The organism is Saccharothrix sp. CCNWYY140, assembly GCF_037401995.1.
Lineage (GTDB): Bacteria > Actinomycetota > Actinomycetes > Mycobacteriales > Pseudonocardiaceae > Actinosynnema.
This window is the reverse complement of sequence record NZ_JBBEGC010000004.1, coordinates 57,672-115,342: the sequence shown is the minus strand read 5'-3', so window position 1 is coordinate 115,342 and position 57,671 is coordinate 57,672. Positions and strand designations below refer to the sequence as shown.

Sequence of the window (57,671 nt, the reverse complement as noted above, 5' to 3'; positions counted from 1 at the left end):
TCGACGAGAACGTGGGCACGCCCGCGCGGTGCGGCACCGCCACCGGGACCACGTTGAACTGGAGCACGCGCATGCCGGCCGACAACGCGGCGTCCACGCCGACCGCGCTGTCCTCCACCACCACGCACCGCTCGACCGCCACGCCCTGGTCACGCGCGGCCCACAGGAACAGCTCCGGGTCCGGCTTCCACGACCCGACCTCGTAGGCGGAGTACAGCCGGTCGCCGAAGAAACCGAGGATGCCGCACGCGCGCAGCCGGTCCTCGATGATCTCGCGCGGGCTGTTGGACGCCACGCACGTCGTCACCCCGACCCGCCCCAGCGCCTCCTCGACGCCGGGCACCGCCTCCAGCGTCGAGCCGATCAGCTCCCGGCACTTCGCCCGCACGATGGCCACCGCGTCGGGCGGCGGCGGGCGGTCGGCCATCCCGGCCATCAGGTCGATGCACTCCTGCACCCGCTTGCCGGAGAACAAAGCCGTCGCCTGCTCCGGGGTCAGGTGCACGCCCATCAGCCTGCCCAGGTGGGCGAGCGCGCCGTCCTCGGCGTCCTGGGTGTCCACCAGCACGCCGTCCAGGTCCAGGATCAGCAGCTCGACGCCCTCACTCGTAGTCAATCCAGTCCACCTCCTCGATCGCGGCGACGGCCGCCGCCAGCTCGTCGTGGGTGTCGACCAGGCCTTGGAGGGCCGCCACGTGGCTCTGCGTGCCGATCCGCCAGTCGGCCGACGCGCCGGGCGCGGACAGCACGGTCACCCGGTCCACGTGCGGTGCGCGGCGCAGCTTCGGCACCCCGTGGATCGCCTTCACGCGCCGCGCCGACGCCGGCGGCAGGACCAGGTAGTTGAACGCGATCGGCCCGTCGTACCGCGGGTCGAGCTCGACGTCGGCGCCCACGGCGGACCGGACCGCGACCGCCGCCGGGTCCGAAGTGGACGATCGCACCGCCAGGTCGTCCACCCACGCGCCCAACCGCCCGTTGACCTCGATCACCCGCGGACCGTCGGCGGTCAGCTTGATCTCCACGTCCGCGACGCCGCGCCGGATGCCCAGCGCGTGCACCGCCCGGCACGCCAGGTCCTCGACCTCGCGCACCTCGTCGTCGGGCACGACGGACCGCCCGCCGTAGCCGCCGCGTTCCCGGAACGGTTCGGCCAGCGAGAACTTGCTCGTCACGAACACCGGTCGCACCAGGTCGTCGTCGGCCACGCAGTCCACGGCGATGTAGTCGCCCCACGGGTGCGGCGTCGGCCGCCCGACCAGGAACTCCTCCAGCATCACCGACTCCTCGGCGGCCAGCGCCCGCGCCGCCCACTCCCGGCACTCCTCCTCGGTGCGCACGAGGGTGGTGTTGCGGCTGCCCGCCCCGAGCACCGGCTTGATCACCGCGGGCAGGCCGACGTGCGCCACCGCTTCGTCCACGTCGTCCACGGAAGTCACGGTGTGGAACCGGACCCCCGGCACACCCCGTTCCGCGAACCGCGCCCGCTGCCGGTCCTTGCGGGTGATCGCGTCGATGTCGGCAGGAGCGTGATAGGGCAGGCCCAACGCCTCGGCCAGGACCGTGGTCGGCCGCAGCTGCGGCTCGCTGAACGTCACGATCCCGTCCGGCCGGTGCGCCTTGAGGCTGACGGCGTCCGCGGGCACGACCGCGCCCAGCAGCTCCAGCGTGGGCAGCATGTCCCGTGCGTGCGGGCTGTCGGCGACGGCGAACACCAGCTCGCAGTCGATCTCGGCGGCGGCCTTCGCGATCCGGGTCGGCGCGAGGCTGCCGGTGTCGTACACGACGGCGAGCTTCACCGCAGCACCTCCGTGAGCTTGGCCCGGTCGGTCTTGCCGTTGTCGTTGAGCGGCAGGGAGTCCAGGTGCCGCACGCGTTCGGGCACCATGTGCAGCGGGACGCGCCCGCGCAGCCACAGCTCCAGGTCCGCAGGCGGCACGGGTTTGCCGGTGTAGCCCGCCCACAGCCGGGTCTGCCCGTCGACCACCACCGCGACGGCGGCGGCGGAGACGATGTCGGGGTGGCGGTGCAGCGCGGCGTCCACCTCGCCCAGCTCCACCCGGTGGCCCATGACCTTCACCTGGTGGTCGAGCCGCCCCCGGTGGACCAGGTCGTCGCCCTCCCACCGGACGCGGTCGCCGGTGCGGTACCAGAGATCGCGGGTCACCGGCCCGGACTCGTGCACGACGGCGGGGGAGCCGGGCTCGTAGCGGACGAACCGGCCCGCGTTCTCGCGCGGGTCCAGGTAGCCGTCGAACCGCTGCGGCCCGCGCAGCACCAGCTCGCCGTCCCGCGCGGGCAGACCGTCCTCGCCGAGCACCACACCCTCCGTCGTCGGGTAGAACCGTCCGATGGGGACGGTCGCGCCGCCCGCCCACGCCGAGCGGTCGTCGGGCACCTCGTAGGCGGTGCAGGTGATGGTGACCTCGGTGGGGCCGTAGAGGTTGTGGAACCTGCTGCCGGGCGCGACCTCCAGCCAGGTGTCGGCGTCGCGCACGGTCACCGGTTCCGCGCCGAACAGGCCGTGCCGCACGGTCTTCACCCGGCCGCGCGGCAGGTTGCCCACCTGCTCGGCCACGCGCAGCACGGACGGCACGGAGAACCAGTGCGTGAGCCGGTTGCCGACGATGAAGTCCACCGGCCGGTACAGGTCTTCCTTGTCCGGCACGACGAGTGTGGCCCCCGCGCCCCAGGTGACGAACATGTCGTAGGTGGAGGCGTCGAAGGTCAGGCCGAACACCTGCGAGTGCCGCGCGTCCTCGTCCACCTCGTAGCGCTCGATGTTGTAGCCGACGTAGGGCGCGATGCCGCGGTGCAGGATCGGCACACCCTTGGGCTGCCCGGTCGAGCCGGAGGTGAACAGCAGGTAGGCCTCGCGCTCCGGGTCGTCCGGGAGGTCGGGCAACGTCCCGTCGCCGTGGCCGTCCAACCCGACCACGGCGGGCCGGAACCGCTGGGGCAGCGCGGAGAACAGGTCCGCGCCGGGCTCCACGAGCGCCACGCGGACCCCCGCGCGCTGCACGATGTCGAGGTTGCGGTCGCGCGGGTACTCGGGGTTGATCGGCACCACACACGCGCCCAGCCGCTGGATCGCCAGGTACCCCGCGTATCCCAGGAAGCTCTTCGACGTCACCAGCGCGATCCGCGACGGCACCTCGCCGGGCAGCGCCGCCACCGCCCGCGCCAGACCGAGCGCACGCTGCTCCAGCTCGGCGTAGGTCCACGAGCGTGCGCCGATGACGAGCGCGGTGCGGTCCGCGAACTTCCGCGCGGACCGCTCGAACCACTGGTAGAGGGTGTCGGTCACCGTTTGCCTCCGGGGTGGCGGGAGATCCACGTGCGTTCGAGGTTCGCGACGAGGTCGGGACCGTGCAGCAGGCGGGCTTGCTCCAGCGCGTACCAGGACAGGTACCGGCGGAACTCGGCCTCGGGTTCCTCGTGGCGGCGCAGCATCCGCCGGTTGGCCCGCACCGCCGGGTCGGCCAGCGCGGCGGCGGCGGACGCGACCGCGTCGGGCAGCCGATCCGCGTCCACCACCTCGTCGCACAGCAGCGCGCCCTCCGGTGTCCCGGCGTCCACGCGGCGGTCCCGGAAGATCATCTGACGGGCCAGGCGGGCGCCGACGGCACGTGGCAGCCGCAGGTTCGCCGCGCCGGGGATGATGCCCTCGCGCAGCGCGGGCAGCGTGAAGTACGCGTCCCGCTCGGCCACCACGTGGTCGAACACCAGCAGCAGTTGCGCGCCGCCGCCGATGGCGAAGGTGTCCACCACGGCGATCCACGGCTTCTCCACCGGATCGCCCGCCCAGCCGGCGTCGTCGACCACCAGGCCGCGCAGGATCTTGTTGATGTAGCCCAGTTCCCGGCTGAGGAAGAAGTCCAGCAGGGAGATCTCGCCCTGGTACAGGCGGGTCAGGTTGATGCCCGCGCCGAACACGCGCCGCCCGGCGTAGCGGGGGTGCCGCATCGGCCCGCCGCGCAGCACGCCGACCTCGGTGGCCTCGTCCAGCAGCACCAGGTCCACCGCGACCTCCAGCGCCGCGACCACCAGGTCGTCCTCGGCGTTGAGGAACGGCAGGTTCAGCAGCGTCACCTCGGACACCCCGGCCTCGCGGCGCACGGTGACCACGCCGAGGTCGGCGAACCCCGTGGCGCGGAACGCGGGCAGCGCCACCAGCGCCCGCGGGGTCGGCCGGCGCATCGACTCCACCAGGTGGTCGCCAGCGGCGGCGTCGCCCAGCAGGCCCCAGAAGAAGATGCCCAGGTCGACCTCCCGGCCCTCCTTGTCCGCCTGGGGCAGCCCGCGTTCGCGTTCCTGCTGCGCCTTGGTGGGCACCAGGCCCGGCCACAGCTCGGTGGCCTGGTCCACCAGGTCGTGCAGGCGCAGCGGGGCACGCCCGCCGTCGGTCAGCTCGGCGTGCACCTGCCCGGCGTGCCGGGCCATGAACCGCTTGCGCACGCCCCGCGCGGCGTCGGTCACCGCCTCGGCCGCGCTCCGCTGGGCCTGGTCGCGCTCGCCCTTGGGCGGCAGGGCCGCCAGGTCGTCCTCCACGCGCGCCAGGAACGCGGTCAGGTCCGCGCTGTCCTCGTCGAAGCCGCGGCCGAGCGCGGGCGCTTGTCCGGTCACCACTGTCCGTTCCCCCAAGGCCGATTCCCCCCGCGACTCACCCGCGCTGCTTGGCCTTCTCGCGCAGCGCGTGCCGGCGGGCTTGGCCGCGCGCGGCGGCCTCCTCCGGCGCGGGTTGCGCGCCGCCTCCGGTCAGGTGCTCCGCCATCGCCTGCACCGTCGGGTGGCGGAACAGGTCGATCACGTCGATGTGCCGGTCGAACACCGTCCGCAGCCTTTCGGTGAGCCGCACCAGCAGCAGCGAGTCGCCGCCCGCGTCGAAGAAGTTCTGCCGCCGGCCCACCACCCGGCCGAGCACCGCCGTCCACGCCTCGCTCACCGCGCGCTCGGCGTCGGTCAGCGGTAGGTCGGAGGCGTCCTCCTCGACGGTCTCGGCGAGCAGGCGCAGCACGGCGTCCCGGTCGGGCCGGCCACCGGGCAGGGTGGGCAGCGCTTCCACCGCGAGCACGCGGGTGGGCACGGTGTAGTGCGGCAACCGTTCGGCCAGCCAGTCCCGCAGGCCGCGCACCGCCGACACGGCGACGGCTTGGCCCTGCTCGGCCGTCACGGCGACGGCGACCGTCTGGCCCTGCTCGGCCGTCACGGCGACGGAGAGCGCTTGGCCTTGCTCGGCCGTCACGGCGACGGCGACCGCGCGGCCGTTCTCGTCGGCCAGAGCGACCGCGCGCCGCACGCCGGGGTGGGTGGTCAGAGTCGACTCGACGGCGTCGAGGTCCACCCGTCCCACCCGCCGCACCAGGCGCACCGCGCCGTCGGGGGTGAGCCGGGCGCGGTCGCCGGTGTCGAAGAGTCGGACGCCTTGGTAGGTGCGGAAGCGGCGCTCGGTCAGGTCGGGCTCGTCCAGGTAGCCGCGGGCCAGGCCGTGGCCGCCGATCCACAGGTCGCCGGTCATGCCCGGGGGCAGCGGACGACCCCGCTCGTCCAGCACGAGGGCGGCCACTCCGGGCAGTGGGCGGCCGTCGACCAGGGCCACGCCCGTCTCCGGCGTGACATACCGCATCGCCGCCGGAGTGTCGGTCCCGCCGGCCGCGAGTGGGGCGAGCAACCCGAACACGTCCCGCGGCGAGGGGACGGGCAGGCGCAGGGAGTTGGCGAACGCCCGGTGCTCCACGACCACCGCGTGCTCGCCGTCTGCGGTGTGCAGCACGAAAGCCGGGTCGCCCGGTGCGACGGCGGCGGCCGGCGCGCTGGCGGTGGCGCTTGGCGCGGGAGCAGCGGCGGTGGCACCCGGCGTGGCGGGCCACCGTTCCAGCCGCACTGCCGAGGTGAACACCGGTTCGGCGTTCTCGTCGGCCAGCACCACGTCGACACCGCACTGCTCGGCCATCGCGCGCAGCAGGTAGGGCGGCAGCGCCGGGTCCAGCGGCACGGCGACCGCGCCCGCCTTGAGTACGCCCAGCAGCGCAGCGGGCAGCATCGCGGACGTCGCCGCGCACACCGCCACCCGCGCGCCGGGCACCACGCCCAGCTCCGCCAGCTTCCCGGCGACACCGGAGGCCACGTCGTCCAGCTCGCGGTAGGTCCAGCGCACGTCGGCGTCCACGGCCACCGCGTCGGGCCGGTCCACCGCCCACCGCGCCACCAAGTCGTGCACGCACCGCTCCACCGGCTCGGCCAGGGGCGCGGGCGGGGCGACCCCGATCGTCCGCAGCTCCGACACCCGCGCGTCCGGGTGGTCGCCGACGTGCCGCAGCACGACCTCCAGCCGCTCCAGCATGGAGTCCACAGTGGACTCGTCCAGCAGGTCGCGCCGGTAGTCGAACACCGCTTCCAGGCCGCGCGGGCTCTCCAGCAGCCCGATGTTCAGCTCCACCTTCATGGTGTCCAGCCGCATGAACCGCAGCGTGAACGTCGTCTCGCCGACCGCGCGCGGTGTGGGCTCGACATCGTGGTTGAACATCACCTGGAACAGTGGGTGGTAGCCGGGGTCGCGGGTCACGCCCAGGTCGGCCAGCACGTCCTCCAGCGGCAGGTCCGGGTGGTCGACGGCGTCCAGCACGTCGTCGCGCACCCGGCGCACCACCTCGGCGAACGTCGGGTCGTCACCCAGGTGCGTGCGCAGCACCACGGGCTTGATCAGGTTCGCCACCAGGGCGGCCTGCGCGGACGTGTCCCGCCCGGCCAGCGCCATGCCCATCAGCACGTCGTCGTTGCCGTAGTGCGCCAACAGGACGTCACACGCGGCCTTGAGCGCCATGTACGGCGTCGCCCGCCCGACCCGCGCCACCTGCCGCACCCGCTCCAGCACCGACAGCGGCATCAGGCGGGTCCGGCGCGCGCCCCGATGGTCGGTGACCAGCGGACGCGGCCCCACGTAGGGGAGTTCGACCGCGACGGGCGCGCCGGCCAGCCGCCGCACCCAGTACTCGCGGTCGTCGCCGACCGGCGGCAGGTCGCCGAACCGCGTCGGCAGCTCGGGCAGCTCCTCGCCCGCGTAGAGCGCGACCAGCTCGGTCATGAACACGTCCAGCGACAAGCCGTCGATGACGATGTGGTGGGCGTTGACCACCAGGCGGTGCCGGTCCGGTCCCAAGCGCAGCAGCAGCACCCGGAACGGCGGCGCGGCGGCCAGGTCGAACGGCTCCTGCCCGAACCGGTGAGCATCCTCCTCGTCACCGTCCACAGCGGACAGCTCAACCAGAGAAGCAGGCTGCACCACGTAGTGCCCGTCCTCGACGCGGGAGCGCAGCGGCTCGTGCCGCCGCACGATCTCCCCGACGCAGCCACCCAGCAGCGCCACGTCCAGCGGACCGGCGACGTCCACCGCGAACGGGTGGTTGAAGAACGGGTCGCCCGGCCTGATCCGGGACAGCGTCCACAGCCGGCGCGCGGCCGGCGGCAGCGGGATGCGGTCGGCGGTCACGGTGTCACCTCCTCCACCTGGCGCGCCCGCCGGGACGGGAGCGCGGCGAGCAGCGCGCACGCCAGCAGCGCCACGCCCGCGTACACGATCGACCCGGCGATGCCCAGCCAGGACCCGGTCACCGCGCCCAGCGCCACACCGACGACGAGCCCGGTGGTCATCAGCGAGTTGAGCAGGCCCACCCCGCGCCCGCGCAGCGATTCCGGCAGGTCCCGCAGCACGGTGTTCGCGATCGGCACCTGGAACAGGCTCGACCCGAGCCCCGCCACCAGGCACCACGCCACCACGGCGGTCAAGCCGAGCCGGTCGTGCAGCCAGCCGGTCGGGGCCAGCGCCAGCAGGGACACGCCGAACAACGCGATCGCGCCCGCCAGCAGCCCCCGCACCGGGAACCGGCGCACCAGCACCGGCCCCACCAGCGCGCCCAGCACCGCGCCGCCGCCGAAGAACGCGTGCGACAGGCCGTACTCGGCGGGCGGCAGGCCGAACACGGTCAGCAGCTGGGCGTTGAAGTTCGTGGTGAACAGGCCCAGTACCACCATCATCGGCACCAGGAACGCGAACAGGAACCGCAGCGACGGCACCCGCAGCGTCTCGCGCAGGCCCTCGCGCAGCGACGCCCAGTACCGCTGCGGCACGCCGGTCGCCACCGGCACGGTCTTCAGCACGCCCATGCTGCCCAGCAGCACCGCCGACACCACGAACGTGGCCGCGTTGATCACCAGCACGGAGGGCACGCTGCCGATCGCGATCAGCACCCCGCCCAGCGCGGGTCCGAGCAGGTTGAGCGTGTGGTTGGTGCTCTGGAACAGCGCGACCGCGGGCGGGATGGCGTGGTCGCCGACGATGGCCGGGATCGCGGCGATGCGGGCGGTCTCGAAGAACGTCTTGGCCAGGCCCTCCAGCAGGATCAGCGCCAGCAGCAGCCACGCCGAGCCCAGCGCCGGGATCATCGCCAGCACGATCACCACCCGCACCAGGTCCGAGCCGACCAGCAGCACCCGCTTGGGCAGCCGGTCGGTCAGCGGCCCGGCGAACACGCCGAGCACCCCGGTGGGCAGCAGCTGGGCGATGATGACCAGCGCGATCAGGGCGGTGGGCGCGTCGGTGAGGGTGGCGGCGACGTAGATCAGGGTGACCCGGGCCATCGCGTCGCCCAGGAACGACGCCACGACGGCCAGCCAGTACCGGATGTAGGTGCCGTCCTTGAGCAGCTCAAGCACCGGAGGTCACCTCGCGCAGCACGGCGGCCAGCGTCTCCACCAGCGGCGGCCGGATCACCGTGTAGTGGTTGCCGGGCACTTCGCGCACCTCCAGGTCGGTCGCCAGGTGGCGCCACGGTTCGTACTGCTCGGGTGGTTCGTCGGCGGCGCGCAGCAGGGTGACGCGGCCGGCCAGCGGTTCGGGGCGGTAGGGCCACAGCAGCCGCAGGTTGGCCACCCACAGCTCCAGCACGGTGCGCATCTGCCCGCGGCCCGCGTCCGGCGGCAGGTAGTCGCCCGCGCGGGCGACCTTCAGCAGGTGGTCGACCTGCTCTTCGTCGGTCATCGCGCGCAGGTCGTCGAGGGTGTCGGTGTGGTCCCACTGGAGGTTCGCCGCCACCGCCTGCACGATCTGCGCCCGCTCGGGTTCGGGGCCGTCCTCCAGCGCGGGCGGGTGCGACTCGATCAGCACCACGGACACCTGTTCGCCCCGCCGTTCCAGCTCCTGCGCCACGGCGTAGGCGTTCGAGCCGCCGTAGCACCAGCCCGCCAGCGTGTACGGGCCTTGCGGTTGCACCTCGCGGACCAGGTCGGCGTAGGCGGCGGCGCGTTCCTCGAAGGACGCGAACGGGGCGAGCCCGTCGACCGGGGGCGGCGAGGCCAGCGCGTACAGCGGTCGTTCCACCGGTTCCAGCAGCTTGGCGAACGGCATGTAGCAGACCACCTCGCTGCCCGCCGGGTGCGCGAAGAACAGCGGCGGCACGTCCGGCGCGCCCGCGCGCAGCTCCACCAGGTGCGGCCGGTCGGCTTCGCGGTAGCCCTCGCGCAGCATCCGCGCGAACCGCTCGACCGTCGCGCCCTGGAAGATCGCCGCCATCGGCAGGGTGCGGCCGAACCGCCGCTCGATCTCGGCGATCAGCCGCAGCACGAGCAGGGAGTGGCCGCCCAGGTCGAAGAACCGGTCGTGCAGGCCGACGGGACCGGAGCCCAGCACGTCCTGCCAGACCTGGGCCACTTCCAGCTCCACGGGGTCGCGCGGGGCCACGTAGTCGTCGCCGCGCTCGACCGATGGCGCGGGCAGCGCCTTGCGGTCCACCTTGCCGCTGGTGGTCAACGGGAACCGGGCCAGGTTCACCACCGCGGCGGGCACCATGTAGTCCGGCAGCGACTCGCGCACCAGGGCGCGCAGGTCGGCGGCGCGCAGCTCGGCGTCGGTCTCGACGTAGCCGACCAGCCGCCGGTCGCCGGGCCGGTCCTCGCGCACCACGGCCACCGCCCGCTTCACGTCGGGGTGGTCGGCCAGCCGCGCCTCCACCTCGCCGAGCTCGATGCGGTACCCGCGCAGCTTCACCTGGCCGTCGTCGCGGCCGAGGAACACCAGGCTGCCGTCGGCCCGCTGCCGCACCCGGTCGCCGGTGCGGTAGAGCCGGGCGCCGGGCGTGCCGCCGAGGTGGTCGGGGACGAACCGCTCCGCCGTGGTCGAGGGCCGCCCCCGGTAGCCGCGCGCTACGCCCGCGCCGCCCAGGAACAGCTCGCCGGGCAGGCCCACCGGCACCGGCCGGAAGTGGTCGTCCAGCACGTAGACCTGGGTGTTGGCCAGGGGAGTGCCGATCGAGATCACGCCCTCGACCAGCCGCCAGGTGGTGGACCAGATGGTGGTTTCGGTGGGGCCGTACACGTTCCACGTGCGGCCGGGGGCGAGCCGGTCGGCCAGGGCCCGCGGCAGCGCCTCGCCGCCGACGATCGCGCGCAGCCCTTCGCCGTGCTGCCATCCCGCTTCCAGCAGCAGGTGCCAGGTGGTCGGGGTGGCTTGCAGGACGGTCGCGCCGACGTCGGCCAGCAGTGCGGCCAGCGCGCGGCCGTCCTGGGCGACCTCCCGGGGCACGACCTCGCACCGGCCGCCGGTCGCCGGCGGGCCGAACAGCTCCAGGCCCGCGATGTCGAACGACACCGACGTGACGGCCGCGAGCACGTCGTCGGGGCCGAACCCGACCTCCTCGGCCATCGCCGCCAGCAGGTTCACCACGGCCCGGTGCGGCACCTCGACGCCCTTGGGCCGCCCGGTCGAGCCGGACGTGTAGATGACGTAGGCCAGCCGTTCGCCGAACGGCTCGGGCCGCTGGTACTCGGCGACCCCGACGGGCAGCTCGGTCAGCACCATCAGCGCGCCGGCGTCGGCGACCATCTCCTCCCGCCGCCGCGGCGGGTGGTCGGGGTCCAGCGGCAGGTAGGCGGCACCGGACAGCAGCACGCCCAGCAGCGCCACGACCAGGTCGCACGACCGGGGCAAGCACACCGCGACGACCTGTTCCGGACCCGCGCCGCGCTGCTGGAGCACGCCCGCGACCCGTTCGGCCTCGGCCAGCAATTCGCGGTAGGTCAGGCTCCGGCCCCCGGAGGACACGGCGACGGCGTCGGGCGTGCGCTCCGCCTGCCGCCGCACCATCTCGTCCACGGTCAGGTCGGTCTCGCGCTCGACCGCGGTGCGGTTCCACTCCACGACCTGCCGGCGGGTCTCTTCCTCGTCCACAAGGGACAGTTCACTGATCGGGCGCTCCGGGTCGGCGACGGCCCCTTCCAGCACGCGCGTGAGCTGGTCGGCCATCCGCGCGATGGTCGTCTCGTCGAACAGGTCGGAGTTGTACTCCAGCAGGCCCAGGAAACCCGGCCCGGCCAGCGTCTGGTCGTCGAAGAAGCCCAGGGTGACGTCGTCCTTGGCGGTGCGGTTGTCCAGCAGCAGCGATTCCTGGGTCAGGCCCGGCAGCTCGCGGCGGCGCTCGTGGTGGAAGTCCACGAAGATGAACGTGGTCTGGTAGACGGGGTTGCGGCTGGGGTCGCGGTCCACCTCCAGCTCGTCCAGCAGCACCCCGAACGGGGTGTCGGCGTGGTCGAACGCGCCGACCATCGTGGTGCGCGCGGCCTGCACCAGCGCGCGGAACGGCATGTCCGGCTCCACCCGCACGCGCAGCGGCAGCATGGTCAGGAAGTAGCCGATCAGCGGCTCCGTCTCCGGCCGCGACCGGGTGGACGACGTGGTCGCCACGACGATGTCCCGCTGCCCGGTCAGCCGGTGCAGCAGCAGTTGCCAGGCCGCCAGCAGGGCCACGTTCACCGTGACCGACTCGCGCCGGGCGAAGTCGCGGACGGCGGCGGTGAGCTCGTCGGTGAGCCGGAACCGGTAGCGCGCCCCGTTGAACGTCTGCACCGGCGGTCGGGGCCGGTCGGCGGGCAGCTCCAGCGCCGGCTCCGCGCCCGCCAGGTGCCGCCGCCAGTACGGCAGGTGCCGGGTGGCCACCTCCTCCTCGATCCACCGGGGCTGCCACTCGGCGTAGTCGCCGTACTGGATGGGCAGTTCCGGCAGGTCGGGGTCCCGGCCCTCGGTGAACGCGGTGTAGTACTCGGCCAGCTCGTCGGCGAAGATGCCCAGCGACGCCCGGTCCCACACCAGGTGGTCGATCACGCCGAGCAGCAGGTGCCGCCGGGGCGCGACGCGGTAGAGGATGACGCGCATCAGCGGCCCGGTGGCGATGTCGAAGGGCACCCTGGTCTCGTCCTCGGCCCGCCGCAGGGCTTCGGCGTCGTCGGGCGCGTCGACGTGCCGCACCACGACGTCGGGTTCGTCGTGCACGACCGCGACCGGGCGGTGGCCTTCGACCTGGAACGTGGTGCGCAGCGACTCGTGGCGGCGCACGAACGCGGTGATCGCCCGTTGGAAGGCGTCGGCGTCGAGGTCGCCGTCCAGCCAGGTGGCGAAGAAGATGTTGTAGGCCGGGTCGGTGGGGTCGAACTGGTGCAGCAGCCAGATCCGCTCCTGGTCGAGGGTCAGCCGGTGCCGGTCGCCGGTGGTGCGGCGGGGGATGCCCGCCGGCGTCGTCGGAGTGCGTTTGAGGCGCTGGTCGAGCAGGGCGCGTTGCGCCGGGGTGAGCCGGGCCAGCCGGTCGGTCAGGTCCGTCACGATCGGGCTCCTCGGTAGCGGTCCTTCAGCTCCGCCAGGTGGCGCAGGCCGTCCAGCACCACCTCGGGTTCCAGGCCGAAGTCGACCAGGCACGCGACCTCGTCCACGCCGAGGTCCACCAGGTCCTCCACCAGCGACTCGGCCTTGTCGGGCGTGCCGAGCAGGGCCAGGCTCTCGAAGTAGCGGTCGAAGCTCGCGGCGAGCATGGCCTCGCGGCCCTCGTCGTCCAGGAGGTTGAACTCGCTGTCGAAACTGCCCTGCTGGGCCAGGAACGTGCGCAGGTAGCCGATCAGCGGGTCCCGGACCAGCTCGCGCACCTCGTCCTCGTCGGCGCCGAGGAAGGTGTGCACCATCGCGGTGACCACGCCGTCGGTGTGCCCGGCCTCGGCCAGCGCCTCCCGGTAGGCGTCGATCTTGTCCTTCAGGTCGGCGGGCCGCATCGCGACCAGGCCGGTGAGCACGTTCGCGCCGATCCGCCCGGCCCGCACGAAGGTGTCCACGCTGCCCTGCGAGGAGATCCACAGCGGCAGGCGCGGTTGCCGGGGGCGGGGGAGGGTGCGCACGGCCACGCCGTCGACGTCCACGGTCTCGCCCGCCCACAGCCGCTGGACCAGGTCGATGGCGTCGAACATGTCGTCCTTGCGGGACTTGTGGCCCGCCCGGCCGTTCGGGGCGATGACGAAGTCGTCGGGGTGCCACCCGGAGGCGCAGGCGATCGCCACCCGCCCGCCGGACAGGTTGTCCACCACCGACCACTCCTCGGCGATGCGCACCGGGTGGTGCAGCGGCACGGCGACGCTGCCCGCGCGGATCTGCACCCGCTCGGTGGTCACGGCCAGCGCGGCGGCCAGCACCGACGGGTTCGGGTACAGGCCGCCGAAGTCCACGAAGTGCCGTTCGGGCACCCATATCGCGGAGAACCCCTCGCGGTCGGCGACCTGCGCGCTGTCCAGCAGCAGCCGGTAGTTGTCCGCGCCGGCCTTGGAGCCGTCGCCGGAGAAGAAGAACAGGCTGAACTCCATCGTGCTGGTCGCGCGGCGGGTCCGGCGCTTCGGAGCGGGGCGCGCGGTGGGCACGGGTGGCTTGGCGTCCCGCTGCCGCAGGGCCTGTTCCAGCGCGGCGCGCTGGGGTGGCGACAGCGACTCCATGCGTTCCCGGAGTTGCCGCAGGCGGTCGTCAGGCATCGCCGTCACCCCTCAGCCGCGCCTCGACCTCGTCCGGCGAGAGGTCCTCGATCTCCTTGAGCAGGGCTTCGAACTCGTCCACGCCCATCGCGTCGGCCTGGTGCGCGCGGATCGCGGCGGCGAGCCCGGACACGGTGGGCGCCTCGAAGATCGCGCTCATCGGCAGGTCGCCGTGCAGCTGCCGCAGCCGGGACACGATCTGGATGGCGAACAGGGAGTTGCCGCCCAGTTCGTAGAAGTCGTCGTCCGGGTCGATGCGCGCGACGCCGAGGGTCTCCCGCCAGATGGTGGCCACGCCGCGGGCGACCTCGTCGTCGGGCCACACCAGGGCGGGGTCCCAGTCGGCGTCCGCGCCGCCGTCGTGCAGCGAGTCGACGAACGCCGTCGCGGTCAGCCCGTCCTGCGCGGCCAGCACCTCGTGGAAGTCCACTGTGGACACCACCAGCCGGTGGTGGCCGGCGGCAAGGGCGGATCGGGCGATCCGCACGCCCTCCTCCGCCGTGACGCCCTCGGCCGCGCGCTGCCTGCGGAACCGCTCGCGCACGTCCGGCAGGTCGGCCATCTGCCGCTCCAGCCAGTCGTCCCACGCCCACTGGGCCCAGTCGAGCACGAGCCGGCCGCGCGCCGGGGCGAAGGCGTCCAGGAACGCGGCGGCGGCGCAGTTGTCGACCTGGCCGAAGCCGCCCAGCACACCGGTGGTGGAGGAGCAGAGCAGCAGGAACTCGGCGTCGGGCAGTAGTTCGTCGAGGTGGAGTAACGACTGGACGTGGGCGGTGAGGACTTCTTCGGCCTGCTCGCGGGTCTTCAGCGCGATCAGGCCCGCGCCGCGCACGTCGACGGCGTGGACGGCACCGCGGATGTCGTGTCCGCGCACGGCGTCCGCGATGGTGTCGGGTTCGGCGGTGACGACCTTCGCGCCCGCGCGCCTCATGTCCTCGGCGAACGCGCGACCCACCTCGCCGTCCGCGCCGACCACCAGGTAGGTCGCGCCTTCCTGCCACGCGGTGGGTTCCGGCAGGTCCACGGGGGCGTAGGAGGGGGCGAACCGCCGTCCGTGGCGGTAGGCGACCCGGCCGTCACCGGGCTCGGCGGCCAGTTCGGCCAGCAGCACGTCGACCAGGCCGTTGTCGGACAGGGACACGTCCACGCAGTGGGTGGTGACGTTCGCGTACTCCTGCGCCAGCACGGTCGCCGCGCCGAGCACGGTGGCCCGTTCGGGCAGCAGCACGGGGGTGATGTCCTGGAGGTCGTTGGTCACCACGTCGATGCGCACCGGGTCGGGACCCAGCGACCGGACCAGGTCCAGCAGGGCGTGGAACCCTTCGTCCTGGGCGCGGCGGTAGCGGGTCGCGGCGTCGGCGTCGGATCGCACGCTCCACGCGTGCACGACCCGGTCGGGGCGCACGTCGGGCAGCGTGCCGCCGCGCGGCACCACCGTGACCTCGCCGGGCAGCCGCCGTGCCAGGTCTTCGGCGACACCTCCGTCGTCGGCCAGCACGAGCCAGCGGGCGGGTGCGAGGTCGGTGCTCGCGGCCGGCTTCGGCAGCCACACCGGGGCCGAGGCCCAGCGTTCCGGCGCGCGCCGCCCGGTGGACGCCACGGGGTCCACGAGGTGTTCGCGGCGTTCGAACGGGTAGGTCGGCAGCGGTGTGCGGACTCGGCGCTCGTCGCCGCGCAGGGCCGCCCAGTCGACGGTCCCGCCGCGTTCCCACACCGACGCGACCGCCTCCAGGACCGTGCGGCCCTCGGGTTCGCCGCGGCGCAGCGTGGCGGCGGCCCGGGGTGCGCCGCACGCGGCGGCCAGTCCACCGAGGACGGTACCGGGGCCGACTTCGACCAGTGCGGCCTCGCCCGGGTCGAGCACCGCGGCCAGTCCGTCGGCGAACCGGACCGCCTGCCGGCTGTGGGCGACCCAGTAGGCGGGGTCGGTGGCCTGGGCGTCGGTGATCCACGTCCCGGTCACGTTCGAGGCGAACGGCACGGTCGGCGCGGACAGGGTCGCCGCGCGCACGGCCTGCTCCAGACCGGGCAGCGCGGGGTCGATGAGAGCGGTGTGGAAGGCGTGTGAGGTGGGCACGTCCTTGACCACCAAGCCCTTGGCCTCCAGCAGCCGCCGGGCCTCGGCGACCGCGTCCGGGGTGCCGGCGACCACGCACGAGCCGGGGGCGTTGACGGCGGCGACGGTGACCAGGCCCGCGAGTTCGGCGGTGGCGGCGTCCTCGGTCAGCGGCACGGCCAGCATCCGGCCGGGCGGAGACTCCTGCATCAGGCGTGCCCGCGTCGCGACCACGCGCAGCGCGTCGGGCAGGGTGAACACGCCGGCCAGGCAGGCGGCGACGAGTTCGCCGAGGCTGTGGCCGATCATGGCGTCGGGTCGGACGCCCCAGGAGTCCAGGAGCTTCGCCGTGGCGTAGGCGACGCTGAACACGGTCGGCTGGGTGCGCAGGGTGGCGCGGAGGTCGTCGGCGTGGAAGGCGGCTTCGCGCACGTCCCAGCCCAGGTGGGGGAGCAGCAGGTCGGCGCACTCGTCCAGCGCGGCGCGGAACACGGGTTCCTCGCGGTGCAGTTCGGAGCCCATCCCGGTGTACTGGCTGCCTTGGCCGGGCAGCAGGAACACGGTCCGGGAAGCGGTCGCTTTGGTGCCACCAGGACCACGCAAGGCCGCGGCGGCGGTGGAGGCGTCGGCGACCACGGCCCGCCGCCACTCGAACGCGGCCCGGCCGACCTGGAGGGTGTGCGCCGCGTCCGCGAACGCCTTGTCACTGCTTTCGAAGTGGTCGGCCAACTGCTTCGAGGCCTCGCCCACAGCGGTCTCGGTGCGGGCCGACACGGGCAGCACCTCCCACCGCCGGCGCGGCGCGTCACCGCCTGCCACGGGCGGTTGCTGCACGATCACGTGCGCGTTGGTGCCGCCGATCCCGAACGAGCTCACCCCGGCCCGTCGCGGGCCGTCCCCCGGCCACGGTTCGGGCGAGGAGTTGACCCGGAACGGGATCTCGGCGAGCTTCGGGTTGGGCGCGCGGAAGTGCGCGGTCGGCGGCACGACACCGTGCTCCACCGCCAGCGCGGCTTTGATCAGGCCCGTCACGCCCGCCGCCGCGTCGAGGTGGCCGACGTTGCCCTTCACCGACCCGAGCAGGCCGGGCGTGGCGCGCCTGCCGAACACCTCGGCCAGGGCGCTCGCCTCGATCGGGTCGCCCAGCGGGGTCGCGGTGCCGTGCGCCTCCACGTACCCGACGGTGTCGCGGTGCACGCCGGACACCGCCAGCGCCTCCGCGATCGCCGCCACCTGGCCCGCGGCGGACGGCGCGGTGAAGCCGATCTTGTCCGAGCCGTCGTTGTTCACCGCCGAGCCCAGGATGACGGCGTGCACGTGGTCGCCGTCCGCCACCGCGTCGGCCAGGCGCTTGAGCACCACGACGCCCACGCCGTCCCCGTCTGCCGTGCCGGTGGCGTCGGCGTCGAACGGGCGGCAGCGGCCATCGGTGGAGTGGATGCCGCCCTCCTCGTGGAGGTGGCCGCGCGGCCCGAGCAGCCGGATCGCCGCGCCGCCCGCGACGGCGAGGTCGCAGTCGAGGGTGAGCAGGCTCTGGCACGCCAGGTGCACCGCGACCAGCGACGACGAGCAGGCCGTCTGCACGGTCAGGCTCGGCCCGGCCAGGTCGAGCTTGTAGGACACGCGCAGCGCAGCCATCGCAGGGTCGTTGCCGATGCGGACCTGCATCGGGTGCGCGAAACCGTTGTCCGCCAGGCGTTCGGCGAGGTAGGTGCTGGTGGCCACGCCCGCGAACACCCCGGTCCGCGCGGTCGGGGTGGCGTGCCCGGCGCGTTCCAGCGCTTTGTGGGCGCACTCCAGCAGCAGCCGGTGCTGCGGATCGGTCACGTCGGCCTCGGCGCGGGTGAACCCGAAGAAGTCGGCGTCGAACAACCCGAAACCGTCGAGCGTGTGCGCGCTGCGCACGAACCGCGGGTCGTCCACGAGGTCCCGCTTGACACCCGCGGCGACCAGCTCGTCGGCGGTGTAGTGGCTGATGCCCTCTTCGCCGGCCAGCAGCATGGACCAGAACCGGTCGACGTCGGGCGCGCCGGGGAACCGGCCGCTCATGCCGATGATGGCGATGCCGTCGAGCTCGTCGTTGTCGTCGTTCACGATCGGCGCTCCAAGGCTTTGGCGCACAGGCGGATCGTGGGTTCGTCCAGCAGCAGCCGCAGCGACGCCGGGACGTCCAGCCGCTCGCGCATGGTGGCGGCGACCTGGGTGGCCAGCAGGGACTGGCCGCCGAGGTCGAAGAAGTCGTCGTCCAGGCCGATCCGGTCCACCCACAGCGCTTCGGCCCAGATCTCGGCGATCGCCTTCTCCAGCGGCGTGCTCGGCTCGGCGAACGGCTCGGCCAGGTCGGGGCGCGCGCCGTCCGGGTCGGGGAGGGCGGCGCGGTCGACTTTGCCGTTGGCGGTCAAAGGGAAGGCGTCCAAGCGCACGAACGCGGCGGGCACCATGTAGTCGGGCAGGGTCCGCTTGAGCGGGCCGCGCGGGTCCGCGTCGGGCTCGCCGAGCCAGTGCGCGACCAGGCGCCGGTCGCCGGAGGGGTCGGGGCCGGCGATCACCACGGCGTCGCGCACGCCGGGCACGGCGCGCAGCGCGGCCTCGACCTCGCCGAGTTCGATGCGGTGGCCCCGGACCTTCACCTGGTGGTCGAGCCGCCCGGTGTACTGGAGGTCGTCGCCGACGGCGCGGGCGGTGTCGCCGGAGCGGTACACCCGGTCGCCGGGGCGGTCCGGGTCGGGCAGGAAGCGCTCGGCGGTCAGGCCGGGCCGGTGGAGGTAGCCGCGCGCGACGCCACCGCCGCCGACGTGGATCTCACCGTCCACCAGGGTGATCGACTGGCCGGGCAGGGCGGTGCCGATCATGCTGCCGGGTGCCCGGTCGAGGTCGGCTTCGGTGACCACGCGGTAGGTGGAGTGCACGGTGGTCTCGGTGATGCCGTACATGTTGACCAGCAACGGTTTCCGGTCGCCGTGCCGGGCGAACCAGGGCCTGAGTGACGCGAACTTCAGCTCTTCGCCGGCGAACACGACCACCCGCAGGTCGTCGATGCCGGTGGTGTCGGTGGCGGCGAGCTGCGCGAACGCGGCGGGGGTCTGGTTGAGCACGGTGACCCGTTCGGCGCGCAGCAGGTCGCGGAAGTCCTCCGGCGAGCGCTTCACGTCGTCGGGGACGACGACCAGCGTGCCGCCGTGCAGCAGCGCGCCCCACATTTCCCACACCGACACGTCGAAGGCGGCGGAGGCGAACATCGTCCAGACGTCGTCGGGGCCGAAGCGGAACAGGTCGCGGGTGGCGGTGAGCAGGTCGAGGACGTTGCGGTGCTCCACCATCACGCCCTTCGGCGTGCCCGTGGAACCGCTGGTGTACATGACGTAGGCGAGGTTGTCGTCCCCCAGTCCGGGCACCCCGGGCGGCTCTTGCTCTACTTCCTCGGACGTTTCCACGACATGGTCGGCGGCGAGGCCGGTCGAACCGTCGCTGACCAGGACCGCCGCGCCCGCGTCGGCGATCATCCCGGCGAGCCGGTCGGCCGGGTGCGAGGGGTCCAGCGGCAGGTAGCACCCGCCCGCCTTGAGCACCGCGAGCAACGCCGTGACCAGCCCGGTGGAGCGACGCAAGCACACCGCGACCGGCACTTCGGGACCGACACCGAGCCCGCGCAGCCGGTGGGCGAGCCGGTTGGCCCGCAGGTCGAGTTCCCGGTAGGTGAGCCGGTCCGCGCCGCACACGACGGCGATCGCGTCCCCCCGAGCCGCCGCCTGCCGCTCGAACCACCCGTGGATGCTGTCGACGGACAAGGTGCGTCCTCTCTGCGCCGCCAGACGCGTTGGAAAATGCCACGCGAATACGGCACCGACCCCGGTGGGCCGTTGCCCTCGCGCATTGGTTCAGGCACGCGTGAACCACCCCGGAACGCGCCCGAAAATGATCGCCCTGCTCGGATCACGGCACTGCGGACTGCCGAATTGAAATTCCCGCGGCTGTCAGCCGCCTAGCCGCTCGCGCACCGCCGCAGGACGCATGTCGGTCCAGACCCCATCTACCCGGGCGAGGCACTCCGCCTTCGTCCCGGTACCCCCGCCATCGCTCCAACCAGCGGGAAGATCGGCCGACGCGAGCTGGATGGCGTACTGACCGACGTCGTTCACGACCACACGGTGAACAGACTCCCCCATTGTTCCCCCTTTCGCGACCGCTCACCTGATGAGGGCACAAGCCACCCCGGCCCGCCCCCTCGTGATTGTCGCCACGTCGGACTGTGCCGCACCCAGGACCGGACGTCAACCACCGAGCCGGTGGCGATCCAAAGATTCCGACACAATGCATTAACCTTCAATTACTTCACCCCGCCCACCCCACGCCACGACCGCGCCCGACGAACCGCCACCAGCGACCAGTCACGGCTCAGGCGGTTGGTCACCTGTCGCCCGGATCCATCGGAGACCGCGTTACTGGCAGATCACACGATCGGGGTCATGTCCGGCCCGCCCGGCCACCCAGCCGTAACCGGGCACCGCCACCGCCGCAACATCGCGTTCCTAGCGTCACCGCCACTGGATACAGGCCTGTATCCAGCAGCTCAGAGGCGGCACGAGTCCGGCGAGCGGGGTCATCGGGTGTGAACCTGTGGTGTCTCCGCCTTCGTGAAAGGCGCATGCGGATGGACATCTCACGGTCCCGGCTACGGGTTGCTGTGGCGGCGGTTGCGGTGATGGGGTTGCTTGTCGGGTGCGGGGCTCGGGTGTCGGATGGTGGGGGGACGGGGGATGCGGGGGCTGCCTGTGTCGACACCTCCGGGACCAGTGTCAAGGTCGGGTTCCTCAACTCGCGGTCGGGCACGATGGCGATCAGTGAGAACACCGTCTTCAACGCGCTGAAGTTGGCCGCCGACCAGATCAACGGCGCGGGTGGCGTGCTGGGCAAGCAGCTCACGGTCGTCGCCGAGGACGGGGCGTCGGAGCCGACCGTGTTCGCGGAGAAGGCCGAGAAGTTGATCCGGGCCGACTGCGTCGCCGCGGTGTTCGGTGGGTGGACCTCCTCGTCGCGCAAGGCGATGTTGCCGGTGTTCGAGTCCAACAACGCGCTGCTGTTCTACCCGGTGCAGTACGAAGGTCTGGAGTCGTCGAAGAACATCTTCTACACCGGGGCCACCACCAACCAGCAGATCGTCCCGGCGCTGGACTACCTGAAGGAGAAGGGCGCCAAGAGCCTCTTCCTGGTGGGCAGCGACTACGTGTTCCCGCAGACCGCCAACAAGATCATCAAGGCGTACGCGAAGGCGAACGGCATCGAGGTCAAGGGTGAGGAGTACGCGCCGCTGGGCCACACCGACTTCTCGACGATCGTCTCCAAGGTCAAGGCCGCCGACGCCGACGCGGTCTTCAACACCCTCAACGGCGACTCGAACGTGGCGTTCTTCAAGGAGTACAAGAACGCCGGCCTGACGGCGGAGGCGATGCCGGTGCTGTCGGTGTCGATCGCCGAGGAGGAGGTCGGCGGCATCGGGGTGGGCAACATCGTCGGCCAGCCGGTGGCCTGGAACTACTACCAGACCATCGACAGCCCGCAGAACAAGAAGTTCGTCGCGGACTTCAAGAACGCCTACGGGGCCTCGAAGGTCACCTCCGACCCGATGGAGGCCGCCTACACGTCGCTGTTCCTGTGGAAGGGCATGGTGGAGAAGGCGAAGTCGTTCGCGGTGCCGGAGATCCAGAAGGCCGCGGGCGGGGTCGGCTTCGACGCCCCTGAGGGAACCGTGACGGTCAACGGCGACAACCACCACATCGCCAAGACCGCGCTGATCGGCAAGATCGCCCCGGACGGGCTGATCTACACCGACTGGACCTCGGGCAAGCCGATCGAGCCGGACCCGTACCTCAAGTCCTACCCCTGGGCCGCCGGGCTGTCCGGCTGAGCTGAGCACCTCGCACGGGCCGCCGGCCGGGGAGAAGACCCGGCCGGCGACCCGTCGCCGTCGACTCACGAAAGGCATGTCGTGGAAATCCTGCTGAGCCAGCTGTTCAACGGCCTGTCGGGAGGGTCGATACTCCTGCTCGCCGCGCTCGGCCTCGCCCTGACGTTCGGGCAGATGGGTGTCATCAACATGGCGCACGGCGAGTTCATCATGGCCGGGGCCTACACCGCCTTCGTGGTGCAGGGCGTGCTCGGCGACGCCGGACTGTCGTTGCTGGTGTCGTTGCCCACGGCGTTCGTCGTGGGCGGTCTGCTCGGCCTCGCCCTGGAGGCACTCCTGCTGCGGCGCATGTACCACCGTCCACTCGACACACTGCTGGTCACGTTCGGTGTTTCCCTGGTGCTGCAACAACTCGCCCGTGACGTGTTCGGCACCGCCGGGGTCGACGTGGCCGCGCCGGGCTGGCTGTCGGGGCCGGTTGAGGTGCTCGGGTTCACGTTCCCGAAGACCCGGTTGTTCATCCTCGTGATCGCGGTCGCGGCCGTGGTCCTGTTGTCGGCGTTGCTCGCGTTCACCTCGTTGGGGCGCCGGATCCGCGCCACGGTGCAGAACCGCGCGCTGGCGGAGAGCTCCGGCATCTCCACGCGGCGCACCGACCGCACCACCTTCTTCGTCGGGTCCGGCCTGGCCGGTGTCGCCGGGGTCGCGCTCACGCTGATGGGCTCCATCTCGTCCAACCTCGGCACCGCCTACATCGTCGACGCCTTCCTGGTGGTCGTGGTCGGCGGGATCGGCCAGATCAAGGGCGCGGTGATCGCGGCGTTCGTGCTCGGCGTCGCCCAGTCGTGGATCGAGTACTCCACCACCGCGTCGATCGCGAAGGTGGCCGTGCTGGCGCTGATCGTGGTGTTCCTCCAGGCCCGCCCCCAGGGCATCTTCGTCGTGCGGACCCGGAGCCTGGTATGAACCTCAAGGTGTTCACCGGCAGGTGGGCGGTGGTCGGCGGGTTCGTGCTCGCCGCGGTGCTCCTGCTCGTCGTCGCCCCCGCGCTGCTCTCGTCGTTCCGGCTGGGTCTGCTGGGCAAGTACCTCTGCTACGCGATGGTCGCCGTGGGCATCGGCCTGGCGTGGGGTCGTGGTGGCATGCTCGTGCTGGGGCAGGGCGTGTTCTTCGGGCTCGGCGCCTACATCATGGCGATGCACCTGAAGCTGGCCGACGCGCCGGCGAGCACCGGCGTGCCCGACTTCATGGCGCTGATCTCCTCGGACGGCGTGCCGGTCTGGTGGGAGCCGTTCCGGTCCGGTGTGGTGACCATCATCGCGGTCCTCCTCGTGCCCCCGGCGGTGGCCGTCCTGTTGGGACTGGCCACGTTCCGGAGGCGGGTGCGCGGCGCGTACTTCGCCATCCTGTCGCAGGCGCTCGCGGCGGCGTTCGCGATCCTGCTGATCGGCAACCCGCGCAGCACCGGCGGGTCCACCGGGCTCAACAACTTCAAGGGTTTCTTCGGGTTCTCCCTGCGCGACCCGGCGAACCGGCTGATGCTCTACATCATCGCTGCGGTCTCGTTGCTGGCGATGGTCGCGCTGGCACGGCAGCTGATGGTCAGTCGCTACGGCGAACTGCTCGTGGCGTGCCGTGACGCCGAGGAGCGTGTGCGGTTCCTCGGCTACGACCCGGCGGTGGTCAAGACCGTCGCCTACGCCGTCGCCGCGGTGATGGCCGGTGTCGCCGGCGCGTTGTTCGTGCCGATCGTGGGCATCATCTCGCCCAACGACGTCGGCATCATCCCGTCGATCGGGCTGCTGGTCGGTGTCGCCGTGGGCGGGCGCACCACGCTGCTCGGACCGGTGCTCGGCGCGATCGCCGTCGCGTGGGCGGAGACCTCGCTCTCGGAACGGTTCCCCTCGGGTTGGACCTACGCGCAGGGGTTGTTGTTCGTGCTGGTCGTGGCGTTCCTTCCGGGAGGACTTGCCTCGTTGCGGTCGGTGCTGCGGGGATGGCGTGAACGGCGCCGGCCACCGCGGGCCGCGGAAGAGCCGCCCGTCCCGTCGCTCTCGGGGAGCTCACGATGAACGCCGACTACCTGGAGTTGACCGACCTGACCGTGAGCTTCGACGGGTTCGTGGCCGTGGACCGCGTGAACCTCTCGGTGCTGCCGGGCGACCTCCGCTTCCTCATCGGCCCCAACGGCGCCGGCAAGACCACCCTGATCGACGCGGTGTCGGGTCTGGTGCCGGCCACCGGGGCGGCGCGGTGGGCGGGCGTGGACCTGGTCGGCCGCAAGGTGCACCGCATCGCCCGGCTCGGCGTGGGGCGCACCTTCCAGACCGCGACCGTGTTCGAGGAGCTCACGGTGACGCAGAACCTCGACATCGCGGCCGGCGCCCGGCGCGGCGTGCTCACGCTGGCCAGGCGCCGCACGCGGGTGCCCGAGGTGGTCGTCGAGGCGATGGAGACGGTCGGGCTCACCGAGCGCGCCGACGCCCTGGCCGGCACGTTGTCGCACGGCCAGAAGCAGTGGCTGGAGATCGGCATGCTGCTGGTGCAGGACGCCAAGCTGCTCATGCTCGACGAGCCGGTGGCCGGCATGAGCGCCGACGAGAAGGACGAGACGGGACGGCTGCTCCAGCGCATCGGCGCGGGCCGCACCGTCGTGGTGGTCGAGCACGACATGGACTTCATGCGGGCCTTCGCCACGTCCGTGACCGTGCTGCACGCCGGGAAGGTGCTCGCCGAGGGTTCGGTGGCGCAGGTGCAGGCCGATCCGCGGGTCCAGGAGGTCTACCTCGGTCCCGGGCGGCACTCGAAGGCCGTCGCCGAGGCCGTGTTGGGGGAGGGGGTTTAGGTGCTGCAACTGGTCGACGTGGAGGTCGCCTACGGGCGCACGTCCGTGGTGCACGACGTGACCGTGGAGGTGCCCGCCGGTGGGGTGACCACGATCATGGGTCACAACGGGGCCGGCAAGACCACGCTGCTGCGCGCGGCGGTCGGGACGCTGCCGGTCCGCTCCGGGCGGGTGCTGCTCGACGGGGAGGACGTCACCGCGTTGCCCCCGCACAAACGGGTGGCGCGCGGGCTGGGGTACGTGCCGCAAGGGCAGCAGTCGTTCGGGCAGATGACCACGATGGAGAACCTGCGCGTGGTCGCGGACGGCCGGCCGCGTGGCGCGGCGTTGATCGACGAAGCCCTGGACGTCTTCCCCGCCCTGCGCGGGTTGCTCGGCCGCCGCGCCGGGCTGCTGTCCGGCGGGCAGCGCCAGCAGCTCGCCATCGCCCGCGCGCTGGTCGCGCAGCCGCGGGTGCTGGTCCTCGACGAGCCCACGGAGGGCATCCAGCCGTCGGTGGTCGCGGAGATCGAGGAGGTCGTCCTGGGGCTGACCCGCCGCGGGGACCTGTCGGTGCTCCTGGTGGAACAGCACGTCGGTTTCGCGTTGTCGGTCGCGCACTCGTACTACGTGCTGGCGTCCGGCCGGGTCACCTCGTCCGGTCCCGGTGGCGAGGCCGCGCTCACCGACGTCCGGGCCGCGATGGCCATCTGAGGGCGAACAGTGCCCATGAACGAGTTAGACGCCCCGTCCTCACTGCGTGAGCGCGTCTACCTGGAGTTGCGCGACGACGTGCTGGGAGGGCGGATCGGTCCCACCGAACGGCTCACCGAGCCGCGCCTGTCGAAGCGGTTCGGGGTGTCGCGCACGCCGGTGCGCGACGCCCTGGTCCGGCTCGTGGCCGACGGGCTGCTCGCCCGCGAGGAGTGGGGGTACTCGGTGGTCGTGCCGAGCACGGCCCGGGTCCGCGACCTCTACGAGGTGTGCATCGCGGTCGAGCTGCGCGGTATCAGCCGCAGCATCGAGAACCCGCACGTGCGCCACGACACCGACGCCCTCGGCGCCGAGCTGGAGCACTGGTACGCGCTGCGGGCCGCACCGCCGGAGCCGTCGCCGGAGTTCGTGCTCGAGGACGAGCGCTTCCACACCGCGCTGCTCGCTGCCTCCGGCAACACCGAACTGGTGACGGTGCTGGCGGACGTGACCCGCCGCATCCGGCGGGTCCGCATGGACGACTTCCTGGTCCCCGGCCGGATCGAGGCCTCGATCGACGAGCACATCGAGATCGCCGAACGCGTCGCCGACGGCCGCCTGGAATCCGCGCACCGCCTGCTGCACGACCACATCGGCCGCCGCTGGGGCCCGCCGCCGGCCCCGCGGTGAACGCCCTCGCCGGCCGTCCGCGGTCCGATGGCGCATGTCCCGGGTCGTTCCGAGGTGGTCGGGGCGAACGGCATGGTGCACGCCCACCTCAACGAGGGCGGCGGCGGCTTCGGCGGTTTCGCGGAGCGCCTGCGCTTCGTGCACCCGACCGGCTACCCGGGGTCGAAGTCGGTGTTCCGGGACATCAGCGGTGACGGCCGTGCCGACTACCTGGTGGTCTACGACGGCGGCGCGGTGCGGGCCTGGCTCAACCGCGGCGGCAACCCGCCGTGCCCGGTGCCGCCGCCGGACCAGGGCGGTCACCCGGCCGAGCCGGCCGACCCCGACGGGGCCACCGTCCCGGCGACCTGCTGAGCCCGCGGGCGCGCGACCACCGAGCACGTGGTCGCGCGCCCGCGTTCAGCTGCGACGACGTCGGGTTCGACCCGGTCGGGGGCAGTGGCAGGATTCGGGCCATGCGTGTGCTGCTGGTGGAAGACGACGAGCCCATCGCCGAGTCCCTGACGCGGGGCCTGGCGCGGTACGGGTTCGACGTCGAATGGGTGCGCACCGGGGCCGAGGCGCTGGCGGCGGCGGAGGCCGACATGGTCCTGGTCGACCTCGGTCTGCCCGATGTGGACGGTCTGGACGTCTGCCGGGAGCTGCGCGCCCGCGGTGACGTGCCGATCATCGTGATCAGCGCGCGGGCCGACGAGACCGACCGGGTGGTCGGCCTGGAGATCGGCGCGGACGACTACGTGTCCAAGCCGTTCGGCGTCCGCGAGGTGATCGCCCGGATGCGCGCGGTGCTGCGGCGGGTCCGGCCCGCGATGGCCCCACCCGACACGGCGGTGTCCGACAGGCTCACCATCGACCGGCGGGCACGACGGGTGCACGTGGACGGTGTCGAGATCACCTTGACGCCCAAGGAGTACGACCTGCTGGCGTTCCTGGCCGAGGCGCCGGACGCGGTGTTCACCAGGGAACAGATCATGGAAGCGGTCTGGGACGCCAACTGGTTCGGTCCCACCAAGACGCTCGACGTGCACGTCGGCGCGCTGCGGCGCAAGCTCGGTGACGCGGCTGCCGTGGAGACCGTGCGCGGTGTCGGGTTCCGACTGGTGCTGACGTGATCCGCCAGCTCGCCCTGAGCTACGTGCTGCTGGTCCTGGTCGCCATCGCCGCGTTCACCGTCCCGGTGGCGTTCACCCTCACCGACCAGCTGTACCGGGAGGCGGAGAACTCGGCCCGCCGGGAGGCGGAGGCCGCCGCGCTGCTCCTCGCCGCCGGTGACCAGCCGTCCCGGCAGGCGCTGGACCGGCTGGTCGACGCCTACCAGATGCAGACGCTCGGCAAGTTGGACGTGCTGTCCGCCGCCCGCACCGCGGTGGACCCCATGCCGCTCCCCGTCGCCGTCGACGACCCGGCGTTCACGACCGCGCTGAACGGCCGGGAGGCGCTGCGGTGGGGGCACGCCGAGGCGTTGGGTGACGACGGGCTGGTGCTGGCGATGCCGGTCAGGTCGCCGGAGGGCGCGGTCGTCGGCGCGGTCCGCATCAGCTACCCGTCCGCGCCCCTGATGTCCCGGCTGTGGCAGATCTGGGGCTTCCGGGCGGTCCTGGCGGTGACCGTGCTGGTCGTGGCGGCGGTGCTGGGCGTCCTGCTGGCCCGGCGGTTGACCCGCCCGCTGCGCGAGCTCAACCGGATGGCGGGCAGCCTGCGCGACGGCGACCTCGCCGCGCGGGTCGCGGAGACCGGGCCGCCGGAGACCCGGACGCTGGCCAGCACCCTCAACACCGCCGCCGAGACCATCGGCACCCTGGTCGGGGCGCAACGCGCCTTCATCGGCGACGCCTCCCACCAGCTCCGCACCCCGCTGACCGCGCTGCGGCTGTCGCTGGACAACATCGCGGACGGGGTGGACGACCCGTACGTGCGCGAGGACGTCGACCACGCCACCGGCGAGGTCGTGCGGATGAGCAGGCTGGTCGACGGCCTGCTCACCCTGGCCAGGGCCGAGTCCACCGTGGCCACCCCGGAACAGGTGCGGGTGGTCGACGTCGTGGCGGGCCGGTTCGACACCTGGCGGGCCGCCGCGGACGAGCGCGACATCCGGCTGCGGCACGACGCCGCCGACCCCGACCTGCACGTCCTGGCCGGCCACGGTCACCTGGAGCAGGTGCTCGACAACGTGCTGTCGAACGCGCTGGCCGTCTCCCCGGACCACGCCGCGATCACCGTGTCGAGCAGGCGCGAGGGCCCGAAGGCGGTGCTCGAAGTGGTCGACCAGGGTCCCGGCCTGCCCGCCGCCGATCGGCGGCGGGCGTTCGACCGGTTCTGGCGTGGTCCGGGGTTGACCGGGCGTTCCGGGTCGGGGCTCGGGCTGGCCATCGTCAAGCAGTTGGTGTCCGACGACGGCGGCGCGGTGAGCCTGCACGAGGCCGGGGCCGGCGGGTTGTGCGTCCGGATCGTGCTGCGCGCCGGGTAGGTCAGGGCTTCTCGGGCATGGCGGAGGAGTGGTGGTTGACGATCAGCCACTTGCCGTCGACCCGCTCGTAGGCGTAGGTGTAGCGGGCGTCGACCGTGCTGCCGTCCTTGCCGAGGGTGAACCGGTAGGTGCCGGCGTCGATCGCGGCGTTCGGGCCGAGCACCTTAGCGTGGGCAGCAGCACCCCGTCGGGGGCGTAGAGGTCGGCGACCTTCCCGGGGTCACCGGTGGCCAGCGCCTGGTTCCAGGTGTCGAACAGCGCCCCGATCTCCTGCTCGCTCGGCACGGCGGCGGGCTGCGCGGCGGTGGAGGCGGGCGCGGCGGCCGGCTTGTCGTTCCCAGCGGCGGTGCCACACGCGGTGAGCGCGAGGACGTGGACGTCGTGAGGGGAGCCACGTGGTCTGGGACCGGTGGCGCAATCCCGACGACGACGGCTTGTCCCTGCCGGCGGTCCGGTTCGACCTGGCGCAGTACGACGCCGAACTCGCCCGTGCGCACCGCGAACGGTCCTGGGAGTGGCCCGGCCGGGCGGTGGCGCGACTGCTGCGCGGCAGGCTCGGCGAGGAATCCGGCGTCCTGGGCCGGTGGGACTGCGGCCTGGACTGGGCCCAGTTCTTTCCGGACACGCGTGACCAGGTCGACCTGACGTTCACCTCGCCACCGCGGCACGTCGTCGACGAGCAGTGGCGGGCGTCCGGTGAACCCGTGGAGCACGACCAGTTCCTCATGCGGTTCCCCGTGGACGAGGAGCCTGCCGAGGGCCAGGTCGACCGCATCGTCGCGGGGTTGCGCGGCAGCGATCCTCGCCAGAGCGCCAAGGTCTGCGGCGGCTACCCCGCGCGAGGTCGATCCGCCACGCGGTCGAGCACCACCTGATCGGTGCCGGCGGTGGGTCGCCGCGGGTCGCGGGGGAAGGTGGCGCGGTAGTCGCTCGGCGAGACCTCGACGTGCTTGGTGAAGTGGTGGCGCAGGTTGTTGGCGGTGCCGAAGCCGCTGAGGTTCGCGATCTTCTCCACCGGGAGGTCGGTCGACTCGAGCAGGCTCTGCGCCCGGGCGAGGCGCTGGTTGAGCAGCCACTGGAGCGGGGTCGTGCCGGTGGCCTGCTGGAGGCGCCGGTAGAAGGTGCGCCTGCTCATCATGGCCCGCCGCGCCAGGTCTTCGACCGTCAGCGGCTGGTCGAGGTGGGCTCGCGCCCAGTCGAGCACCGGCGCCAACCCCTGGTCGTCGACGGCGGGCACCGACAGGTCGATGAACTGGGCCTGGCCACCCGGTCGGTGCGCGGCCACGACCATCCGGCGGGCGAGCTGGTTGGCCACGTGCGCGCCGAGGTCGCGGCGCACCAGGTGCAGGCACAGGTCGAGGCCCGCGGTCATGCCGGCGCTGGTGAGCACGTCACCGTCGTCGACGTACAGCACCGAGTCGTCGACCTGGACCTTCGGATAGCGCGCCGCCAGCTGGGCGGTGTTCATCCAGTGCGCGGTGGCGCGCCGACCGTCGAGCAGCCCGGCCTCGGCGAGGGCGAACGCGCCGCTGCACAGCGACACCACCCGGGCGCCTGCGTCGTGGGCGCGGCGCAGCGCGGACACCAGTTCGGGCAGCACGGGTTCGCCCTCCTCGACGACGGCTTCCGGCACCGACGGCACGATGACGGTGTCGGCGCCGACGATGTCGTCGAGTCCGTGCTGCGCCCGCACCGCGAACCCCGGCACGGCCGCCGCCGCCTGCTCGCCGGTCCCGCACAGCCGCAGGTCGTACCACGGGTCGGCGAGGTCGGGCTGGGGCATCCCGAAGACGAGGGCGGGGATGCTCACCTCGTACAAGTCGTAGAACCCGTGCCCGATCCACTCGGGCACGACCAGCGCAACCGACCCAACGCTCATGGCCCCCACCCTATGGCACGAATTTGGCGGTACGGGTCACCAGTGCCACTGGCCGGGCGGGACACGCGCGGCAAGGCTGGACGCATGAGCACAACAGCTGAACCGGTCACCGTTCTCGGCCTCGGCAACCTGGGCCGCGCGCTGGCGACGACGTTCCTGCGCCACGGTCACCCCACGACGGTCTGGAACCGTTCGCGGGCCAAGGCGGAGGCACTCGTCGCGGCCGGCGCGACGGTGGCGGCCACTCCGGCCGACGCGATCGCCGCCGGCGACCTGGTGGTCGTCGCCCTGCTGGACGCCGGGGCGGCGCGGGATGTCCTGGCCGGCGCGGCCGACGCCGTGCGCGGGCGGGCACTGGTCAACCTCACCTCCGGCGGCCCGCAGGACGCGCAGGAGCTCGCAGCGTGGGCGGCGGAGCACGAGGCGCAGTACCTCCACGGCGCCGTCTACGCGGTGCCGCAGACGATCGGCACCAGCGAGTCGTCGATCAACTACAGCGGTTCGGCCACCGTGCACCGGCGCTGGCAGACCCAGTTGGCCCTGCTGGGGGAGGACACCTACCTCGGCGCGGACCCCGGTCGGGCGTCCGGCTACGACGTGGCCATCCTCGCCGGCATGTACGGCATGCTCGGCGGTTTCCTGCACGCCACGGCGATGGCCCGAGCGGCCGGCATCAGCGCCACCGAACTCACCCCCATGCTGACCACCTGGCTGACCGACACCTACCCGGCCCTGTCCACCTTCGCCCGGGAGATCGACACCGCGGACTACGCCACCGAGGAGTCCAACCTGGCCATGAACCAGGCCGGGCTGGCGACGATCATCCAGGCCAGCCGGTCGCAGGGCATCCCGCCGGTCACCCTCGGCGCGCTCAAGGACCTGATCGACCACCAGGTGGCCGCCGGCCACGGCGCGGCCAGCCTCGCGCGAGCCGTCGAATCGCTGCGAACCGCGACCACGTGAGCACGGCGGTCGCCGACTTCGGCGATCCGGCGGCCGAGTCCGGACGCCCGGTGGTGTGTCACGGGGTTCGCGGCTCCGGACCCGAAGTGGAGCGGCGGGCGGAGTCGGGCGATCGGTGCGGCCGTGCGTGAACCCGCCGCCGCCGCGGAGGGCGTTCCCCCGCGGCGACAGCGGGTCACGCCGCCTGGTCCCCGTCGGCGGCCAGGCGGAAGCGGAAGTCGCGGAACAGGGCCGTCTCCGGCGCGTTCGCGCCCCGCAGGCGGAGGGCGTAGCTGATCAGGGCGTGCGGGACCATGTACAGGCGCAGCCCTTCCTCGGTCGCGCCCTCGGACATGTTGTCGATGACCCAGTCGATCGCCGAGCTGCCGCGGTAGTGCTCGCGCGGCTCGAAGACCAGTTCGGGGGCGCCGATCTCGCCGAGGACGTTGAGCACGTAGCTGACCGGGAAGCTGCGGTTGGCGCGGTTGGCCGGGGTGCTGTCCAGGTCGGTGAAGGAGTCGACCATCTTGTGCAGCGCCGCCTCCGGGATGAGGTCCATCCGCCCGGTCTGCATGGCCACCTCGATGATGTACGGGTAGGCGATGCCGTTGGGGAAGAAGTTGGCGCCCGGGTCGACCTGGTCGAGCACGGCCACGATCTCCTCGACGTACCCGTCCAGGTCGGGCAGCTGGTCGTCCAGCCGGCCCAGGTTGAGCAGGCCGACGATGTAGTACTGGCTCATGTGGACGCGGTCGCTCCACGGCACCTCGGACAGCAGGTCCTTGGCCTCGGACAGCCAGTCGATCGGGTCGTTCAGGTACTCCGCCCGGCCGCTCATGGCGATCGCGTTGAGCATGCACAGCAAGGGGTAGACCTTCGACCAGGCGGTCGGCAGCTTCTCCGGGAACGACGGGAAGATCCCGATCTCGTCGGCGCGCGCCATGTAGTGCAGGGTCTCGCGCATGTAGTCGCGCTCGCCGTCGAAGATGTACTCGTCGTAGCCCAGCAGCGAGAGCACCGACATGAACATCGAGCCGGACCGGCCGCGGAAGTAGGGCGCCGGGATGTTCTCCAGCAGGTTCAAGGCCTCCACGACGCGGTTGCGCTCGGGGGTGACCAGCCGCTCCTTCAGCCCGACCTGCCCGAGCGCGAGGAACACCGCGGAGCTCGCGGACAGCCGCTCGTAGTCGCCGTGCCGGCCGCGGTTCTCGTCGGGGATCTGGTCCGGCGCGATCTCGTCGAGCGTGTCCAGCACCTCGGCCGGGAAGTCGCGTCGGTCGTTGACCAGCAGGGACAGGTCCAGGCCCAGCTTGGCGAACGAGTCCAGGACGAGGCAGCCCGCCAACGCCCGGTAGTAGGGGTTGCGCTCGGCGCGGGCGGAGTCGAGCAGCGGCTCGACGGCCTGCTCGACCCACGTGCGGTCGCGCGCGGGGTCGTTGACCTTCAGGACGAAGTCGCCCAGGTCCCGGCAGAACAACGCGTAGGCGTTGGACGGCAGGACCTTCGCGGCCAGCCGGTCGAGCGCTCTGCCGATGTGCCCGGCGACCGCGGGGTCGTAGTCGACCGGGTACTGCCCGAGGCCCAGGGCGCGGATCATGCGGCTCCACGGCGCGGTGATCATGCGGGACTCGTTGGACAGGTCCGCCAGCCCGGAGACGGGGAGGGTGCGGGAAACGGTGGTGGTCATGGTTCTCTCGGTCCTTTGTGGTCGGTCGGTCTCAAGGTCAGGCGGCGGCGGTGTGGGCGGGCAGCGGGGGGACCGGCAGGCCGAGGAACTCGGTGCGGCGGCCCTCCAGCATCTCCAGGGCCCAGTTGAGCCACTTGATGCCCTCGCAGTAGATGGCCACCGGCCGGCGCTGCGACTGGTGGTTGTCGATCAGGGTGCCGCCCAGCTCCGCCTGGAAGTGGAACGGCGGCATCGCGGTGAAGTGCGTGCCCATGACGAAGGCGAACCGGATCAGCCAGTACGGGTCGTCGCGCAGGTGCGGCGAGTCCGGGTCGTCCAGGCCGTACACCTCGGTCATGATCGGGGCGAAGTAGTCCTCCACGCCCCGGGGCGCGTCCGGGTCGACCGGTCCGCCGGCCACCGCCACGTCACGCACGCGGTACGCCCGCTGGTAGGGGTTGCCCTCGGTGAACTCGACGTCGACGCTGGGCGTGCGCCCCGGCCCGGACCGGACCCGCAGCGCGAAGTGCTCGTGGTGGAGTTCGTCGTAGTGGCCGATGGAGTTGTGCCAGGGCTTGTTGTCGTACATCGGGTCGTCACTGGTGTCGGCGCCCGTGCTGCGGAAGCCGATCGCCCTCGGGTCGAGGAACCGGATGCCCAGCGACGCGGCGGTGACGGCGGCCAGCGCCGCGTCGACCTCGTCGGCCGCTGCGCCGGACTCGATCAGGCGTTGCGCCCGCAGCAGCGGTCCGGTGTCGGTGATCTTGATGTTCTCGGTGTTCGTGTCGCCCATGACCAGGGAGTGCACCCGCGGCTCCAGGACGTCGAGGAAATCCGGGTTGCTCCGGAACCGCTTCAGCAGGGCCGCCGAGTTCAGGTAGGACACCCCGTCGACCACGATCCGCTCGGTGTCGAGCAGGTGCTCGTCGAACGTCTTCGGTGCGGTGCGGCGGCACAGGTCCAGCCGGTCCTCGATCTTGCGGAAGTACGAGACCTCCAGGGTCCGGCCGGGCGCGGGGACGCGGTTGACCGCGTGCACCTCGTCGTTGAGGACCTTCAGGACCACCGTGTACAGGCGGGCGACCACGGCGGGCGGCGGGCAGTGCTCGGCCACGAACCGGCTGACCTCCTGGCCGGGCACGTAGCTCATCTCGTAGATGACCTCCTTGTGCGTGGTCCGCTCGTCCTGCCGGAGGTGCTCCGGGACACCGATGTCCCGCTCCAGGCTCGCGAAGGCCTGGGGGAAGTACGGGCGCACCGACTCGGGCAGCGCCTTGAGGTACTCGGCCTGGTTGCGTGCCTTGGCGAACGGCGGCAGCATCACGCCCTCGCCGTCGCGGTCCCACCGGGCGGTGGTCAGGGCCTCGCTGAGGATCTTGCGGACGTAGACGCGGTCGTCGCCCTCCTTCTTGATGAAGATGGTCATGGACTCGCTGCCGCCCTTGCCGAAGCCGACGACCTCCTCGCCGCTGTCGACGTAGGCGTAGACGACGCTGCTGAGCAGGTTCCGGCCGCGCGCGTGGCGCAGCACCTCGCGGTACTCGGCGGTCAGCGACAGCGTCGACCGCGTCTCGAAGTCGTCGAGGGCGGGGTTGGCGCGCTTGCGCCAGATGTCGGTCGGCGACCCCACCGCGATGATGTCCGCCCGGAACGGGCCGGTGTCGAAGTGCGCGGCGTCGAGCTTGGAGCCGAGGGACAGGATCTGGCAGTTGCCGTTGAGCTGGATCCGGCGGACGGGGGACTCGAGGGTGCTAGGCGATGACGACACGGGTCGTGGCCTCCAGATCGATCTTTGCCTGCAAGGGGGTGCCCGCGGGGGAGAGGACCGGGATCTCGGGCGTCCGCAGCGAAGCGAGCACCCGTTCCAGGGCGGCCTCCGCTTCCTCGGTCTCCATGCCGGAGCGCAGGTACGCGGCGTAGAGCCGCACGACGTCCGGCAGCGCCGCCGCCCCGGACGCGGCCAGCGCCACCAGCCAGCCCATCGGGTCGCTGCCCGCCAGGTAGTGGTCGTGCTGGAACGCGGCGGGCCGGTGCAGGCGCAGCAGCCGGAACAGGGTGTACTGGTAGACCAGGTAGCCCAGGGCGAGCTGGTCGACGGTCGGGGTGGTGACGCCGGGCAGGGTCAGGAACCCGTCGTCGGCGACACCGAGGCTGTCGAACACCTGGTCGTAGATCTGGCGTGCGAGCGGCTGGGTGTCCAGCAGCAGCCGGGTGTTGGCCGCCAGGTCGGCGTAGTCCAGGCCGGGCAGCTGGTCGAAGTGGATCACGACCACCTCGTGCTGCTCGACGCCGGTGAGGCTGCGGTCGCCGACGACCCCGGCCGCGTCGAGCACCTTCAGCTCGGCGAACACCTGGCCGAGCTCTTCGGTCTGCCCGACGATCCGCTTCTTCAACCGGGCCTGGAGCACGAGCTCGCCCGCGTCGAGGTCGACGTGACCGCGGTAGTTGTAGGTGTGCTGGAAGGTCTCCAGCAGCTCGTGGAAGGCCGGCGACGCGGACCGGTCGCGGTGGGTCGCCTCGTCGGCGACGACGCGCCCGATGGTGCGGTAGAGGTACCGCTCGCAGAACCGGTCCTCGCGGGCGGCGCGGAAGACCTCCCGCAGCGTGTCGTGGTGCCGGTCGGTGATCCGGCCGGCCGCGGTCCGGAGGTCCGCCAGCTGCCCCAGCACGGTGTCGGCCAGCCGCACCGCGCGCAGGAACGGGTCCGCCGCGCCCGCCGTCCCGGTGTAGGAGGTGACCGGCACGTCGAGCTCGTTGTCGACCAGCAGCCGCACCGACTTGCCGCCCAGGCCCAGTTCGACGATCGCGTCCGGGCGCAGCGCGTCCAGCGTCTCCACGGTCGCGCGGGAGGCCATGACCTCGTCGACGATCGCCAGGACGCCGTTGCGCACCTCGGCCGCGGTGGTGAGCAGGCCGGAGTTGTTGTTCGACACGACCGGCGTGTGCGGCTTGCGGAACACGACCCCCTGGTCGGCCATGAACCGCTCGTAGGCGTGGCGTGCGGCGGTCATCCGCTCGGCGTGGGCGAGGAACGTGGTCGGGGGCTTGAGCTCCTCGACCGCGACGGCCGGGAAGTCCTCGGCGAACCGGTCGAAGGCGTCCTTGGCGCCGGCGCGGACGTAGATGTTGGTCTGGCGGTGCGAGTAGACCTTGTGCACCTCGACGTCGGAGGTCGGGAAGGTCTCCGCGACCGCCGCCAGGAACGCGGCGAGGTCCGCGGGCTCGCCGCGGAGTCCGACCACGTGGTGCGGCTCGGCCACCAGCGGCCGACCGCGCAGCGACTCCGGCAGGTACGCGGCCATCGGGTTGTCGCCCACACCGTCCGCGGTCGTCAGCAGCAGCGGGGTGAACGCGTGCGCGAGCTTGGTCCCGTCTGCGACGGAGAGGGCGCCCGCGGCCACCGCCGCCGTGATGATGCCGAAGCTCTCACCGGTGTAGCCGGCCAGGCGCAACGGCACGCCGGCGTTCGCCGCCGTCACGCGCAGGTGGGTGTCCAGGGCGAGGCCGTGCGCGAGGAAGGCGGCGCCGATGAAGCCCTGCGCGGCGAGCCGGTCACCCGGCACGTTCTCGGGGGTCAGCAGCAGCCGTTCCGGGCCGGGCAGCCCCAGCGCCCGCGCGCCCTGCTCGTAGACCTCGACCACCTCGGGGATGCCCGAGTCGAGCAGCTCCCGACCGAGGTCCCGGTAGAACGACCGGCTGCCGAGGCCGGGGAAGAAACCGACGACCTGACGGGCGCGGTCGACTCCGAGCAGGTCCTCCCGCGCGGTGCCGATCGTCCGGCGGGACTGTTCGCGGGAGAACAGGAACGCGTTGGTCCGCGACAGGGAACGCACCAGGGTCGTGGACTCCCGGAGGGTGTCCGGGGTGATCAGGATGGCGGCCGGCGCGTTGTCGACCCCGATCATCGACCGGGTGACACCGCTGTCGGCGGGTGCGATCCGGTCCAGCACGAAGAAGGTGAAGAACTCGCACTCCCGGAGCTCGTCGACGAGTGCCAGAAGATCGTCCGCGGTCGCCTCCGCGACGAAGGCGGGGTCGACCGGGTGGGCCGACGCGAGCCGGTCGGACACCGCCGGGTCGGCGAAGATCGCCCGCAGGGAGTCGACGTCGTCCGCGCCGATCCCGCGCAGGACCGCGCGCCGCGACTCCCGGCGGATCGCCAGCACCGGCTGGACGCCGCGCCGCAGCCGGGTGGCGGTCCGCGCGGTGGTGTCCAGCGCCCGTCGCAACTCGGGGTCGAGTCCGTTGCGGCGCAGTTCGATCGAGGCGCGGTGGAGGTTCTGCGCGAACTCCGAGCCGCCGGTGCCGGGCTCGCGGGTCATCGCGGCTGTCGCGGCGCGCACCCACGGGTGGATGGCGCGCAGGTCTGCCCGACCCAGGATCCCGGCCAGGAACTCGCCGATCCCCGGCACGCCGTGCAGCAGTGCGCCACCGGGCTCGGCCGCCCCTTCGACCAGCCAGTAGCCGGGCCGCAGCAGGTCGAACAGCCGCTGCCGCACGCCGGGCGTCGCCACACCGCGCTCATCGCGGTCGCTGAACAGGAACACCGTCTGGCGGTCGTGGTCGAGCACGAAGTCCAGCACACCGCTGTGCGGCGCGATACCGCTGACGTCGAACGGAACCTCAGCGACCACGTCACCCCGGTGGCAACTCAGCCGCACCCGGTCCGCGTGGACCTCGATGTCCGCGACGTCCGGCAGGTCGACAGTGGCGGAAGCGTCGGTGATGGCCTTTTCGAGGTTCGGGTAACCGTGCGGATAAGCACGTCTCAGAGAAGATGAGGCCCATTCGGGAATTCCGGGCCGTGGCGTCGTGATGCGGCCGGAGTCCCGGTCGGAAATCACCGCCGCGCGACCGCCCGTCGTCCCGGTCGGTGCCGTCACGAGAGCTGATGTCATCACAACCACATTCCTCGCCGTCGAAAGTTTCGCCCGTCCCCCTGGTCGGGCGGGTTCGAGTTCGACAGGTAGGAGTGCGGCTATGAGCGCCGGATACGTGCTGGTGGCGCGCGGAGACAGGTTTCGGTCAAATTGGTCCACTCGGCCGATCCGCAGCGCGGCGGACTGGGAAAACGATTATCGACCCATAGGCTGCGGCTTGAATATCAAGCGTTTCTTAAGTCGACCGCAATTGAGTCTGATCAACGTTTCATGATACGTGTCCTGGATCACACCTGGTCTATGTCCGACGGCAACTCATTGTGTCGGCTTCGGTACGGATCGACGCCATCCCCACCAGGGACCCGCCCGCGACCAGCGACCCGGTGGTCATCACCACCTGCGGCCCGAACCGGTCGAGCACCCGCCCGACCGGCACACCGGCCGCCGCCGACACCAGTTGCGCGACCGAGAACGCGCCGATCACGGCGGTGGCCGACCAACCGGTGCTCGCCGCGATGTCGGGCGCGAGGACGGGGAAGGCGTAGAACAGCACGCCCCAACTGGTGATCTGGGTCAGGCACAGCACCACCAGGACGTGGCGCGGCCCGGCACGCCCCTCGATCGTGCCGGGCCGCGCGGGTTCAGCAGCCGCGCGCACTCGGCGCCGACAACGCCAGGACCTGCGGGGTGGCGCAACAGCCGCCCGAGGACGCCTCGGGCTGGGCGTCGAACACCCCCGACCCGCCGCACACGCCGGTCTCCGGCAACGTCAGCTCCACCCGCCCGGCCGACTCGTGGTCACCGGCGATCTCCGCGACCACGCTGCGGACCTGCTCGTACCCGGTCAGGGTCAGGAACGTCGGCGCGCGGCCGTAGCTCTTCATGCCGACCAGGTAGACGCCGGGCTCCGGGTGACGCAGTTCGTTGGCGCCGTGCGGGTAGACCGTGCCGCAGGAGTGGACGTTCGGGTCGATCAGCGGCGCGAGCTTGGCCGGGGCCTGCAACACCGGGTCCAGCTCCAGACGCATCTCCGACAGGAAGGACAGGTCGGGCCGGAATCCGGTCAGCACCACGACCTCGTCCACCGGCTCCAGGCGGTGCCCCTCCTCCGACTCCAGCACCAACCGCTCACCCTGCCGCTCGACCACCGCGGTGCGGAACCCGGTCACGACCTCGACCGCGCCGGCCCTGGCGGCGGCCTTCGCGCGCAACCCCAGTGCGCCGCGGGCGGGCAGTTGGTCGGCGTCCCCGCCGCCGAAGACGTTGCCCACCGCGCCCCGGCGCAGAAGCCAGGTGACGTGGGTGCCGGGGTGCTGCTCGGCCAGCTCGGCGAGCACGACCAACGCGGTCAACGCGGAGTGCCCACTGCCCGCGACGGCGATCCGCTTGCCCGCGTACCGCTCCAACTCCGCCGCCAGGTCCGGGACCCGGTAAGCGATCCGGTCCGCCGCGGCCTGCTCGCCGATCGCGGGCAGGCCGTCGCCGCCCAGCGGGTTGGGCGTGCCCCAGGTGCCGGAGGCGTCGACGACCGCGCGGGCGGTGATCCGCTCCTCGCCCTGCGGGGTCTGGACGTGCACGGTCAGCGGCTCGGTCTCCCGGCCCGCGTCCACCACCCGGTCCCGCCCACGCCGCGCGACGCCGACGACCCGCGAGTCGTAGCGGACGTGCTCGTCCAGCTCCTTGGCCAGCGGCTCCAGGTAGTTCGCGACCCACTCGCCGCCGGTCGGGTAGCCCTGCGGCGCGGTCCACCCGGTCGGTTCCAGCAACCGGCGCGCGGCCGGGTCCACCAGCTCCGACCACTGCGAGAACAGGCGCACGTAGTTCCACTCCGCCACCGCCGCACCCGCCCGCGACCCGGCTTCCAGCACCACCGGCCGCAGACCGCGCTCCAGCAGGTTCGCCGCCGCCGCCAACCCGGCCGGACCCGCACCCACCACGACCACCGGAAGCTCGTTCACCACGACCACCTTTCATCGACCAGCCTCTATCGAACTGGTCGAGACTCTATAGACCTGTCTCGATGGATACAACCATCGACGGAAGTCGATAGAGTCGGGTCATGGCGACGCTGCTGCCCGCGCCCGCGCCCACGTCCGCGTCCGCGTCCGGCCTGCCGGCGGAGGACGCCACGCGGTACGCCCAGTGGTTCGTGCGATCTTCCCGGAGAACCGCGCCGGCATCGCCCTGCACCACGCCGCCGGCTACCGCACGGTCGGCGTCCGCGAACGCATCGCCCAGCACCACGGCACGTGGCGCAACACCGTCCTGCTCGAACGCCGCGCCGAGACCGAATCGGACTGCGCCTGCTGACGACGGTCGGACACAGGTCCGCCCACCACCGCGGACGGTGGTGGGCGGACCTGGATGGGTGATCAGGCCGGGGTGCAGGTGAGGGTGGGGGTGCCCGCGGTCCCCGAGGCGACGAAGCCGAACGTCGTGCCGGCTCCCGCGCCCAGCGCACCGTTGTAGTTGGCGTTGCGGGCGGTGACGGTCGAGCCGCTGGTGGTCAGCGTCGCGCTCCACGAGTTGTTGATGCGCTCACCGTTGGCGAACGTCCAGTCCACCGTCCAACCGCTGATCGGCGCGGTGCCCGCCGTGACGCGCACCTCGCCCTGGAAGCCGCCGGTCCACTGGGAGGCGACCCGGAACGTGGCCGAGCAGCCCGCCGGCGGGTTGTTGGTGGTGGTCGTGGTCGTGGTGCTCGTAGTCGTCGTCGTGGTCGTTGTGGTGGTGGTCGTCGTGGTGGTGGTGCCGCCATCGGTGAAGGTCACGTCGCTGCACGCGTAGTAGCTCTGGTCGAGGTGGCTGGCCTGCCACACCGTGAACAGGACGTGGTGGCCGGTGCGGCCGGGCGCGTTGATCTCGACGGGCGTCCGGTTGCCCGTGGGGATCTTGCCGGTCTGGCCGACCAGCTCCAGGTCGCTCCACTTCAGCGCCTGAGTCTTGGGGTCGAAGCCCTGCTTGGTGGCGTAGACGCGGATGTAGTCGGCGCCGTGCGAGGAGGTGTCGTTCAGGTTGAGCGTGAACCGGTTGGGCTTGTTCGGTGCGATCCACGCGCCGACCTTGTCCATCGCGGCGTAGCGGCCGTTGAAGGTCAGGCCGCCGCTGCACAGCTGGCCGTCCGGGACGGCCGCCTGGTGGTTGCCGGCGACGCCCTCGCGCAACAGGCCGTTCCAGTTGTACATGGCCGAGGGGTCGGCCTGCCACGCCTGGTAGCACATGGGGTCTTCGGTGGCCATCTGCTGCGACGGGCCGTTGGGCCAGCGGTGGTAGCAGCCGTAGTGGCGCGACGGCGGGTCGCTGACCGCGCCGTGGGCCGAGGCGTTGCCCGCGCCGAAGGTCACCACCAGCAGGGTCGTCAGCAGCGACAGGCAGGCGCCGAAGATCGCCGACACCCGCCAGGCCTTGGCGCGGGGTGACGCGGGCGGCCTCAGGGCTTCCGGTCGGTGGGCAGGGTTCTCCGTGGAGGGCATGTGTACCGCCAAATCCTCGTTGATCGACGACAGGGTGCCGGTCGGGCGTGGAAGGGCGCCTCGCCGGGTTCTGGGAGCGCTCCCAGGCCGGTGTCAGTGTCCGTTCACATCACCCGCTCGGCATCCGCCATTCGGGTCACCGTTGCGCAAAGCGACCGAGTGCCCGCAGAGGCGGGGGGCGAATCGCACGCCCCTGATGCCGCCCTTCGGCGTCTTGCGCTACCTCACGAGGTGTTAGCGTCCGGGCCTGATCAGCCTTCGATGCGCCTGATCGTGTTGATGGGGCCGATCGAGTCGATGTCGGCGATGCGCACGGGGACGCCCTCGGTGGAGGCGTGGACGGCGCGGACGTTGTCCACCGCCATCGCCACGTGGTGCTGGTCGGCGTAGTAGATGATCAGATCACCCGCCTTGACCTCGCTGCGCGACACCGCGCGGCCGACGCCGGCTTGGCCGTAGCTGGTGCGCGGGATGGACACGCTGGCCGCCCGGTAGGACTGCTGCATGAGGCTGGAGCAGTCCCACTCGTCCGGGCCGTTCGCGCCGTAGACGTACGGGTCGCCGCGCTGCGCCAGGGCGTAGTCCAACGCCTTGCCCGCGGTGCCCGCCGGGACGTCGATGTTCGAGAGGTCGCCCGGGTCGGCCAGTGTGCGTCGGTCGGCGGCGCTCAACGTGTCGTACTGCGCTCGGGCTTCGCGGACCTGGTCGTCCAGTTCGGACTTGCGGCGCGCGATGTCCTCGGCGAGCTTGGCGGCGGCGGTGGTCGCTTCAGTGGCGCGGCGTTGCGCGTCGTCGGCCTTGGTCACCGCGTCGGTGAGCGCGCCGAGCGCCTCGGCGTTCTCGGTGGCGAGGACGTCCAGCGCGGCCATGCGGTTGAGGTAGTCCTGCTGGGAGTCGCTGACCAGCAGCGCCGACAGCTGGTTGAACTGCGCGCCCTCGAAGGTGGCCTCGGTCAGCAGGTCGACCTGGCCGCGCAGGCCTTCCTGGGCTTGCTTCGCGGTGGTCAGGTCGCCGGTGGCCTTGTCGAGTTCGCCCTGCTTGGCCTTCAGGTCGTCCTGGGCGCGCAGGTGCTCTTCGTTGAGCTTTTCCGCCTCGCCGGACAGCTCGGTGTACTTCTTCAACGCCTCGGAGGCGTTGGGCGGGACGGCCGGGTCGGCTGCCGCGTGGGGGAGCGCGATCCCGGCCGCAAGTGCTGCGGCTGCGGTGGCCGCCAGCGCGGCGCGGACGGTGCGCTGTGCGGGTGGTGACGCCACGATGGCGTGTGCCTCCTTGACTGCTGACGTCATGCATGGTCCGATCGGGTTACCCCGGTAGGTCTCGGACAGGTTACGGAACGCAGCGGCTTTCGTCTACTATCTGGCTTAGTAGTTTGAGGATGTCGTTGCGCGGCAAGGGGAAAGCAGTCAGTGGGCGAACGCCGGGCCGTCGGAGCTGGGCCGCCCGGTCGGCAGCGCCAGCGGTGCCACGACCGCCACGACCAGCGCGACGACGGCGCAGGCGAGGAAGGCGTTCTGGAACCCGTCGACGGACACCGCGCCGTGGTCGGCGGTCTCCACGCTGCCGCCCGCGATCGCGGCGACGAACGCGATGCCCAGGGACGCGCCCAGCTCGTGGTTGGTGTTCACCAGACCCGACAGGAGCCCGGCCTCGCGGTGGTCCACCTCGTGCATGGCGCTGGTCGTCGCCACGACGAACATGCACGCCAGCCCGGCCGCCGCGACGACGAACCCGGGTAGTAGTCCACCCTCGCCCTCGGACAACCGGGACAGCCAGAAGAACCCGCCTGCCGCCAGGGTCATCCCCGCCGCCGCGATCGGCCGCCAGCCCAGCTTGGGCAGCAGGTGCGAGCACAGGTGGACCGCGACGATCATCCCGAGCGCGACCGGCAGGAACGTCAGGCCGGTCTCCAGCGCCGAATAGCGGGCGACGTTCTGGAGGTACAGCGAGGCCAGGAAGAAGCTCGCGATCAGCAATCCCGCGCCCGACAGCATCGCCAGGTTGCCCGCGACGACGTTGCGCCTGGTCAGCGCCGGGATCGGGACCAGCGGGTTGGCGGCACGGCGTTCCACCACGACGAAGACCGCCACCAGGGCCGCGCCGACCACCAGAGGGACCAGCGTGGAGGTCGCGCCCCAGCCCGCGCCGCCCGCGTTGACCAGGCCGAAGATCAGTGCCGCGGTCATCGCGGTCATGAGCACGGCGCCCAGCCAGTCCGACCGGCCCTCGACCCGCTGACCGGCGACGGCCTCGACCATCGCGAAGGTGGCCACCAGGACGCCGATCCCGATGGGCACGTTGATGAAGAACGCCCACTCCCAGCCGGGTCCGCTGGTCAGCGCGCCGCCCAGCAGCACGCCCACCGCCGAGCCGGTGCCGCCGATCGCCGCCCACGCACCCAGCGCCTTGTTGCGGTCCGCGCCGTGGAAGGTGGTCGTGATGATCGACAGCGCGGCGGGCGACAGCAGCGCCGCACCCGCGCCCTGCGCGAGTCGGGCGACCAGGAGCATCGTGCCGTTCACCGCGAGGCCGCACGCCAGCGAGGCGGCGGTGAACACGGCGAGTCCAACCAGGAACGTCGTGCGCCGCCCGACGATGTCCGACAGCCGCCCGCCGAGCAGCAGGAAACCGCCGAACACCAACGTGTAGGCGGACACGACCCACGGCAGCGCGGCGCGGCTGAGCGCCAGGTCGGCGCCGATGCTGGGCAGGGCGACGTTCGCGATCGTCACGTCGAGGATGACCATGAACTGCGCGAGGCACAACAGGACCAGGACGCGCCAGCGCCCCTGGGCTGTGTGCCCGTGTCCGTGGTGCGTGCTGGGGGAGTGGCTCACCGGGTGCTCCATAAGTCGAACGGTGGTGTTAAGGAAAGCTAGCTCCGGCCCGCCGGTGAAGTCAAACAGTGGTGTAAGGTTTCGTTCGCCGCCGGTCCCGGCGACCGCTCCGGGCCGTTCCCCGTGGGACGATGTCCGGCATGACTCGTGAGGTACGGCGGCGGGCGGACGCCGAACGCAACATCGAGGCGATCCTCGACGCGGCGCTGGACTGCGTCAGCGAGCAGTCCGACGCGAGCATGACCGCCATCGCCCAGCGCGCCGGCGTCAGCCGGGTCACGCTCTACGCCCACTTCTCCTCGCGCGAGGACCTCCTCGCCCAGGTGCTCGACCGGGCGGTCTCGACGGCGGCCACGGTGCTCGACGGCGAGGCGCTGGACGAAGGCGATCCCGTGGACGCCCTGACGCGGCTGGTCAGGTCCGGGTGGCGGGTGCTCGTCCGCTACCGCAACCTCATGGCCGCCGCCAACCAGGTCCTCCCGCCCAACCAGGTGCGCGGCTACCACAAGGTCGTGCTGCGCCGGGTCGAGTCACTGATCCTGCGGGGGCGCAGGGAAGGCGCGTTCCGGACCGACCTGCCCCAACCGTGGCTGGTCACCGTGTTCTACAGCCTGCTGCACTCCGCCGCCGAGGAGGTCGCGGCCGGTCGGCTCAGGCAGCGCGACGCCGCCGACGTCCTGCTGGCGACCTTGATCAGCGCGCTGACGGTGCCGGTGACCACGGCGTAGCCGTTGTGGGCTACCGCTAGAGGCAGCCGAGCGAAACCAGGGTGAGCAGTCCGGCGAACGCGCCGACGACCGGCAGCGCCACGGCCGCGACGCAGGTGGCCGCGCACGCCAGGGCGTTGAGCAGCGGGGCGCGGTCGCGGCGTGGCCGCGCCAACCGGGCCAGTCGAACCTCGACCGCGTCCCGTCCCATCGCCAGCGCGCCACCCGGGGCACCGTGTTCGGAGACGCGCACCAGCGCCGCCCGAACGGCCTCGACACCACACGCGCGCACCGCCGACCCGTCCGCGGCCAGCTCGACCAGGGCCTTGACCGCCGCGGGCGCGTGCCGGAACAGCGGGAGGAACGGCAGCATCGTGGCGATCGCCTCGCTCACGGCGACGAGCAGGTGGTGGCGGCCGGTCAGGTGCGCGCGTTCGTGGGTCAGCACGGCGGCGACCTGGTCGGCGGTGAGGTGCCGGTTGAGCCCTTCGGTCGCGACCACCACGCCGGGTTTCCCGGCGAAGCTGAACGCGAGCGGCACGTCGTGGTCCAGCCACAGCGTGGCGGGCGATCCGGGTTCCCGCCGAGCGGCAACCCGCAGCACGGCCAGGTGCTCCCGGCGGGCGTGGGCACGTCGCCGCGCGGCACGCACGCTCACCACGGCCAGTCGGGTCAGCAGGGCGGCCAGCAGCACCAGCCCGAGCCCACCGCCCACCGCCTCGTGGTCCGGCGTCATGCCGTGTTCGAGCGAGGACCAGCACTCGTCCAGCCGCCGCAGCGCGTGCGTGCCGTGGTCGGGCACGAGCAGCAGCGCGACCGCCAACGCCGACGCCACCACGACCCCCACGGCGGAGGCCAGCCAGGCGGCGATGGACACCAGGGGGTCGACGTCCCGGGCGGCGAGCGCGCCCAGCCGGCGCGGCGCCAGCAGCCCGACCAGACCCGCCGCCACCAGCAAGGCCGCCGCGACGGTCACTTCTTGCGCGACTTCCGGGGCAGGGCCTTGCGCAGCAGTTCGGTCTCCCGCTCCGAGGCCGACCGCGCGAAGTGCAACAGGGACCCCTCGGGGTCGCCGGAAGCGATCAACACCTCGCGCAACGCTTTCGCCGCCGCCTCGGTCCTGCTCACAGCGGCCTCGTAGCGGAACGCCTTGCCATCGCGCTCGCGGTCGACCCAGCCCTTGCGGTGGAGGTTGTCCAGCACGGTCATCACGGTCGTGTAGGCGAGCCGGCGGTCTTTGTTCAGCTCGTCGAGCACCTCACGAACCTTCACCGGCTCAGAAGCCCGCCACAGAACCCCCATGACCGCCGCTTCCAACTCACCGAGCCCGTGCACCACGCCCCCTTAGACCCGCACATCCTAGCCGGTGCCGCCGGTGGGCGAACTGTCTACTATCCTAAATAGTATCTCGCTTCGGTGCTCGCCGCCGAATCACCCGACTTGAGCCACATCGCCCATGTCCTGTTCAACGCTCCCGACTGCGTCCCGACGACCGGACCCGCCGCGTGTCGCAGCCTGCTGATCGTGGCGTCCCTACGCATCAAGCCGGAGTGGCCCGAGCGCCGCCCACGCGTATCGCGACCCGCCGCGGCACGTCCATTGTGGATTGTTCGGACCATCGCGAGCGAACGCCGGTGCCACCGGGAGCTTGGTCAGCACGCCGTGAGTTCCAGCGAATCTCGCAGCATGTAGGCAACGTTGGTGGGGGTTCGTTTGGGGGCGCGGACCAAGCGGTAGTAGCGGCCGTCGGGTCCTTGCACGTCTTCGTCGGCCAGTTCGATGCGCGCTCCCCGGAGCTTGACTCCCAGTGGTTCGGCGTCCCCGGGCCGTTCGAAGAGTTCCGCCGATGCGGCGTTCACCCGTGCGCAGGACCAGGGGGCCGGTGGTCGGGATCCGCTTTCGTCGGCGTGCCGCCACGTCTGGTGTCCGGCAACGGTCAGAACGGCCGCGACCGTCAACGCGAGAACGGTGACCAGCCGTCGACGTGTCCTTCGGGCCACCCCAGTACCGGTGTGCGGGGCGGCTTCGACGACCGCAGCGTCGCATGCCGCCGCATCGCGGGTCAGGATGACGCCTTCGGCTTCCAGCGCCGCCTGCCACCCGTCGAGGTGCCATCCACCGCGGAGCCTGGCCGCACGCCCGGCCACGTCGATCAGTGCCTTCCACGTCCGACGTGCGGCGACCGCGTCGCGGCCGGGGACGACATCGCGCAGGTGGGCGATGGCGGTCTGCGAGTCGGCGTGGTCGGTTTCCTCGACGGCGAGTTCACGGATGACGGCGCAGCGGAGTACGGCGTCGCGTTGGTCGGCGTCCAGCTCCGCCATCAACTCTTCGACATGACCGAGGATCTCGGCTTCGGCCGCAGTCGGTGCTCCGGGGTGAGCGAGCCGATTCCGTTCCAGGACGGCCGCGAGTGCCCGCATCGGACCGGAGAGCGCGCCCGCGACGATGACCAACCTCTCCCTGGAAGGGGTGACACCCGCCTTGCCCGCCGCAACCCACTGAGCCACGGCTTTTCCGAGCGTCTCTTTCTTTCGAAGGCTGCGCTTGGCCTGTACCGAAACCTTCCAACCGGAACATAAGTCGATCCGGACGTCATCGACGGCCTCATCGGTTTCCACGACGACCGCGCCCACCTGGGCCTGATCAGCGGGAACGCCAAATCCCGGCAAAGGGGTGCGGGCAAGCCCGAGCGCTACCGCATACGCCGCCACACCTCGTCGATATTCGACACCGCTGTCACCCGCAGAGCCGCCGATGCTTCCTCGTTCGGCACGAGAGCCCGAGACCACCGGACAAGCCTACAGAAGTCAAAGTCGTCCTAGCGCCGCAAAGCGGCGCAGGTCGTCATTGTCCCAATGGTAAATCCGATTATTGCGGTCAGGCGCGGTCGGCGGGAGGCGGACCCGGAACGGGCGGTTGTGGGAGTGGTTGCCCGTTCCGGGGTCGAGTTGGGCTACTTCAGGCCGTAGGCGCGGATGATGGTTTGTTCCGTGGTGGCGCCGCGGTGGTCGGTGGTTTTGGCCTTCAGGGACACGAAGCCTGGGCCGGTGGGGTGGCGTAGGTCGGCGGTCCACTTTGTGGGGGTGATGGGGGTGGTGAAGGCTTTTTGCCAGGTTTTGCCGTCGTCGTAGGAGACCGACAGGTCCAGGCGGAGCACTCTTGCACCGCCCTGGGTTTGGGTCTGGACGGGTAGGCGGAACAGTTGGCCCGCCTGGGCGCGGTTGTCGATGTCCACGGCTGGGCTGTAGCGGATCGTCGAGGTCGGCAGGTTGGTTGTGGTGTTGGTGTGGTGGGAGCGGAAGGTTTGGGTCAGTTGGATGTGGGTGGAGAAGTCGGAGACGCTCTGCTTCAGGTCCGATTCCAGTCGGTAGGTCGACATGCCGGCGGGGACCTCCCACGAGCCGTAGCCCGGCCAGTCGCTGTCGCCGACCTTGACGCCGTCGCGGAACAACGTGGTGCGGCCGGAGTCGGGGACGACCCGGCCCAGGCGGTCCGGTGCGTCGCTGATCAGGGACAAGGAGGCGTCGATCCGGTTTCCGTTGTGGGACAGTGTGGACAGGTGGCTGGGCAGGGACGGGCCGAACACCGCGGTGTTCCAGCTCTCCCGGTAGCTCCTGCCCGGGGCGTACCGGGTTGCCGCGTTCTCCAGGCTCAGGCTCCGATGATCCCCCGCCACGTGGACGTACGCGCTCGACCAGGTCAGGTCACTGCCGTGGTAGTACTCGGTGCGCGTGCCCGGCTGGTCGACGACGCTGACCAAGCCCCACGCCACCGGTAGCTCCCGCAGCCACGGCGTCGCCACCTTCAGGCCCATGCTGCCCGCCCGGGTGAGGTGGTAGTTGTTGCGCACCTCGGCGAACTCGCGCGGGGAGACCACCTTGTCCAGGCCGGTGAACATGCCGCCGGTCCGGGTCCAGGCCACGTTGTGCGGTTCGGTCCCGGCTTGGTACTGGCCGGCGATGGCGGCGGTGAACTCCGAGACGGGCGCGTCCGGACCCAGTTGCGCGGTGAACATGTTCTCGAAGTCCCGCGCGATCGTGAGAACGCCGTCATCCTGGTCGCCGCCGGTCCACGCGCCGCTGATCTGGGCCGCGGTCTGCGTCAGTCCGGGTTTGTCGATCTTCACCGAGATCGGCTCGGCCCGGCGGGCGTCCAGCGCCACCGACTGGTCGCTCGTCATCGCCAGCGACGTCGGCCGGAGGAAGAGGCTCACCGGGTCGCCCGGCTGCCAGCTGGACGAGACGACGGCAGCGGTTAGGTGGTAGTCGGCCTTGGGCAGTCGACGAGTGGTCCTGCCATCGGGACTCCAGACGTCGATGAACTCACCGGTCGTCGCGTTGGTCAACACGGCCTGGAACGAGGAGGCGGCACCGTCACGGCCGACGGACGAAAGGGACAGGTCGTAGCTCTCCACCTCCTTGTGCACCGCGAGCGGCGTGACCACGGCCTGGACCTCGGCGGTCGCGGTGACGTGGCCGCTGAAGTCGCCGTCGGGGCTGTTTAGCGTGGTGTCGGCGGTCAGCTCCACGGTGGCTGCCGCACCCGGTGGCACGGTGACCCGGTCGGTGCTCAGACTGAACATCCCGGCCGGGGCGGGCTTGCCGTCCGGACCGGTCGCGGTCACCGCAAGCGTGAAGGTCACCGGCTGCGGACCCGGGTTGCGGTAGGTGAGCTTTTTGGTGATTCGAGGGTCGTCCTGGTACGGCCACACCGCGGTGCCCAGCGACAGCGCGGGCGGCTCGGCGTGCGTCGACTGGCGGGTGGCGCGCTGGAGGTCCACCCGTCCTGCGCCCTGGGCCGCCACACCCAGCGCCGGGTTCGGCTTGGCCGAGCCCATCAACAGCGCCTTGTACTGCGCGGACGACAGGTCCGGGCGCTGACCGACCAGGACCGCCGCCGCCCCCGCGACGTGTGGCGCGGCCATCGAGGTGCCCGACATCGCCACGTAGCCGCCCGGCGCCGGTTCACCCCCGCCGCCCGCCTTGGCCGCCGCGATGGCGACACCGGGCGCGGTGATCTCCGGCTTGACCGCCCGGTCCCCGACCCGCGGGCCCCGGCTGGAGAAGCGCGCGATCTGCTCCTCCTTGTCCACCGCGCCCACGGCGAGGGCCGCGTCCGCACCGGCCGGCGAAGCGACCGTCTGGCCGGCGGGACCGGAGTTGCCGGCGGCGACCACGAACAGCACGTCGTGCTGGGCGCTGAGTTGGTTGACGGCCTCCTCCAGCGGGTCGAGCGCTTCGGTGTCGGGGCCGCCCAGGCTCATGTTCACGACCTTCGCACCGGACTCCACCGCCCACTGCATCCCGGCCAGGATGGTCGACTCGGAACACCCGGACTCGCCGCACACCTTCGCGTCGAGCAGCGCGGCGTCCGGCGCGACACCCTTGTTCTTGCCGCCCGACTTCGCGCCGGTGCCCGCGATCGTGGAGGCCACGTGGGTGCCGTGCCCGATGGCGTCGCCGGGGTCGTCGCCACCGGTGAAGTCCCGCTGGTCGACCACCTCGGGCTGCACGAACGCGGTCGGCACACCCGCTTTCCGCTCCACCACGGTGACCTTGTCCCCGGACAGCAGCGTGACCTGCCCGCGCACACCCCTCGCGGGGTCACCACCCGACTCACGTGGTGCCATCTGGCCCGCCGCCGCGGACGGCGACAGGGCGCTGCCGAGCAACGCGACCGCCGACACCGCCGTGACCACCGCTGTGCGGCCACGTGCGGAGCGCGGTAATCCGATTCGTCGATTTGACATGGATCGTCCTCCAGGAAAAGACGACAGGAATTCCGGGTCGCATTGCAGGAAATTGACGACCCGATTTCGCGAACGTAACGGAGGTCGGGCGCGGCGGGCCATGTCTGTGACCACACATCCGGGGGCAGCGCGTTGTGTGTGGTCGGCGACATGGGGAAGGTGCCCAAGAGTGTGGGCGGGCACATGGTTTTGGCGTTTTCGCGTTCGTAGCATCGGCGAAACAGCGTGACCCAGGTCACCTGTTCACCCCTGCGTCATTCCCCGTTCCAGGAGGCCGTCCGATGTCCACGATCCAACCCCGCGCCGCGGTCGGCGGTCGCGCCGCGGCGCTTCTCGCGGTGCTGACCGCACTGGCCGCCGCCGCGGTGACACTGGTCGGGCTGTCGCCCCAGGCACGCGCGGACCTCGTCGCCACCACGGCGGTCGAGCACGACCCGGTGATCATCATCCCGGGCATGGGCGGCACCACCCAGTACATGGAGCCGATGCGGACCCGGTTCGTCGGCGCGGGGTGGCGCGAGGACCGCGTCGAGACCTGGACCGACAGCAAGAGCATGAACGGTGACCTCACGGTCGCCGGGCAGGAGATCGGGCAGGAGGTGGACCGGGTGCTGGCCAAGACCGGCGCCCGCAAGGTCGTCCTGGTGACCTGGTCGGCCTCCACGCTGGCGGCCCGCTCCTACCTGAAGAAGGTGCCGGGCGCGCAGGACAAGGTGTCGCTGTACTTCTCGATGGCCGGGCCGCACCACGGCACCCACAGTGCGTCGATGTGCCAGCACATCGAGTCGTGCCGGCAGTTCGCCATCGGCTCGCCGTGGCTGGCGGACCTGAACTCGGGCACCGAGGTCCCCGGCTCGCCCGCCGTCCGCTACACCACCCAGCGCTCCGTCTGCGACTGGAACGTCAACCCCAGCACCACCGCCGACCTCGCCGGGGCCACCAACCTCCAGACCCCGACCTGCATCGGCCACCTCGACTTCCCGAAGGACGCCGGGGTCTTCAACCAGATCAAGACCATCATCATCGACCACGAGAACAAGCCCACGACGACCACGACCCCGACCAGCACCTCGACCTCCACGAGCGTGCCCACCTCGACCACCACCGTCCCTCCGACCTCGCCCTGCAAGTCGATCAACGGCCAGTGGGACACCGCAGGCCCGTTCGCCGTGACCTCCGCTTCCAACGGGCGCGGCACCACCGTCGTCCGCCCGGTCGCCTTGGGCACGCTCGGCTGCACCACCCACCCGGTCGTGCTGTGGAACAACGGAGCCCGCTCCGGCCTGGACCGGTACATGCCCCTGCTCAACCACCTCGCCTCACACGGCTTCATCGTCGCCGCGGCCGAGGGCAACGCGGGCAACGGCGCACCCATGTTGCAGGGCCTGGACTACGTGACCACCGAGAACAACCGCGCCGGAAGCCCGTTGCAGGGCAAGGTCGACGTGTCCAAGGTCGGCGCGACCGGCCACTCCTTCGGCGGCGGCGCCGCGATCGACGCCGGAGCCGACCCGCGCGTGGACGCCATCGCCCCGATCTACCCGCTCGCCACCACCAGCGGCAGCCTGGTGCGCGGCCCCGCGCTGTTCATCGCCGGCCAGAACGACACCATCATCGTGCCCATCGTCGTCCGCACGCCGTACAACCAGGCCACCCAGGTCCCCGCGATCTTCGCCGAACAGCGCGGCGCCGACCACTACGGCATCCCCGCCCTGCACGGCACCATCACCTCCTGGTTCCGCCTGCACCTGATGGGCGACGAACAGGCCCGCGGCCTGTACTTCGGCCCGAACTGCACCTACTGCACCTCGACGTTCTGGTCGGTCTTCGAACGCAACACCAAGGCCCAGGCCGTCCCCGGCCCCTGACCGCCCGCACACCACCACGGGGAGCCCGGCCGGCCCGGGCTCCCCGTCGGAGTACGCTCTGTGGTGTCGGCCCGGTCCCCGGCGAAGTCGCTCTGTTCGATGCGTTCCCGCCGGCCACTCGGGGAGTCCTCCCACTCGCGGCTCGACCCCCGCGACGGCGTCGCATCGGACACCACGCACGAACCCAGACGAAGGACACCACCGATGTCGACGACCCCCGCCCTGATCGACCCCCTGGCGCCCGAAGCACGGGTCGAGCGCTCATGCCCCGCCTGCACCCACCCGGCGGACACCCACGACGCCCTGTCACGGCGGTTCTGCGCCGCGACCCGCGCGGGCGGACTGCACCGGGGCTGCCTGTGCTCCGGCGAGTCCAGCAGCGCGACCTACGGCAAGCCCGGCCAGCAGAACATCAGCGACCGCGCCTGACACCCCGGTGCCCGGTCCGCCGGGACGCCCGGTCGGCAACCCCGGCGTAGGGTGGGCCGGTCGTGTTCCCGCGATGCGGAGAGTTCGGGGAGTGCTGCTCGACCAGGTGACCGGGAGGTCTCCGGATGGCCCGGTACACCACCAGCCGGTTGGCCCAGGTGAGCCGTTGGATCGCCGAGCGGGCCGCCGAACTGGACGTGCCCGTCTCGGTCGACGCCCTCTGCCTGACCGCCGTGACCCGGTTGGGGGTGACCGGCGCCGTGCTCAGCGTGGACACCTCCGGCTGGCCGGAGGTCCGGTGCGCCACGGACGCGCTGGGGGAGCGCCTGACCGAGTTGCAGGTGACGGTGGGGGAGGGGCCCGCGGTGGACGTCCGGCGCGCCGGTGGCCCGGCCCTCGTCGCCGATCTCGACGCCCCGTCCAGCCAGGCCCGGTGGCCGCTGTTCGCGCCGCTGGCGGTCGAGGCCGGCGCGGTCGCGCTGTTCGCGCTGCCGCTGTGCGTCGGCGCGATCCGGGTCGGGGTGCTGTCGCTGCACCGGCTCGACGTGGGCCACCTGGACGCCCCGACGCTCACCGACGCGCTGGCGTTCGCGGAACTGGCCCTGCGGCTGCTGCTGGACGAGCAGGCCGACCTGGACCCGGCGGGTGTCGCCGAGGACGGCCTGCCGCTGCACAACCCCCACGTCCACCAGGCGACCGGGATGGTCGCGGCGCAGCTGGGCGTGGGCATGGCCGACGCGTTCGCCCACCTGCGCGCACGGGCGTTCGCCGAGCAGGTGCCGCTGAGCGGGCTGGCGGCCGACGTCGTCGCCCGCCGGCGGCGGTTCCACCCCGACGGGGAACGACCGTGAGCACGGGGACACGACCGCACTCTGAACACACCCGCGGAGGTGGCTGCGATGGACGGTGACCGTCTCGTCGACACGTTCGTCGAGTTGGCCGACACCCTGGTCGACGACTTCGACGTCATCGACTTCCTGCACATGCTCGTGGACCGGTGCGTCGAACTGCTCGACGTCGACGCCGCGGGCCTGCTGCTGGCCGACCAGCGGGGCAGGTTGCAGCTGATCGCGTCGTCCAACGAGCAGGCGCGGCTGCTGGAGCTGTTCCAGTTGCAGAACGACGAGGGCCCCTGCCTGGACGCGTTCGCCACCGGCGCCAGGGTCAGCCACCCCGACCTGTCCGACGCGGGCGGGCGCTGGCCCCGGTTCACCGCGGCGGCCACCGAGGCGAGGTTCGCCGCCGTGGACGCGGTGCCCATGCGCCTGCGCGACGACGTGATCGGCGCGCTCAACCTCTTCCGCAACCGGTCCGGCGAGCTGGACGCCGGCGCGCTGCGCACCGCCACCGCGCTGGTCGACGTGGCCACCATCGGCCTGCTGCAACAACGGTCGATCCACCACCACCAGGTGCTGACCGAGCAACTCCAGGCCGCGCTGAACAGCCGGGTGGTCGTCGAACAGGCCAAGGGGCTGGTCGCCGAACGCCTCCAGGTCGACATGGACACCGCGTTCGCCGCGCTGCGCGGCTACGCCCGCGGGCACAACCTCAAGCTGAGCAGCGTCGCCCAGGACGTCATCGCGGGCGACATCGACACCCCGGCACTGCTCGGCGCGCCCGGACCACAGCGCCGCTGACCCCGTCGACCGATGGCCGGCGCACCCGGGGGTGTGCCAGACTGGCGGCCCTTGGTCGTTCGCCCCGGACCCCCGGTGAGCCGCCTTCGTGTCGGCGACCCGCCGGAGGAACCGTGTCCGAGCGCGACGGTGCGACGCCCGATTCGGAACCGGGCAGGCCGTGGCACGTGCCGGGGCGGGTCGTCATGGCCGACGTGGAATCCCTGCTGGCGTTCACCGCCGACCTCCGCGCGCTCGACTACCGCCACGGCGGTGGCCGCTGCCGCGAGATCGCGGTGTCCCGCCTGCCGTCCGCCTTGGCGCTGCTCGGCCGCCCCCGGGCCGACGACGTCTCCGGGCCGCTGAGCGTCGCCGTGGCCGACCTGCACAACCTGGCGGGGTGGTGTTGCTTCGACACCGGGCTGGCGCGGGAGGCGGTGCGGCACTTCCGCACGGCGCTGACCGTGGCGGCGGCGGGTGGGCACCTGGCGCTGACGTCCAACGTCTACTACCGGCTGGGACGGGTGTCGTTGCACCACAACGACATCGGGCGGGCGATGGCCGAGTTCCAGCTCGGCGAGCGGGCCGCCGCGGCCGGTGGGTCCGCGCTGTCGGCGGCGGTGATCGCCGCCAACCAGGCCTGGGCGCAGGCCCGGCTGGGACGGTCGGACGACGTGGCGACCTCCCTGGCCCGTGCCCGGGAGGACTTCGTGCGGGCGTCGGACGAGCCGGTCCCGGCGTGGGCGGCGTTCTTCACCGCCACCGACCTGAGCGCGATCACCGGCGTCGCCTACACCGAACTGGCCCGGACCGCGGACCTCCGCTACGCCGAGTTCGCCGCGGCCGTCCTGTCGACCGCCCTCGACGGCTACGGGTCGGGCATGGAGCGCAGCAGGGTGTTCAGCCTCATCTCCTTCGCGACCTGCCACCTGCTCGACGACCAGGTGGACGCGGCGGTCGACCTGGGCAACGAGGCGGTCGACCGGAGCGAGGCGTTGACCTCGACCCGGACGGTGCAGCGACTGCGACCGCTGCGCGACGAGGCCGCACGACGCCGCCGCCACCCCGGCGCACGGGCGCTGGTGAAGCGCATCCACGCCTTCCGGCCGGCTCCCGCCGTCCCGTCGGCGTGACCCGGCCGGGCCGGGGTGGCGGGTCGTCCGGGGGCTAGTCCTGCTCGGGTTCGGGCACCACCCTCAGCGCGCGGTTGTGCCGCGGTTCGGTGCGCGTCTTGGCGTCGTCGACCTGCCGGACCAACTCGTCGCGGACCTCGCTCAGCGCCGCGGGCAGGTCGCGCTTGGCGGAGGTGGCCACCAGGTGCAGGCGCGGGGTCCGGTTGACCCAGCACTCCAGGGTGACGCGCTGCTCGACGCCGTCGCGGTCCTTCACGCTGATCTCCAGGTCGACCTGGTCCGCGCGGAAGGACCGCAACCGCGAGCCGAGGGCGGCCAGGTGCACCGTGACCCAGTCTCGTTCGGACGCGTGGAACCCGGTCGCGAGCTGGAGGCGCTCGGCCACGATCCGGTCGCCTTCGGGGGTCTCGCGCATGCGTTGTCCGTCCTTTGTGGAGTGTCGTGCGGGAGCCGCCGCGGGTGTCAGGACGCGGTGGCCTTGAGGTTGCGGGCCAGGCGCTCCGGCCTGGGCCAGCGGACGTCGGTGGCCCAGCCGAGCACCTCGAAGACCCGGATCAGCCGGGCGGAGACGTCGATCTGGCCGCGCCGCACGCCGTGGCGGGCGCAGGTCGGGTCGGCGTGGTGGGAGTTGTGCCAGGACTCGCCCATCGACAGGATCGCCAGGGGCCAGAAGTTGGCGGATTTGTCGCGCGAGGTGAACGGCCGGTCGCCGATCATGTGGCAGATCGAGTTCACCGACCAGGTGACGTGGTGCAGCACGGCGACGCGCACCAGGCCCGCCCAGAAGAACGCGGTCAGCGCGCCCCACCAGCTCCAGGTGAGCAACCCGCCGGCGAGCGCGGGCGCGAGCAGCGTCACGGCGGTCAGCGCGGGGAACCAGCGGTCGACGCGCCGGATGTCGTCGTCGGCGAGCAGGTCGGGGGCGAAGCGGGCGGCGTTGGTCAGTTCCCGCTGGAACAGCCAACCCATGTGGGCGTGCCAGAAGCCCTTGGCCAGCGCGCGCGCCGAGGTGCCGAACAGCCACGGTGAGTGCGGGTCGCCCTCGCGGTCGGCGTAGGCGTGGTGGCGGCGGTGGTCGGCGACCCAGCCGATGACCGGCCCCTGCATGGCCATGCTGCCGGTCACGGCGAGCCCGATCCGCAGCGCGCGGGTGGCCTTGAACGCGCCGTGGGTGAAGTGGCGGTGGAAGCCGACCGTCACCCCGAGGCAGGTGAGGGTGTAGAAGAACACGGCGAGGCCGACGTCCACCCAGCCCAACCCCCAGCCCCACGCCAGCGGCACCGCCGCGGCCAGGGCCAGCGCCGGGACGACGGCGAACAGCTTGACCAGGAACATCTCGGCCGACGTCTTCTCGCCGGCCAGCATCGGGCGCGGCGCGGTCTCGGCTCGGGGTGCGTCCGGTCGGAGTTTCGAGTTCACGTGGGTACCTCCGGGAACGGCGTTCGCTTCTGCCGTCGCCGGGGTCCGGGGCGATGGGTGTGGGATCGGGCGGGGTGCCGGTGCGGCAGGCGGTCCCGTCGGGTCGCCACGCTCGTCAGGGTACCCGTGGGCGTGGTCGGGGCAAACCGGAGGACGAATTCCCGGCGTTTTCCGGGGATTTTCGTGCGGCTTTGGACGGCGACCGCGAAAAAACACCCCGGAGCTATTTCGTCGATCACGCCACCAGGCGGGTAGGATCGACTTGTCGAGAACATCCCGTACCTGGGCGGTCAAGCCCACGTCGTGCTCGGCGAAACCTGGCACCGGCCTTTCCCCGGCCGGAGACGGGAGTCCGACATGGTGTCGGCACCCCACCTTCCCCCCACCCCACCGCGCACCGAACGGCACCCCCGACGGCCGCGGCTGGAGGCGTTCCTCCCCACGGGGCACCTCGACCGCGACTGGTGGCCGCGATCGGTCGACCTCGTCGCCGGACTGCCCGCGTCGCTCGCGGTGCTCGCGGCACGGCTGGGTGACGCCCTGCGGGTGAACTACATCCTCTCCGAGTGGAACCCCACGCCCCGCCGCGGCCGGCCGGAGGGGTCCAC

The 57,671-nt window shown here is 72.1% G+C and carries 45 protein-coding genes and 2 pseudogenes (2 of these 47 cut by a window edge); 20 read left to right on the top strand and 27 right to left on the bottom strand.

From position 1 onward, the window contains the following. From WBN91_RS03955 to WBN91_RS03905, 11 genes are all read right to left on the bottom strand, one after another. Positions 1 to 616: the 5' portion of an HAD family hydrolase gene (locus WBN91_RS03955; RefSeq protein ID WP_337723237.1), read on the bottom strand. 53 nt of this gene lie to the left of the window's left edge; the window shows 616 of its 669 coding nt (coding positions 1–616); its start codon is at positions 614 to 616; its stop codon lies off the left edge, out of view. Then, a complete protein-coding gene (locus tag WBN91_RS03950; protein WP_337723238.1) occupies positions 603 to 1,799 on the bottom strand; it encodes an ATP-grasp domain-containing protein in 1,197 nt (398 codons plus the stop codon). Before WBN91_RS03950 ends, WBN91_RS03955 begins: the two co-directional genes overlap by 14 nt. Then, positions 1,796 to 3,307 (bottom strand): AMP-binding protein, encoded by a 1,512-nt coding sequence (locus WBN91_RS03945; protein WP_337723239.1) that lies wholly within the window; start codon positions 3,305 to 3,307, stop codon positions 1,796 to 1,798. The genes WBN91_RS03950 and WBN91_RS03945 overlap by 4 nt, the downstream gene beginning before the upstream one ends. Beyond that, entirely contained in the window at positions 3,304 to 4,626 is a 1,323-nt protein-coding gene (locus tag WBN91_RS03940) for an enoyl-CoA hydratase/isomerase family protein (protein WP_337723240.1), read from the bottom strand. Before WBN91_RS03940 ends, WBN91_RS03945 begins: the two co-directional genes overlap by 4 nt. A 37-nt stretch (positions 4,627 to 4,663) precedes the next feature. Then, positions 4,664 to 7,489: a condensation domain-containing protein gene (locus WBN91_RS03935; RefSeq protein ID WP_337723242.1), complete on the bottom strand. Its 2,826-nt coding sequence runs from the start codon at positions 7,487 to 7,489 to the stop codon at positions 4,664 to 4,666. Further along, positions 7,486 to 8,712: an MFS transporter gene (locus WBN91_RS03930; RefSeq protein ID WP_337723243.1), complete on the bottom strand. Its 1,227-nt coding sequence runs from the start codon at positions 8,710 to 8,712 to the stop codon at positions 7,486 to 7,488. The genes WBN91_RS03935 and WBN91_RS03930 overlap by 4 nt, the downstream gene beginning before the upstream one ends. Beyond that, the gene (locus WBN91_RS03925) at positions 8,705 to 12,646 is read right to left on the bottom strand and encodes a non-ribosomal peptide synthetase (RefSeq protein ID WP_337723244.1); all 3,942 of its coding nucleotides are present in this window, start codon (positions 12,644 to 12,646) and stop codon (positions 8,705 to 8,707) included. The genes WBN91_RS03930 and WBN91_RS03925 overlap by 8 nt, the downstream gene beginning before the upstream one ends. Further along, positions 12,643 to 13,830, bottom strand: a complete 1,188-nt coding sequence (locus WBN91_RS03920; protein ID WP_337723245.1) for a MupA/Atu3671 family FMN-dependent luciferase-like monooxygenase — start codon at positions 13,828 to 13,830, stop codon at positions 12,643 to 12,645. Before WBN91_RS03920 ends, WBN91_RS03925 begins: the two co-directional genes overlap by 4 nt. Next, the gene (locus WBN91_RS03915) at positions 13,823 to 17,980 is read right to left on the bottom strand and encodes a type I polyketide synthase (RefSeq protein WP_337723246.1); all 4,158 of its coding nucleotides are present in this window, start codon (positions 17,978 to 17,980) and stop codon (positions 13,823 to 13,825) included. The genes WBN91_RS03920 and WBN91_RS03915 overlap by 8 nt, the downstream gene beginning before the upstream one ends. Then, complete coding sequence (locus tag WBN91_RS03910; protein ID WP_337723247.1) at positions 17,977 to 19,674, bottom strand: amino acid adenylation domain-containing protein; 1,698 nt, start codon at positions 19,672 to 19,674, stop codon at positions 17,977 to 17,979. The genes WBN91_RS03915 and WBN91_RS03910 overlap by 4 nt, the downstream gene beginning before the upstream one ends. A gap of 186 nt (positions 19,675 to 19,860) precedes the next feature. Further along, on the bottom strand, positions 19,861 to 20,052 hold the full coding sequence (locus WBN91_RS03905) for an MbtH family protein (protein ID WP_337723248.1): 192 nt from the start codon (positions 20,050 to 20,052) through the stop codon (positions 19,861 to 19,863). Between the two features lie 479 nt (positions 20,053 to 20,531). On the opposite strand from WBN91_RS03905, the gene urtA reads away from it, so the two are divergent. From urtA to WBN91_RS03860, 9 genes are all read left to right on the top strand, one after another. Next, positions 20,532 to 21,791 carry an urea ABC transporter substrate-binding protein gene (gene urtA, locus WBN91_RS03900; RefSeq protein ID WP_337729359.1) on the top strand — a complete coding sequence of 420 codons (1,260 nt, stop codon included), beginning with the start codon at positions 20,532 to 20,534 and terminating at the stop codon, positions 21,789 to 21,791. Positions 21,792 to 21,872: 81 nt separating this feature from the next. Beyond that, entirely contained in the window at positions 21,873 to 22,757 is an 885-nt protein-coding gene (gene urtB / locus WBN91_RS03895) for an urea ABC transporter permease subunit UrtB (RefSeq protein ID WP_337723250.1), read from the top strand. Then, on the top strand, positions 22,754 to 23,863 hold the full coding sequence (urtC, locus tag WBN91_RS03890) for an urea ABC transporter permease subunit UrtC (RefSeq protein ID WP_337723251.1): 1,110 nt from the start codon (positions 22,754 to 22,756) through the stop codon (positions 23,861 to 23,863). The genes urtB and urtC overlap by 4 nt, the downstream gene beginning before the upstream one ends. Beyond that, a complete protein-coding gene (gene urtD, locus WBN91_RS03885; protein WP_337723252.1) occupies positions 23,860 to 24,636 on the top strand; it encodes an urea ABC transporter ATP-binding protein UrtD in 777 nt (258 codons plus the stop codon). Before urtC ends, urtD begins: the two co-directional genes overlap by 4 nt. Then, on the top strand, positions 24,637 to 25,329 hold the full coding sequence (gene urtE / locus WBN91_RS03880; protein WP_337723254.1) for an urea ABC transporter ATP-binding subunit UrtE: 693 nt from the start codon (positions 24,637 to 24,639) through the stop codon (positions 25,327 to 25,329). A 15-nt stretch (positions 25,330 to 25,344) separates the two neighbouring features. Beyond that, positions 25,345 to 25,998, top strand: a complete 654-nt coding sequence (locus WBN91_RS03875) for a GntR family transcriptional regulator (protein ID WP_337723255.1) — start codon at positions 25,345 to 25,347, stop codon at positions 25,996 to 25,998. Positions 25,999 to 26,025: 27 nt separating this feature from the next. Further along, complete coding sequence (locus tag WBN91_RS03870) at positions 26,026 to 26,352, top strand: hypothetical protein (protein ID WP_337723256.1); 327 nt, start codon at positions 26,026 to 26,028, stop codon at positions 26,350 to 26,352. A gap of 101 nt (positions 26,353 to 26,453) precedes the next feature. Further along, positions 26,454 to 27,110, top strand: coding sequence for a response regulator transcription factor (locus WBN91_RS03865; RefSeq protein ID WP_337724203.1), 657 nt, complete (start codon positions 26,454 to 26,456; stop codon positions 27,108 to 27,110). Continuing rightward, positions 27,107 to 28,465, top strand: coding sequence for a HAMP domain-containing sensor histidine kinase (locus WBN91_RS03860; protein ID WP_337724202.1), 1,359 nt, complete (start codon positions 27,107 to 27,109; stop codon positions 28,463 to 28,465). The genes WBN91_RS03865 and WBN91_RS03860 overlap by 4 nt, the downstream gene beginning before the upstream one ends. A gap of 1 nt (position 28,466) precedes the next feature. Here WBN91_RS03860 and WBN91_RS03855 read toward each other — a convergent pair. Continuing rightward, positions 28,467 to 28,750 (bottom strand): annotated as a pseudogene (locus WBN91_RS03855) (SgcJ/EcaC family oxidoreductase). Here WBN91_RS03855 and WBN91_RS03850 point away from each other — a divergent pair. Both WBN91_RS03850 and WBN91_RS03845 read left to right on the top strand, forming a co-directional pair. Then, positions 28,692 to 28,850 (top strand): hypothetical protein, encoded by a 159-nt coding sequence (locus WBN91_RS03850; RefSeq protein WP_337724206.1) that lies wholly within the window; start codon positions 28,692 to 28,694, stop codon positions 28,848 to 28,850. The pseudogene WBN91_RS03855 and the gene WBN91_RS03850 overlap by 59 nt on opposite strands. Positions 28,851 to 28,860: 10 nt before the next feature. Then, complete coding sequence (locus WBN91_RS03845) at positions 28,861 to 29,340, top strand: hypothetical protein (protein ID WP_337724201.1); 480 nt, start codon at positions 28,861 to 28,863, stop codon at positions 29,338 to 29,340. On the opposite strand, the gene WBN91_RS03840 is transcribed toward WBN91_RS03845, so the two are convergent. Continuing rightward, on the bottom strand, positions 29,295 to 30,344 hold the full coding sequence (locus WBN91_RS03840) for a GlxA family transcriptional regulator (protein WP_337724200.1): 1,050 nt from the start codon (positions 30,342 to 30,344) through the stop codon (positions 29,295 to 29,297). The genes WBN91_RS03845 and WBN91_RS03840 overlap by 46 nt on opposite strands. An 84-nt stretch (positions 30,345 to 30,428) precedes the next feature. On the opposite strand from WBN91_RS03840, the gene WBN91_RS03835 reads away from it, so the two are divergent. Further along, positions 30,429 to 31,307, top strand: a complete 879-nt coding sequence (locus WBN91_RS03835; RefSeq protein WP_337724199.1) for an NAD(P)-dependent oxidoreductase — start codon at positions 30,429 to 30,431, stop codon at positions 31,305 to 31,307. A 175-nt stretch (positions 31,308 to 31,482) separates the two neighbouring features. Here the strand turns inward: WBN91_RS03835 and WBN91_RS03830 are convergent, their stop codons facing one another. The 5 genes from WBN91_RS03830 to WBN91_RS03810 form a co-directional block, all read right to left on the bottom strand. Further along, entirely contained in the window at positions 31,483 to 32,973 is a 1,491-nt protein-coding gene (locus tag WBN91_RS03830; protein ID WP_337724198.1) for a hypothetical protein, read from the bottom strand. 37 nt (positions 32,974 to 33,010) lie between these two features. Then, complete coding sequence (locus WBN91_RS03825; protein WP_337724197.1) at positions 33,011 to 34,720, bottom strand: hypothetical protein; 1,710 nt, start codon at positions 34,718 to 34,720, stop codon at positions 33,011 to 33,013. Then, positions 34,704 to 37,850, bottom strand: a complete 3,147-nt coding sequence (locus WBN91_RS03820) for a hypothetical protein (RefSeq protein ID WP_337729358.1) — start codon at positions 37,848 to 37,850, stop codon at positions 34,704 to 34,706. Before WBN91_RS03820 ends, WBN91_RS03825 begins: the two co-directional genes overlap by 17 nt. A gap of 280 nt (positions 37,851 to 38,130) precedes the next feature. After that, entirely contained in the window at positions 38,131 to 38,490 is a 360-nt protein-coding gene (locus tag WBN91_RS03815; protein ID WP_337724195.1) for an MFS transporter, read from the bottom strand. Beyond that, positions 38,474 to 39,790, bottom strand: a complete 1,317-nt coding sequence (locus WBN91_RS03810; RefSeq protein WP_337724194.1) for an NAD(P)-binding domain-containing protein — start codon at positions 39,788 to 39,790, stop codon at positions 38,474 to 38,476. Before WBN91_RS03810 ends, WBN91_RS03815 begins: the two co-directional genes overlap by 17 nt. A gap of 193 nt (positions 39,791 to 39,983) precedes the next feature. On the opposite strand from WBN91_RS03810, the pseudogene WBN91_RS03805 reads away from it, so the two are divergent. Continuing rightward, positions 39,984 to 40,142, top strand: a pseudogene (locus tag WBN91_RS03805) (GNAT family N-acetyltransferase); the annotation flags it as partial. Between the two features lie 62 nt (positions 40,143 to 40,204). On the opposite strand, the gene WBN91_RS03800 reads toward WBN91_RS03805, so the two are convergent. The 3 genes from WBN91_RS03800 to WBN91_RS03790 all read right to left on the bottom strand — a co-directional run bounded on the left by WBN91_RS03800 (position 40,205) and on the right by WBN91_RS03790 (position 44,139). After that, on the bottom strand, positions 40,205 to 41,305 hold the full coding sequence (locus WBN91_RS03800) for a lytic polysaccharide monooxygenase (RefSeq protein ID WP_337724193.1): 1,101 nt from the start codon (positions 41,303 to 41,305) through the stop codon (positions 40,205 to 40,207). Positions 41,306 to 41,556: 251 nt separating this feature from the next. Further along, positions 41,557 to 42,591 carry a C40 family peptidase gene (locus WBN91_RS03795; protein WP_337724192.1) on the bottom strand — a complete coding sequence of 345 codons (1,035 nt, stop codon included), beginning with the start codon at positions 42,589 to 42,591 and terminating at the stop codon, positions 41,557 to 41,559. A 117-nt stretch (positions 42,592 to 42,708) separates the two neighbouring features. After that, positions 42,709 to 44,139, bottom strand: coding sequence for an MFS transporter (locus tag WBN91_RS03790; RefSeq protein ID WP_337724191.1), 1,431 nt, complete (start codon positions 44,137 to 44,139; stop codon positions 42,709 to 42,711). A gap of 140 nt (positions 44,140 to 44,279) precedes the next feature. Between WBN91_RS03790 and WBN91_RS03785 the strand changes: the two genes are divergently transcribed. After that, positions 44,280 to 44,867: a TetR/AcrR family transcriptional regulator gene (locus WBN91_RS03785; RefSeq protein ID WP_337724190.1), complete on the top strand. Its 588-nt coding sequence runs from the start codon at positions 44,280 to 44,282 to the stop codon at positions 44,865 to 44,867. Between the two features lie 16 nt (positions 44,868 to 44,883). Here WBN91_RS03785 and WBN91_RS03780 read toward each other — a convergent pair whose 3' ends face one another. The 4 genes from WBN91_RS03780 to WBN91_RS03765 form a co-directional block, all read right to left on the bottom strand. Continuing rightward, positions 44,884 to 45,822, bottom strand: coding sequence for a M56 family metallopeptidase (locus WBN91_RS03780; RefSeq protein ID WP_337724189.1), 939 nt, complete (start codon positions 45,820 to 45,822; stop codon positions 44,884 to 44,886). Next, positions 45,819 to 46,181 (bottom strand): BlaI/MecI/CopY family transcriptional regulator, encoded by a 363-nt coding sequence (locus WBN91_RS03775; RefSeq protein ID WP_337724188.1) that lies wholly within the window; start codon positions 46,179 to 46,181, stop codon positions 45,819 to 45,821. Before WBN91_RS03775 ends, WBN91_RS03780 begins: the two co-directional genes overlap by 4 nt. 317 nt (positions 46,182 to 46,498) lie before the next feature. Further along, positions 46,499 to 47,638, bottom strand: coding sequence for a hypothetical protein (locus WBN91_RS03770; protein WP_337724187.1), 1,140 nt, complete (start codon positions 47,636 to 47,638; stop codon positions 46,499 to 46,501). A 164-nt stretch (positions 47,639 to 47,802) separates the two neighbouring features. After that, a complete protein-coding gene (locus WBN91_RS03765) occupies positions 47,803 to 50,535 on the bottom strand; it encodes a S8 family serine peptidase (RefSeq protein ID WP_337729357.1) in 2,733 nt (910 codons plus the stop codon). A gap of 344 nt (positions 50,536 to 50,879) precedes the next feature. Here WBN91_RS03765 and WBN91_RS03760 point away from each other — a divergent pair, with 344 nt between their 5' ends. The 5 genes from WBN91_RS03760 to WBN91_RS03740 all read left to right on the top strand — a co-directional run bounded on the left by WBN91_RS03760 (position 50,880) and on the right by WBN91_RS03740 (position 55,644). Continuing rightward, positions 50,880 to 52,466 (top strand): poly(ethylene terephthalate) hydrolase family protein, encoded by a 1,587-nt coding sequence (locus WBN91_RS03760; RefSeq protein ID WP_337724185.1) that lies wholly within the window; start codon positions 50,880 to 50,882, stop codon positions 52,464 to 52,466. A 204-nt stretch (positions 52,467 to 52,670) separates the two neighbouring features. Continuing rightward, on the top strand, positions 52,671 to 52,895 hold the full coding sequence (locus WBN91_RS03755) for an RGCVC family protein (RefSeq protein ID WP_337724184.1): 225 nt from the start codon (positions 52,671 to 52,673) through the stop codon (positions 52,893 to 52,895). Positions 52,896 to 53,020: 125 nt separating this feature from the next. Beyond that, a complete protein-coding gene (locus WBN91_RS03750; protein ID WP_337724183.1) occupies positions 53,021 to 53,746 on the top strand; it encodes a GAF and ANTAR domain-containing protein in 726 nt (241 codons plus the stop codon). A gap of 48 nt (positions 53,747 to 53,794) precedes the next feature. Further along, positions 53,795 to 54,532, top strand: coding sequence for a GAF and ANTAR domain-containing protein (locus WBN91_RS03745; protein ID WP_337724182.1), 738 nt, complete (start codon positions 53,795 to 53,797; stop codon positions 54,530 to 54,532). A gap of 113 nt (positions 54,533 to 54,645) precedes the next feature. Next, positions 54,646 to 55,644, top strand: a complete 999-nt coding sequence (locus WBN91_RS03740) for a tetratricopeptide repeat protein (RefSeq protein ID WP_337724181.1) — start codon at positions 54,646 to 54,648, stop codon at positions 55,642 to 55,644. 34 nt (positions 55,645 to 55,678) lie between these two features. On the opposite strand, the gene WBN91_RS03735 is transcribed toward WBN91_RS03740, so the two are convergent. Together WBN91_RS03735 and WBN91_RS03730 are read right to left on the bottom strand one after the other, a co-directional pair. Beyond that, complete coding sequence (locus WBN91_RS03735; RefSeq protein WP_337724180.1) at positions 55,679 to 56,059, bottom strand: HPF/RaiA family ribosome-associated protein; 381 nt, start codon at positions 56,057 to 56,059, stop codon at positions 55,679 to 55,681. Positions 56,060 to 56,106: 47 nt separating this feature from the next. Further along, the gene (locus WBN91_RS03730; RefSeq protein WP_337724205.1) at positions 56,107 to 57,009 is read right to left on the bottom strand and encodes an acyl-CoA desaturase; all 903 of its coding nucleotides are present in this window, start codon (positions 57,007 to 57,009) and stop codon (positions 56,107 to 56,109) included. A gap of 411 nt (positions 57,010 to 57,420) precedes the next feature. Between WBN91_RS03730 and WBN91_RS03725 the strand changes: the two genes are divergently transcribed. Next, positions 57,421 to 57,671, top strand: the 5' portion of a protein-coding gene (locus tag WBN91_RS03725) for a DUF5994 family protein (RefSeq protein WP_337724179.1). The gene runs 247 nt beyond the window's last position; only the first 251 of its 498 coding nucleotides appear in the window; it begins with the start codon at positions 57,421 to 57,423; its stop codon lies beyond the right edge, outside the window.

Bases quoted from the DNA above. Each gene is read 5' to 3' on its own strand.
- WBN91_RS03735 (WP_337724180.1), bottom strand. From the start codon at position 56,059: ATGCGCGAGACCCCCGAAGGCGACCGGATCGTGGCCGAGCGCCTCCAG.
- WBN91_RS03755 (WP_337724184.1), top strand. From the start codon at position 52,671: ATGTCGACGACCCCCGCCCTGATCGACCCCCTGGCGCCCGAAGCACGG.
- WBN91_RS03875 (WP_337723255.1), top strand. From the start codon at position 25,345: ATGAACGAGTTAGACGCCCCGTCCTCACTGCGTGAGCGCGTCTACCTG.
- WBN91_RS03835 (WP_337724199.1), top strand. From the start codon at position 30,429: ATGAGCACAACAGCTGAACCGGTCACCGTTCTCGGCCTCGGCAACCTG.
- WBN91_RS03830 (WP_337724198.1), bottom strand. From the start codon at position 32,973: ATGACCACCACCGTTTCCCGCACCCTCCCCGTCTCCGGGCTGGCGGAC.
- WBN91_RS03905 (WP_337723248.1), bottom strand. From the start codon at position 20,052: ATGGGGGAGTCTGTTCACCGTGTGGTCGTGAACGACGTCGGTCAGTAC.
- WBN91_RS03820 (WP_337729358.1), bottom strand. From the start codon at position 37,850: ATGACATCAGCTCTCGTGACGGCACCGACCGGGACGACGGGCGGTCGC.
- WBN91_RS03920 (WP_337723245.1), bottom strand. From the start codon at position 13,830: ATGCCTGACGACCGCCTGCGGCAACTCCGGGAACGCATGGAGTCGCTG.
- WBN91_RS03785 (WP_337724190.1), top strand. From the start codon at position 44,280: ATGACTCGTGAGGTACGGCGGCGGGCGGACGCCGAACGCAACATCGAG.
- WBN91_RS03870 (WP_337723256.1), top strand. From the start codon at position 26,026: ATGGCGCATGTCCCGGGTCGTTCCGAGGTGGTCGGGGCGAACGGCATG.
- WBN91_RS03865 (WP_337724203.1), top strand. From the start codon at position 26,454: ATGCGTGTGCTGCTGGTGGAAGACGACGAGCCCATCGCCGAGTCCCTG.
- WBN91_RS03800 (WP_337724193.1), bottom strand. From the start codon at position 41,305: ATGCCCTCCACGGAGAACCCTGCCCACCGACCGGAAGCCCTGAGGCCG.
- urtA (WP_337729359.1), top strand. From the start codon at position 20,532: ATGCGGATGGACATCTCACGGTCCCGGCTACGGGTTGCTGTGGCGGCG.
- WBN91_RS03750 (WP_337724183.1), top strand. From the start codon at position 53,021: ATGGCCCGGTACACCACCAGCCGGTTGGCCCAGGTGAGCCGTTGGATC.
- urtD (WP_337723252.1), top strand. From the start codon at position 23,860: ATGAACGCCGACTACCTGGAGTTGACCGACCTGACCGTGAGCTTCGAC.
- WBN91_RS03730 (WP_337724205.1), bottom strand. From the start codon at position 57,009: ATGCTGGCCGGCGAGAAGACGTCGGCCGAGATGTTCCTGGTCAAGCTG.
- WBN91_RS03840 (WP_337724200.1), bottom strand. From the start codon at position 30,344: ATGAGCGTTGGGTCGGTTGCGCTGGTCGTGCCCGAGTGGATCGGGCAC.
- WBN91_RS03760 (WP_337724185.1), top strand. From the start codon at position 50,880: ATGTCCACGATCCAACCCCGCGCCGCGGTCGGCGGTCGCGCCGCGGCG.
- WBN91_RS03795 (WP_337724192.1), bottom strand. From the start codon at position 42,591: ATGACGTCAGCAGTCAAGGAGGCACACGCCATCGTGGCGTCACCACCC.
- urtC (WP_337723251.1), top strand. From the start codon at position 22,754: ATGAACCTCAAGGTGTTCACCGGCAGGTGGGCGGTGGTCGGCGGGTTC.
- WBN91_RS03745 (WP_337724182.1), top strand. From the start codon at position 53,795: ATGGACGGTGACCGTCTCGTCGACACGTTCGTCGAGTTGGCCGACACC.